This window comes from Glaciimonas sp. PCH181, assembly GCF_003056055.1.
GTDB lineage: Bacteria > Pseudomonadota > Gammaproteobacteria > Burkholderiales > Burkholderiaceae_D > Glaciimonas.
This window is the reverse complement of sequence record NZ_PYFP01000001.1, coordinates 1,730,145-1,787,683: the sequence shown is the minus strand read 5'-3', so window position 1 is coordinate 1,787,683 and position 57,539 is coordinate 1,730,145. Positions and strand designations below refer to the sequence as shown.

The following is a 57,539-nucleotide window of genomic DNA, read 5'->3' as shown; positions in this document are numbered from 1 at the left end:
GGAGTTCGGCGACTGTACAACTTAACTAAAAGCAGCCGCGCTGGTACTGAAAGTACATTCCCGTTTTAGCCATCACATTAATCCGGCAGTTTTACCTTACCCCGAGCATCTCCCATGAATCTGACAAAAATTATTGCATCAATATTGGTAATTGCTGCGCTTGTGCTTGCGTTTGCCGCATGGTGGTTGGGCCGCAGCCCTCCGGTGGCGGCAGTTGCAGCGGCTAGCACTGAGGTCGCTACTTATCCCGTGGTGGTTGCGTTACATAGTCTGGATGCCGGCAAGGAAATTACTGCCGCTGATGTTCAATTGGTGAAATTGCCTATTAATCCTGCTGGTTCTTACACGCAGGTGAATGCGACCGTTGGCAAAATACCGATGGCTGTAATTGGTGCTGGTACGCCGATAACCGACACTCTGCTGGCAAGTGGATTGGCGTTGAAGTTGGCGGATGGGGAGCGTGCAGTTGCGGTTCCGGTCGACGAAATCGTCGGTGCTGGCAATCGGGTCCAACCCGGTGATTATGTAGACGTATTTTTTACATTGAAACAAGGTCAGGAGCTTGATAAAACGCAGTCACGTTTGCTATTGGCAAAATTGCGTGTGCTCTCTTATGGTTCGGCTGTTATAGGCAGCAGTGGCAGCAGTGGGGCGGAGGGTAATGCAGCTACCACATCGGCGCAACCGAACCAGGCAGGCCAGGCGAATCAGGCCGGTCAGCAGCCCCAACAACCAGCGCGCACTGCAGTGTTAGCGACGCCGGTAGCGGATGTGAATCGACTATTGCTCGCGACCCAAAACGGCAAGTTAATGCTAGCGCTACGTAATCCAGCCGATATAAGTATGCCTGATGTCGCGTTATTCCCAGCGCCGCCAGCAGTGCTCGGCGGTAAAAGCGGGTTGACGCGAGATCAGATTGCGACACTTGGGGCACCAGACAATCAGGCATTTGCAGGCGTCGAGTTAACCGGATTATCCGGCGGTGCTAAATCGCCATCGGTTATATCACCACGACGAGTAGCGCCAGCAACAGGTTTGAGGTCTCCCGGCAGCGGTGACAACAGAAATACCGTCGAGGTAATTCGTGGCGTACAGCGCGAATCCGTGGCTTTTTGACCCACCAGTCTTCGCTAGTTGGCTCCAGATCAATAACAGAATAGATGCGACTCATGAAAATATACGACACAGTTTTGCCGTTGGCGCTGAGCGCGATAATGGTTCCCGTGGTTTCAATCGCTGCGCCTATAGCAGCGTCCACGGAGATTAGTTTGGGAATGCGCGAACAGCAGAGTATGACTGTTGCAGGAAGTCTTGAGCGAATTGCCGTAGCCGATCCCGAAGTCGCCGATGTCCTGATGGTGCGTGGTTCTGGCGGTAAGAGTGGTAGCGTTATTTTGGTGGGGAAAAAAGCCGGTAACACTACGGTCACTGTATGGTCAAAAGGCGCTTCTCCGATTGTCTGGCGCGTGAAAGTCGCTGGCGATATGCAAGCCGCCCTCGCCGGAAAAGGCGGCGCTGATATTCAGGTACGCGGGAATGCCGCCGTGATCAGCGGGCAGGCGTCTTCAACGCTGGCGCACGTCGGCAGTGTGGCGGCAGCAGCCGATGCTGTTGGCAAAGGGAAGGTCGTCGATATCGCGACCATCGACACCAGCGGTGTGGTCCAGATCGATGTGAAGATTGTGGAGTTTAGCAAGTCGGTTTTAAAAGAAGTTGGTTTTGATTTTGGTGCTGGTCTGAAGCGCGGTAATTTCAATTTTCAGTTAGGCAGCAATCTGGCTTCTAACGGCGGCCTGTCTACCGTCTCTTCAGCGTTTAATTTGCTGACCACTTTTAACCGCGGCAGCTATAACCTAAGCAGCAATTTAAAGTTAATTGAAGGCAACGGACTTGCACGCGTGCTAGCTGAACCATCGCTGACTGCATTATCGGGCCAAAGCGCAAGTTTTCTGGCGGGTGGTGAATTACCGATTCCGCAATCGGGCGGCCTTGGCACGACGACGATTGTTTATAAGCCTTTCGGGATTGGATTAACTGTTTCACCAACCATACTTTCCAAAGGCCGGATCGCGTTAAAAGTCGCGCCAGAGGCCAGCGAAATTGACTATAGCAATGCCATCGCGGTAGCGGGTATATCGATACCGGCTATTTCTACGCGTCGTGCGGACACGACAGTTGAACTGGGTGATGGTGAAAGTTTTGTGATTGGCGGATTGGTGTCACGCACCACTAAATCCAGTGTGAAAAAAATTCCATTACTAGGTGATCTTCCTATCCTAGGCAGTTTTTTCCGTAATCTGAGTTATAGCCAGGACGATAAAGAACTGGTGATTATTGTCACGCCGCACGTCGTCCAGCCAATTGCCAAAAATGTTCCGTTGCCATTGCCCGGTGAAGATCAGGAACGCCGCAATACACCTGGCAACGCCTGGGGTAGCTATTTGATGGGCGTTGCAGGTGCCGATGAAGTACCCGGATTTTCAAAGTAACGATTGAAAGAGAATAGGACAGGCTAGGACATTTTTGGATCACATCATGAATTCACGCAGCACAGCCCTAAATGAAATGACGGCATTAAGCCGTTTTGTGTTGTGTTCTGAAAATAACGAACAAGCAGAATGGCTGGGTAATACGCTTGGAAAATGGGGCGTCCTTTGGCAAGAGCATTGCGATTTGGCGATCCTTTTGCCGCGGGTTATCGAACTCAATCCCTTGCTGGTTCTATTAGATTTTTCTGGTCATCGGGCAAGAGATGGCAGTGCAACTTCGCGTGCGGAGGACAGCGCGACGGTGATCGCACGCTCCATCGAACTCGCGCAGGCCTTACGCGCTGCTGCCCCTGCTTTGCCGCTGGTTGCCATTGGTACTATGGCATATCCCGAAGGAGCATTAGCCGCCTGGCGTGCAGGGGTCAGCGACTTTATCGATATCAGTGCGGCGTCAGAAGATGCGCGGGAAGTTATTCAACGTGTGCTGACCAAGAAGGTGGTGGACATACCTGCACCGGTAAAACGCGGTCAGTTAGTGACCATGCTGGGTGCGCGTCCCGGTGTCGGAACCAGTACCTTAGCGGTGCATCTGGCGGATTTGCTTCAACGTCGGATTCAACCTAAAAATACAACTAAACCCGGTGCGGGGGTAAGTCGGGTCGGATTACTTGATTTGGGCTTGCCAGCGGGAGACGGCAAGCTGTATCTCAGCACGAGTGGAAATTTTGATTTTGCCGAGGCGGTACGCAATCTGCGGCGATTGGATGAAACGCTGGTGCATACCGCGTTGGCGCGCAGTGCAGGTGACGTTACGGTGATTTCGTTGCCTTTAAATTTGAGTGATATGCGCACGGTATCGCATCACGGCGCGCTGGCATTGCTGGATCGGTTGCGGATGTATTTCGATGTACTAATTGCCGATTTGGGCGGTTTTTCGAATCAGGAATTTGTCGCCAATCTGACCGGTGCGGCCGACCATGTATGGATGGTTACCGATCAGAGTATTGGTTCGTTGGTGTCTCTGGCCGATGCGGTCAAGGCGTTAGAGCCGGTGCCGCCCAGCGACCAGAAACGCCAGCTGATAGTGACCCGTTACGACGAACGTTTCGGGATGGCCGCTACCCAGATTGCAGAGCGTTTCAAATTGCCGTTAGTCGCAGTTTTGCCTGAACGCACGCGCAAACTCACTGCCAGTGCAAATGAGGGAAAGTTACTCCATGAAGTTGCGCCGCGGGATGCATATGTGCGTGCGGTTGAAGGTTTGATAGATCAGTTGACTGAACCTGCTGGAGTGAGTTCGCCTTTGCGCGGCCTTAATTTGGCGGGATGGCTGCCTAAAATGCTGCTACGGAAATAGCGTGATAACAAAGACGGTTTGCACGACGAAGCCGATGAAAGAACCCCAAATGATGGCCGTGAATAACAGACCGGAGATAAAGCCGTGAGCAACGAGATTGAATTTGCAGATGATGACCAGACTTTTTCCAATACACAGGAATTTCAGGATATCAAGACCGCGGCGTACGATCATTTACTGACACGCATAGAAGAGTTAGGGGCGGAGTTCGGCCGCTGGTCACGCAGTGCGATTCAGCAATTCGTTAATCTGGATGTGGATGGCTTTGTTCGACTGCAACGCATTCCGTTGAATGAGAGCGAAGTTCGCCAGATCGCTGATGCGTTGACCAAGGAGTTGGCAGGATTGGGGCCGCTGGAAGATTTGCTGTCGGATATGACGGTCGAAGATATTCTGATTAACGGGTACAACCATGTGTTTGTGTCACGCCATGGCGTGTTGCAGCGCGAGACCTTACGCTTTACCGATAACGCGCATTTGCTGCGTATCGTGCGCCGCATTCTGGCCCCGTTAGGACGCCGCCTTGACGAGTCGAATCCGATGGTTGATGCGCGTTTGCCTGACGGTGGACGACTCAATGTGGTGATTGAGCCGTTGTCTGTAGACGGGCCAATGGTATCGATCCGGAAGTTTCGGAAAGAGCCGTTGAAGCCGAACGATTTACTCAATCTCGGCAGTATGAATCAAGAGATATATACGTTGCTTGAGAATGCGGTAAAAGCACGTTGCAATATTCTGGTATCTGGTGGAACCAGTTCCGGTAAAACATCCTTACTCAACGCGCTGGCATTTTTTATCACCGATAGCGAACGGGTTGTGACCGTCGAAGATACGGCTGAGTTGTGCCTGAATCATCCGCATGTGGTGCGATTGGAGTCGCGTCTCGGCGGCTTTGAAGGCAGTGGTGCAGTCAGTATTCGCGATTTGATCCGCAATAGTTTGCGGATGCGTCCGGACCGCATTATCGTCGGTGAGGTGCGTGGTGCTGAAGTGCTGGAAATGCTGCAAGCAATGAACACCGGTCACGATGGCTCGATGGGAACTATCCATGCCAATTCACCGCGTGAATGTTTGTATCGGATTGAAATGCTGGCAGGTTTTGCAGGATTTCAAGGCAGTGAATCCAGCTTGCGGCGTCAGATTGCAGGCGCGTTGGATTTTATCGTGCAGATCGGGCGACTGCCCAACGGTCGGCGCAGGATCGTCTCGGTGACAGAGGTCACTGGTGTCGGCGACAACATGATTACGTTACAAGAACTGTATCGTCATGAAAGCTTCATTTCGCCAGATGGCGAAGAGGCTGATCGCTGGGTTTCGTTAGGTATCTTTCCGCATTCGCCGAAGTTACAACGTCAACGTCAGTTGGGGCAGCAAAGCGGCACGGGTAACGCCAAACCTTACGCCGGTGGTGGTCTGCCGGAAAGGCGTTAACCATGCATCCGGCACTCTGGCTCATCACGATCGCATTAGTACTGGCCGCCGCCGCGATGTGGTTATGGCAACGCGCAGCGGGGCGTGTGCGGCAAGACCTCAGCGCCGCCTTTGCCAATCAACAGATTCAGGACAGGCAGAGGAGTTCAGCGGTCGTGGCTGGTCCGCAGGATGTGGTCGTTCGACGTTTTCAGACGGAAGCATTGCGGTATTTCTTTTTACGCGCAGGCATACAAGATCCTTCGAGCAAGCTGTATTTGAAATTGATATTTCCGGGCGTGGTGTTGATTGTAGTGGCAGGTTTATTCGGTGGGTTCTTCTCGGCGTTGGGAACGTTTCTGCTGTATGTGCTGTTACTGAATTTTCATTTTTGGTTAAAAACGTCGAAATTACAACGCACTATGGTGCGGCAATTGCCGGGATTTCTGGATACGTTAGTAAGACTGGTAACGATAGGGAACAGTATCGGCTCGGCATTTCAGACGGCCATTGTGAGTGTCGATGGACCGTTACGCCTAGTGCTGGATCGTGCGAATCGTCAGGTTCAGGCAGGGGTGGATTTAGAGCATGCCTTGTCGCGGGAAGCCCTTATTTTTCGTTTTAAGGAATTGGAACTGGTGGCAACGGTAATCGGTGTAGCAGGTCGTTTTGGCGGCCGTTCAGATCAGGTGCTGGACCGCATGGGAGCCTTCATGCGAGATTTGGCGCATTCACGTCAGGAACTATCAGCGTTATCTGCTGAAATCCGGTTGTCAGCCTGGATCATGGGATTAATGCCCATCGGGATCGGGATCTTTTTAGTGATTTTTAATAACAATATGTTCGTTGGGATGTGGAACGATCCTATCGGACAAAAAATGTTGATCGGCGCCGTGATACTACAAATAGTCGGTGGTTTTTGGTTATATCGGTTAGCAAAGACGATGTAACTGCTGGATCAAATGAGGACTTACGCAATATTGACTTGGACGACTTATTTATGACGATCATCTCCGAAATTTCTCACATTTATGGTGGATTGTATTGGTAGACGTGATGGGTAAGTTTGGTGTCGGGAAAGTTTGCGTAAGTTTATAACAGAGGGGATGGCGTTGAGCGCAACACAACACACATTGGTTATTCTGGCGATCTTATTGATTGCTGCGGCCTCGTTCCTGGTTGGTGGGGCGTTGTTGGCGCGAGGTTGGCGATTCAAGCGAAATCTCAATACCGTTGACCAAAAGATCGCAGCGAATGAACGTGCTACAGGCATGCTGGAGCCTGAACCCAAAAGCGTCCGATGGCAGGATCGGATCGTGGCGATGGGAGCGGATTGGGTTGATACGCCATTTGGTCGGCAACTGGTCGCTGAAGAAGATCGTCATTTGCTGGATCAATGCGGCGTTAATGACAAACGTGGACAGGCGCAATTTTTTGTGGCCCGTATGACTCTGGCAATTTTCTTTCCGCTGTGTGGCTTTTTTCTGCTTGCAAATTCTACTTGGATGCGTTTTGCGCTGATTATGTTTTTTGGACTGGCAATTGGTTATATGTTGCCGAAATGGGTAATGCAGCGGGTTGCCGCCGAACGCGGACGTAAAGTTTCTGAAGAATTGCCGTTGCTGATCGATTTATTACGTTTGCTGCAAGGCGTTGGTTTGTCGGTCGATCAGAGTCTTCACGTGATTGAAACCGAGTTCAGTAATGTGTTGCAAGTGTTGGGCGAAGAAATCGCCATTGCTTCGCGCCAGTATCGCGCCGGACGCACGCGTGAACAATCGATGCGGCGGTTCTCGACTGTGTTTGACAATGAAGATTTGCAATCGATAGCACGTTTGATTGTGCAGGTTGAGCATCATGGCGGGGCGGTCCAAGAACCGTTAAAGCTGTTCAGCGAGCGTATTCGCGAGCAACGTAAGCTCGATATGAAAGAGCGCGTAGGTAAGCTCACCGTCAAGATGACGGGCGTCATGGTGCTGACCTTGTTGCCGGGTTTGCTGATCATTACGGGTGGTGTCGGTTTTCTCGCAGTAATCCGTGCATTGACAAAAATAGCGGGAAATGTATGAACAACATTTTGCATCTTGAGGTGGCAAGCACGAAGCAAGGCAACGCTTGGAAAAAGTGTGTACTGCCAATATTTGCGATTGCTATGGCTGTTTCCGGCTGCTCTACTGATTCAGCTGCACGCTTATATACGGAGCAAAATCAGGCCGCACAATTACGGCAAGAGGCAGAAAATACACCCGCGAAGCCAGATAACAAAGGCATGTATATAGGCTTGATTAAACAGATGCAGGCGCAAGGTTTGTTCTTTGCGTCGCTGGCACATATCGACGCGTTCGAGCAGCAATTTGGTTCGCAGCCGGAGGTACAACGTTTGCGGGGCGATGCGTTAAGAGAAACCAAACAACCGGAAGTTGCGGAAGTCGTCTATCGCAGTTTGCTAAAAACTTCTGAGGCATCGGCTGCGTGGCATGGGCTGGGATTGTTGGCGGGCCAAAGCGGCAATTTTAGTGCTGCCGTGCCGCTGCTGCAGGCGGCTGCGAAACGCGAGCCAACCAATCCGATCATGTTGAATGATTTGGGATTTGCATTGTTGCGTAGCGGCGATAAAAATGGCGCGCGCGTCCCGTTAGCGCAGGCCGCCGAACTGGCACCAGACAACCGTAAAATTATTGCCAATCTAGCTTTGCTATTGCTGGTATCCGGTGATTTTAAAAAAGCTGGTGCAGTGATGGATCAAGGCAAAATATCTCCTGATAGTCGCGTTGCGATTTATTTGTTGGCTGACCAAATTAAGATCAGTCGTCCGCCAACTTCCGCACCAGCGACCGCAGCGACACCGCTCGCGGCACAGACTCCAAAGCAGCAGAAGCCGGCGAACGTTGCCCGTTCGACTCCGACAGAGAGTATAGAGCTGCCTACGACCCGTTTTCAGACGTTACTGGACCGGTTTGGCAATGGTAGTTCGGGTAGTTGATGCTGGCGTTGCATTGATAAGCAGTAATAGTTCGGCCCTCGGCCATGATGGTCGCAACGATGATATTTAATATTTCAAAGGCAAAAAATGAAAGCCCAACACACTCTTCGCTCCACATCGGTCCTGACGCGCAATGTGACGTTATTTGCGTTGCTGACGATGGGGTTTTTACCTGCGTTGCAGGCGCAAAGTAATCAGCCTGTGACCGGCAATATGGCGCAGGCACCGATGACTACGCCAGCGCCTGTTGCGCCGCCGCGTGCTACTTACGTTGCGCCGACGCAGCCGGTCGCACCGCCGCAAGCCGCTGCTTATGTGGAACCACCGGTTGCTCCGGTCGCTGCAGCAGCTGTGCAAGAGCCAGCGCCAGCGCCGACTCCTGTAGCGGAGCAGGCAATTCCCCGAACACGTGTTGGCGACGTGACCCGTACCTTGTTGCAGGCGCAGGCGGATGGCCGCGTTGCCGCTCCTCGCTTGCCAATGTTAGGTGCTGCCGCCGATGCCAGCTATCAGCGTTATCTGGAGAGTTTCAAGCACCCGTTGCCAGAATTTTTTGAAAATAAAGTAGCGAAGAGTGCTTCAAACTGAGTTTTATCCGCGTCCGATAACCCCATCTGATCGACATACTTAAGCCACCTTTTATGCATTTACTTTCTCTTCTCTCTGCGCATTCCCGGCTGCCAGTAAAACGGCATACGGGTGACCGTGAAGGTCGTCAGCAGGGCGGCATATTCGTGATGGCGGCGATTTTTTTGTCGATTATCGTAATTTTGCTTTCGGCGATTGATATTGGCTATCTTTTTTATAAAAAGCGGGACTTGCAGAAAGTCGCAGATTTAGCCGCTTTGGCGGGCGCGCAAGCACTGTCTAAAGCGGCATTTAACTGTAGTGCTGCAGGGCCGGCGGCAACTTTTAATGCGAATTTAAATAATTTTTCGATCGTTGCTCCAAATGTTTCGACCAATACCATAGCAACTACGTGTGGCCGATGGGATCCGCAAACGACGCCAGCATTGTCAACAGTTCAGACGTATGAAGCGCCGCTGGCTAAAAATTTTGGGACGCCAAAAGCGACCATTAATTTTAATGCAGTCAAAGTGATCGTCTCTGCAAATGTGTCGGGATTTTTTGGTCTGAGGCCGCAGATAGTGGTCGCGCAGGCAATTGCTTCGGTGTCGGATCCTTATGCTGCGTTTTCTGTGGGTTCTGAGTTGTTGGGAGTAAAGGGGGGCGTGGTGCCTGGTCTGCTGTCGGCTTTGGGGTTGAATATTAATGGGACTTCGCTGGTTTCTTACAAGGGGTTAGCCAGCGTATCAGTGGCACCCAGTGGGTTGTTGAAGGCTTTGGGTTTTGAGATACCGTTGCATGCAGATGTTGGTACTGTCAGAAATATCTTGCAGTTGACGACCAGCGGTTGCAGTGCTGGAGTGTGCACATTAGAGGCATTGCTGGGCGCAGTTTCTACTGTCGGTGGACAACAGAATCTTGTCAGCGCACTTGGGCTGAGTGTGTCACAACTTAGTTTAAAGGTGCCGTTGTTATCTGACGCAAGTGGGCGCGGTGGTTTATTGACATTGAATGCGGCTGATGGGCAATCGGCATTAAATGCGAGTTTAAGTGCGTTGAATGTTGTGAGTACCGCAATTGGGATTGCTAATAATCAGAATTTTGGTAAAACCGCTGTAGGAATCTCGCTGCCGCCACTCGTATCCATTAGTGCACAGATGGGAATCGTGGAACCGCCATCTATCGGTATTGGTGGTTTAGGAACCACTGCTTACACGGCGCAGGTTCGGTTGTATGCACGCATTAAGGCAAGCTTACCTGCCGTTTTAAATGTTGATTTGCCCATCATCATTGATCTGGTTAATGGGATGGGTACATTGACCAAGTTATGCACGACAAAAGATAGTGGTGGAAATGATCAGGCAGAGATCGCAGTCCAAGCGCCGCTTGTTAGTCTTTGTGTGGGCGGGATCAATGGTGCGACTAGTACTACGACGCCTCCTATTGATGATCCCTTAATTGTTAAAACGGTGTTCTCGACCCAAGGTGTTTGTAAGAGCAATATGACAGATTATCCGATGGTATCGTTGCTTGGGACGACTTTGGTAAGCAAGCCGATCACCATTGATGCGCTACCAAATAATGCTCCTCCATTGACCTTGATTAAGAACCAAACATTATCGACGCAAGATAACGGGTTACAAATTGGTACCACTGTGAGTGCGCTGCTCAACTCTTTGCTCGGGACCGTTCTTAGTGCGGGATCGACTACGACAAGCGATAACTTGGCAACAGCATTATTAGGTTCGATTGGCAATACTGCAAATAGCGTTTTAAATTACACCAACGGAGCGTTAAAAGTATTGCAAACTTTCGTAAATAGCGTAGGGAGCGGAAACTTACTTGCTAGCGTTGGCACTCTGGTCGGGGGGCTATTGAACTCGTTGGGAAATCTCTTAGGTGGCATATTAGGAGGCCTTATTGGGCCATGCAGCATATTTTCATCCGCCGCTACTTGTGTCGCTAGCACCATTCCCGATACTCCTGGTACTGGCGGCCAACCCAGCAGTCTTTTGTTGACGGTGCTCGGACTAGTCGTCAATTTACTAAACGGTTTAGGTGGCGCTCTATCCGGACTACTCACACAACTCGGCATTCATCTGGGTGTCGTCGACGTTAATTTGATGGATCTTAATTGCGGCGGTGGCTCTGTCAGCCTGGTTTATTAATCGAATGCATAAAATGAGATTTTCAAGATGACCACTAAGCAAACAAAAATCACGAAGCTATCTTATTTTTTGGGCTTTGAACAACTGATAGCCCCGTTCCTAATCAAGTTGATTTATTGGATCGGCATTGTCGTTATCATCGTTGGCGGCGGCGTCAGCATTTTTACCAGCGGTGGTTTTGGGCGTGGATTATTGGCGCTGGTAGCGTTATTTTTTGGGTTGCTAATCTGGCGCGTGATTAGTGAATTATGGATTTTGGCATTTAGTATTTTTCAGCGACTCGGCGAAATCCGCGATTTGTTAGCGGGTCAAAAAAGTGTGGTTGAAGAAAAGCACGAAGAGTAAAGATGAGTGAGTGTAAATAAATGGAAAACAAGCTATTCCCAGAAAGCCTGGATATTTATGTCTGGGAAGGCAAGTCCGATATCGCCGATCGGATTGCGCATTGTCTGAGCAGTTTTGATGTTCAGGTGATTCGTGCCGATGGTATGTCTGTCACCCGCGACATAGTATCGTTGCGGCCTTCCATCGCTGTAATGTCTGTCAGTGTGATTGATCGTGGTGAGTTTTCCGCAGAAGATTGGCAAAAAGCGCATTGCATGCCTGTGATTTGGGTTGCTGAGGTGGGGCGCACTGCCAATCCTCGCGTCTATCCGACTGAGTATTCGCACATTCTGATGCGTGATTTTACGTGCGCGGAGTTGCGCATGCTGGTGTTCCGTCTGGCCGCAGAATTGCACGCGAATAATGCGCCGGAACACAAGCCGCAACCGTTGATTGCGCAATCCGAATGCATGCAGGCTTTGGTGGCCGAGGCAGAGGCGTTTGCAGATTGTGAATCCAGCGTTCTGATCATGGGCGAAACTGGCGTCGGCAAAGAGCGCATTGCACAGCTATTGCATCAACGCCATGGACGCTATCGTCTGGGGCCGTTTGTGGCTGTCAATTGCGGCGCGATCCCTGATGGACTGTTTGAATCGCTATTTTTTGGTCACGCCAAAGGCGCGTTTACTGGCGCTTTGCTGGCACATAAAGGCTATTTTGAGCAGGCCGATGGCGGTACGTTATTTCTCGATGAAATTGGCGATTTGCCGCTTTATCAGCAAGTTAAACTATTACGCGTGCTAGAACAAAGTACCGTGACGCGATTAGGTTCGCAAGCTGAAATCAAACTGGATTTTCGGGTGGTTGCGGCGACCAACCGTAATTTGCGTGAGCAAGTTCAGCAAGATATGTTTCGCGCGGACTTATATTACCGCCTTGCCGTGATTGAACTGCGCGTACCGAATCTGCAAGAACGTGGCAGTATCGATAAAATTGCGATTTTTAGCGCGTTGCTGGGACAAACCTATGATGAGATTCCCGCGCCGCCGGATTGGTTGCTGGATTTGGTGGCAAACTCACGTTTTGCCGGGAATGTACGGGAATTGCGCAATGTAGCAGAGCGGGTGGGGATCATTTACCGCCAATTAGGGGTGTGGGATAAAGTGCGTATCGATCGTGTATTTACCATGCTGGGATCGCTGGAGCGCGCGGATGATACTAACGATCTGCTCGTTGTGCGTAAAAAAGGCGAACTGGCCGAGCGCAACAGAATCATTGCCGCACTTGACGCTAATGGCTGGCGGCGTCAGGATACCGCGCATGCAATCGGTATCAGTCGAAAAGTGTTGTGGGAGAAGATGCGAAAATTCCAAATTGCCGATACTGAGGCGGTTGGAGAGGCAGATTAGTCCGATAAACCACTAAAATTAGTGTAGTGCTTGCCTGAATGCGGAATGTTGAACAAAATAAACGTTTTAGACGCAAATCACGCTAGAATCGCTGTTAATTTTATGACATATATCAACGAATAAGAATTAACCGAAGGAAACAGGGATGAACGTATATGCATGCAATTGGGGCGTTGCAATGAGACGAGCGAAAAATAGCGTAGGAATAGGGTTGTTAGGGTTATGCATTGCCGGGTTATCAGTGAACGCCATTGCCCAGTCGTCATCGCGTTCTGCAGCAGCGCCGGTCCCCGCGTCAACGGCAAACTCTATGCCGGCAGCCAGCAATACCAGCGCCACAATAGATACTACCAACAGTACGATAGGCGAATTGCAACAATTGATGCAGGCGCAATCTGTGAGTGAATTGCGCACAACTTATAATGGTAATTACGGTTCTAGTCTGCTATTCAAGCCTGATAGCCGAACTTATTACGTCGCCTTATTTCAGCAAAAGAATTTCTGGCGCGTAGTGAAAACGGTCAATGAAGTCCAGGCAGAGCAGACTTATAAGAGTTTTGTCGGTCAGACCGAAAAACTGGCTGAAGTCGACATTCGCCGGATTAAGCTGGAAGCCGAAAAGCAATATACCGAGCAGCTGATTTCGTCGCAGGAATCCCGTTTGATTGCACTGCAAAACGATTTGGCCGTACAGCGTCAGCAAGAGCAACGTGTTGCTGTTCAGCAAGATCAGTCGCGTCAACAAGCGCAGGCATTGACCAGCAAAGAGCAAAGCGCCAGAAACCAATTGGTTGCATTGCGTAGTCGGATTCGTGTGTTAGAAGCCCAGCAAACGATGATCGACGGTAACAATGCACCGGTTGTTGGTAAGGGCGGTCAAAAGTAATACTGAATAGATTGCGGACTGATTGGCATCCGTCCGTTTAAATTTATTTGCAAGGAAAAGCCAGCATATTGTTGCAGTATAACTGCAGCAATATGCTGGCTTTTTTACGTCTGGTGCATCGTAGATGAAGGTGGTATTTAATTTTTTTGGGGATGCTGCGCTAGCGCTTGTTATAGAATTGATGGCCGCGTAACGAAACGATTATGTCGTCGTTTAATTCTGGTATTGCCATAGAGCAATGCAAGATCATTTTCGCGTTTCATCTTACGCGTCTCATTTCCATTAATAAGGTTTTGCATGTCAGATTCTCCCCGGGAACGCCCCGATACTCCTTGTGTTGCAGTGTGTTCGACTACTTTTGATGACGTTTGCCGCGGTTGTGGGCGTACCGTAAACGAAGTCGCACACTGGGTTTTTATGACGGAAGACGAAAAAACCGTTGTCTGGGAGCGCATTACAGCCGAGGGTTACCCTAAGCGCAAGGGTTAAGCTTCGTGCTACATTTTTTGAGTCCTCTGTGGTCGCAACACCTTAAGTAATCTGCTAAAAAATAACTAAAAAGCAGGTTTTTTCTGCGCATAATCGATATTATTCAGTGCGGGATATCGATTCGCAAGGACGGTAATTTGGCCTTGAGGATGGCGTTAAACGGGCTGGCAGATAGGATATAATGCGGCCCAAAATACGCATTGCGCAGTTGTTCAATTCCCGGAATTGGTTGCTGTTTATATAATCGAATCAAGGGTTGCCGGAGGTGATGAAATGAATTGCGATCACGCCATCAACGGAATTCAGTTCTCAATTGCATCGCAAGCCGCGTGGGCGCCGGGGATAGAAACGGAGGCTGCATGGCAAACTTGGACGCATAACCGCTTTCACATTCAAGGCACGGCCGAACCAGCAGTGGCAGAGATGCCCGCCATGTTGCGCCGTCGTGCCGGATTTATTGGCAAGATGGCATTGGAAGTGGCCTATCGTTGCCTGAATGGGCGTACCGCAGCGGCGACCGTGTTTTGTTCTCGTCATGGCGAATGTGCCCGTTCGGTAGAGCTTTTACAAGATTTGGTGCAAGACAACCCGTTATCTCCCACCTCTTTTAGTCTCTCGGTGCATAACGCAACGGCGGGCCTGTTATCGATTGCGCGCCACGATCAGTCTAACCACAGTGCATTGTCGGCAGGTAGTAGCGGTGTCGAACATGCAGTGATCGAGGCTTGCGGATTGCTGGCGGATGGTGCTTCAGAAGTGTTGCTGGTGGTCTACGACGGTCTGTTGCCGACAGAGTTTATAGCGTTTCAGGATTGCGAAGATCAGCCGTTTGCCTGGGCCTGGTTACTTACATCGCCGCCTTCGGATGGCAAGCTGAGCGCCGACACTATCACCCTGAGTTGGGAGCCGATGGTCAACCACCAGGCTAGCGGTAACGTTATTGTTGCCAACGCATCTGAGGGTGCACAAAAAAGTGGCCTAATGAATGGACCAGATGTTGCGCTACCGCAACCGGCGGGATTAGAAGTGTTGCGGTTTCAACTACGCCAGGATCGGTCGCTAGATCGATTCGTCGATAATCGTCACTGGTGTTGGCGTCGTCATGCCGAGTAGCATGCTCAGGCAAGCAAGTCGCTGTTGGCGCGTTGGCGCAACGGGTTTTAGTTTTTTGACGTTTGGTTGCGGTGGTTTGCTATTGGGATGCGCAGTGTTCCCATTGTTGGGATTGTTTGTCCGTGCGCGGGAACGAAGGATCGTGATCGCCCGTCAAATCATTTCGATGGCTTTTCGCGTGTTTATTGCGCTTTTGCGCGGGTTATGCGTTTTGCGTTACGAAATTACCGGGTTGGAGCGATTAAATCGGCGAGGTTTACTGATTTTGGCCAATCACCCAAGCCTGATCGATACGGTTTTTTTAATGGCTTTTGTGAACGGTGCGGATTGCATCGTCAAAAGTCAGCTCTGGAAAAACCCGATAACCGGCGGCCCAGTCCGGGCAGCTGGTTATATTAGCAATGATTCTGGCGTAGGTTTGATGGCCGATTGTATTGCTTCTTTGCAACATGGAAATAACTTAATTATTTTTCCGGAGGGGACGCGTACAGATGGTCCCATCAAACTAAAACGTGGCGCTGCAAATATTGCTGTGCGGAATTTGTCGAATGTCACGCCGGTAGTGATTCGCTGTTTTCCACGTACTCTGGTGAAAGGCGAAAAATGGTGGCGCGTGCCGCCGGTAACAGCCCATTTTAGTATTGACGTAAAAGAAGATATCGACGTTCATGCCTTTGTTATGGCAGCCGGTGGTGACGGTAATGAAACGTTGGCTGCAAGACATTTAACGGCACATTTACAAGACTATTTTAAAAAGGAAAGCCAATCCAATGCAGCAGCTTGAAGAAGAGGTAAAGCAAGTCATCATTGATGTCTTGCAACTCGAAGATATGACAACGGTGGATATTGAGACCGATGCGCCGTTGTTTGTTGATGGACTTGGACTAGATTCAATCGATGCGCTTGAACTTGGGGTCGCCATCCAGAAGCGCTATGGTATTTCGTTGTCAGCAGATTCGGCGGAAACGCGTAACCATTTTGCTTCGGTACGCGCGCTAGTGGCGATGATTGCCAGCAATAGAAAAAAATAGGTATGAGATGACTGGCCCCACGAAGTTAAATCAACCCGCGACGGCGATGACTAAAGATGAGATTTATGTCTGGGTTGTCGACGTATTGCATGACATGTTCGAGATTGATAAAGCGAACGTGACACCGGAAGCCAACCTCTACACCGATCTGGATATCGATAGTATTGATGCCGTCGATCTGGTGGTGAAATTGAAGCAATTTACTGGCAAGCGTTTGCCCCCGGATGTGTTCAAAGCGGTCCGCACTGTGCAGGATGTAGTCGACGCAGTGGCAAGTTTGTTGGCAGAGGATATACAATAAAACGGTTTTTGCCTCGCTTGTCGCCAACTGTGTTGGCGGTGCTGACAGTGCTCGTCACGTTACTTTATCCACTCGCAATCTGGTTAGCCCACGGGCGCGTTTCGCCGCGCGTGCTGGCCTTGCTCCTCATCGTGGCCGCAGCGACCAGGCTGCCGACATTAAAATTAAATAAGGCCAGTCGCTGGCTGATCGTTGCCGCATTGTTGCTCGCCGCGATGGCAATCTGGAACAACGCGATGTTGCCGCTGAAGTTATATCCGGTCGTGGTTAATATCGGGATGCTTTGTGCGTTTGGCTATAGTTTGATCACGCCACCGTCGATGATTGAACGCATGGCGCGCCTGACCGATCCTGCGCTGCCCGCCTATGCAATCGTCTATACGCGTCGGGTAACGCAAGTGTGGTGCGGTTTTTTTGTGATCAACGGTGCGATTGCATTCATCACGGCATTTTGGGCCTCGCCCGCTGTGTGGAGCCTTTATAACGGCGTCATTGCCTACGTGGCGATGGGCGTGTTGTTTTCGGGTGAGTATTTGGTCAGAATTGTGATAAGACGGCGCCATCGTCGTCACCATCACGATCACGATGATGCTCAGTCAACAGGGCATATAAATGGCTAATTCGTGCGATTTGTTGTCGCTGCTTAAGATAAGGTCGAATAGCGATCCTGCCCGGCCATTTGCATGGCGCGATGGCGCGACGCTTGATCATGCGTATTTTTTTGCGCAGGTGAACGCCTGGCGCACATTATTTTTACGCCAGCCGGGGTCATGTTTTGCGTTATTTCTGACTGATAGTGTGACGTTTTCTTGTGCATTATTAGGTGCATGGCAAGCGGATAAAACCATTTATTTGCCCGGCGATGTATTGCCGGTCACCTGCGTTAATCTGGCGCGGGTGGTGCATGGTTTTGTGGGCGAATTTCCTTTGGAATATGCGCCGTTAATGCTGGTGTCATCCACGTTATCGACCGCGCACAGCGTGGACTATAAATTCAAAGCGCTGGAGCCAGATTTTCCGGGAGTGGTCATTTATACCTCCGGCAGTACCGGCGCGCCGCAAGCTGTGGCAAAGAAGTTATCCCAACTTTCGACTGAAGTAGCAACGCTGGAAAACCTTTTCGGCGAGCGCATCGGTCAGGCTGATATCATCGCCACCGTTTCGCATCAGCATATCTATGGCATGTTATTCAAAGTGTTATGGCCGCTAGCTACTGGCCGTATTTTGCATGCGCGGCATATCGAATTTTTAGAAGAGTTGTCGCCGCTGTTATATCGGATCGCACAGGCTGGCGACCGGTCCGCGATACTCATTTCTAGCCCTGCCCATCTGAAACGTATTCCTACGACGATGCAGCCAACATTGTTGGGTGGGTTGCGTGCGATATTTTCTTCAGGCGGCCCGTTATCGCAAGACGTTGCAGTGGAAGCCGGGCGCTTGCTGGGCCACGTTCCGATTGAGGTTTACGGCAGTTCTGAAACAGGCGGGATCGGCTGGCGTCAGCGCGCCTTTGGTGGTGCTGCGGTGGATGAAAGTTGGCGCGTCATGCCGGGGATTGTGTGGAGGATTGCGCCTGACGATGCCGTGCTCGAAATTTGTTCGCCGCATTTGCCCGATGCGCAATGGTTCAGTCTGGCGGATCAGGCGCAAGCGATTGATGCGGCGCATTTTTTGTTGCAGGGCAGGATTGATCGTATCGTCAAAGTGGAAGAAAAGCGGATTTCACTGGATGCGATAGAAGGGCAATTGAAAGCCTCCCATTTAGTCGCTGATGTGCGCGTTCTGTTGTTGGACAGCAGCGAACATCAGCGTCGTCAGCAGATCGCGGCGTTTGTCGTACTGTCCGATGCTGGCCGTATTTTGTTGGACGAAGAGGGCAAGCTGACGTTAAACCGGCGCTTGCGAGATGATATTGCGCCTGCGGTTGAGCGGATTGCATTGCCGCGTTGTTGGCGCTATCTCGACGCACTGCCAATGAATGCACAAGGCAAGACTACGCGGGCGGATTTATTGGCGCTGACGCCCCATTTTCCGTTGGCAGATAACGCAGTTAAGGCGACTGAACTTACAGTAACGCTCCCCGTGACGCGCCCCTATAAACGCGTGCTGGAAATGAACCCGGCGCAATCTCGCGTAGTGTTGGAACTGACCGTGCCGCGTGAGTTGTTATATTTTAAAGGCCATTTTGATGGTGCGCCGATTTTGCCCGGCGTGGTGCAGGTCGATTGGGCGATTGCTTACGGGCGGGAATACTTCAAACTTGCACCGCATTTTTTGAGCATGCATGCGCTTAAGTTTCAACGCGTTGTCATGCCAGAGGCGGTGTTGCAACTGGCGTTGCAGCATGATACGCAAAAATCTTCGCTGACTTTTCGGCTGACATCTTCCGCTGGTCAGCACGCAAGCGGACGTATCGTGTTTGGAAATAGTGATGAATAAAATAGAATCTAGCCAAAAATCGCTGCCAGTATTTAATCCTTGTGCAGTGATCCCCGTCTATAACCATGAGCATGCAATTGGCGTCGTGGTAAATGCCATTCTGGTCCATCGCCTGCCTTGCATCCTAGTGGATGACGGCAGTTCTGCGAAGTGCGCTGCGGTGCTGGCCGCGCTTGCGGCGGCTCATCCAGATCAAATTATTTTGCTGCGCCATAGCGTTAATCGCGGCAAGGGTGGCGCGGTAGTAACGGGTATTGAGCATGCCTCCGAGGTCGGCTTTACCCACGCTTTGCAAATTGATGCGGACGGTCAGCATTGCACCGATGATATTCCGCGTTTTTTGGCGCAGTCAGCGGCCCGGCCAGAGGCCGTGATCGCAGGTTGCCCGCAATACGATGAGAGTGTGCCCAAGCTACGCTTTTATGGACGCTACCTCACGCACATTTGGGTATGGATTAATACGTTGTCGCTAGAGATCAAGGATTCTATGTGCGGTTTTCGGGTGTATCCGTTGCCGCCATTTGTTGCGTTGGCGCGGCGTAGAGTACTCGGTCAACATATGGATTTCGATACAGACGTGATTGTGCGCTTGTATTGGGAGGGTATCCGGGTCATCAATTTTCCGACCAAAGTCGGTTATCCCAGTGATGGCGTTTCGCATTTTCGGATGGTGCAGGATAATTTGTTGATTACCCGCATGCACGCGACGCTGTTTGCCGGAATGTTGTTGCGTGCACCGCGCTTGCTGGCAAGAAATGTGAAGAAGTTTTTTAGATCACGGAGCAAGCCATGATGCCGGCGCATCGACATTGGGCGCAGATCAATGAAACTGGATTTGTGGCTGGTATGCGCTTGCTGTTCTGGTTATATCGCATCGCTGGTCGCTTGCCGTTTCGCTTAGTCCTTTATCCCGTACTTGGCTGGTATCTGGCGACAAAATCGTTAGCGCGGCATGCCTCAAAAGATTATTTGCGTCGGGTACAGGCCGCGTGTGTGGTTTGTCATATCGTAGCGCCGCGGGCCGACTTGCTTGGTGTACTCAAGCATTTCAGCGCATTCGCTGAAAGCATTCTGGACAAAATGTTGTTGTGGGGCGGTTTGTTCAAGACGCAGGACGTGATTTTTAGTGGCAAAACGCATATGCAGGCGAATATGCAGAGCCAGCGCGGTGGGTTATTGATTTGTGCGCATCTTGGCAATCTTGAGCTGTGCCGCGTGCTGTCGCGGCAATGTCGCGAATTGCGTATCACGGTGCTGGTGCACACCAAGCACGCCAAAGCCTTTAATCGATTATTGGCGCAACTGGACCCGGACAGTCAATTAAATTTGATGCAAGTGACTGAATTGACGCCCGCCATGGCGATGCTGCTGGCCGAAAAAGTGGCGCGGGGCGAGTTCGTGGCAATTGCCGGTGATCGTATTCCTGTATCACCCAATCCCCGGGTCGCGCATGCTACTTTTCTTGGCGCATCGGCACCATTTCCGATTGGCCCTTATGTGTTGGCAAGCGTGTTGCAATGCCCGGTTTATTTGTTGTTTGCACTCACCATTGGCGGCCGCTCAGAATGTCATTTTGAGGTGTTTCGCGATGCGATTTCGTTGCCGCGTAAACGGCGTGAGCAAGTGTTGGCTGAGCTGGCAACGGCATACGCAGCACGGCTGGAAACTTTCTGCATGAAAGCGCCGTTGCAATGGTTTAATTTTTACGATTTTTGGCATTTGTCTGGAATAAAAAATGATTCACGCTGATAGCAATCACTCTTCCAACATCACATCCCGAGATGTTCGTTTTGATCAGGGACGATTGACGATTGAAGACATCGTGGCGATCGCCGCCACCTCGGCGCAGGTTACGCTTTCCGCTGATCCTGCGTTTCGCGCTGCGATCACGCGCGGTGCAGATTTTCTGGATCGTTTGTTACGTGAGGATGGCACGATTTACGGCGTTACTACCGGCTATGGCGATTCGTGCACGGTGACTGTACCGGCTGAACTGATTCCGGAATTGCCGCATCATTTGTACACCTATCACGGCTGCGGATTGGGCGAACACTTTACGCCAGCGCAGACGCGGGCGATTCTGGCCGTACGACTGGCCTCGCTTTGCAAAGGCTATTCCGGCGTCAGCGTTGGTTTGCTGGAGCAGATTGCAAGACTTCTAAAAGAGGATTTGTTGCCGTTGATTCCTGCCGAGGGTTCAGTCGGTGCCAGCGGTGATTTAACACCGCTATCGTATCTGGCGGCAGTGCTGTGCGGGGAGCGCGAGGTGTGGCGCGACGGCAGCAAAGTGCCTGCAGCTGAGGCGCTGCGCTCAGTTGGGATGACGCCATTGCGATTGCGGCCTAAAGAGGGGCTGGCGATCATGAACGGCACTGCGGTCATGACAGCGCTGGCGTGTCTGGCCTTTGATCGGTCCGCCTATCTGGTGCGGATCGCCACGCGGATTACGGCGATGGCGAGCTTTGCGTTGGATGGTAATGCGCATCATTTTGACGAGGCACTTTTCGCTGTGAAGCCGCATGCCGGGCAGCAACAAGTTGCGGAATGGTTACGTCAGGATTTGCCTACACCTGATGCCCCACGTAATGAACAGCGTTTGCAGGATCGGTATTCGATTCGTTGTGCGCCGCATGTGATTGGCGTGCTGGCCGACGCGCTGCCATGGATGCGGCAATCGATTGAGAATGAATTGAATAGCGCCAACGATAATCCGATTATCGATGCCGAAAATGAGCGGGTTTTGCATGGCGGCCATTTCTACGGCGGCCACATTGCCTTCGCCATGGATAGTCTGAAAAATGCCGTCGCCAATGTCGCCGATTTATTGGACCGGCAAATGGCGCTGCTGGTGGATACCCGTTATAACCACGGTTTGCCGCCAAATCTGTCCGGGGCAGAAGGGCCGCGTGCCAGCATCAATCACGGTTTGAAAGCCTTGCAAATCAGCGCCTCGGCCTGGACCGCAGAGGCGCTTAAATTGACAATGCCAGCCTCAGTATTTTCTCGCTCGACTGAATGCCACAATCAGGACAAAGTCAGCATGGGAACGATTGCTGCGCGAGATTGTTTGCGTGTATTGCAACTGACTGAGCAGGTCATCGCAGCACTATTAATTAGCGTGCGTCAGGGCGTTTGGTTGCGCTGCCGGGTGGATGCCACCGCACAGCCGCAACAGAATTTGCAGGTGATGCTGGATGCGCTGGCTGACGATATTGCCGTAATTCAGGAAGACCGCATGCTGGAGCCGGATTTGCGACGATTGTTGGAGCGGATTCAGACGCAGGCATGGGCTTTATATGCATAAAAAAGAAAGCCGCTGGTCAGCCGAAATCGACTTGCAGATACAGTTTTACGATCTCGATCCGATGGAGATTGTCTGGCATGGTAATTACGTCAAATATCTGGAGCAAGCACGTTGTGCGCTGCTGGATGTGATTGGCTACAACTATCAGGAAATGCAAGCCTCTGGCTATGCGTGGCCGATAGTTGATTTGCATCTGCGTTACGTTAATCCGGCGACTTTCGGCCAGCACATCAATGTGCGGGCGACGATTGTCGAGTGGGAAAATCGCCTTAAGATAGATTATTTAATTACCGACAAAGCCAGTGGTCAGCGTTTGACCAAGGGGTCGACTACGCAAGTTGCGGTCAACATCGCTACGCGGGAAATGTGTTTTGCATCGCCTGCCGTGTTATTTCAAAAATTGGGAACTACCTCATCATGAAGCGTTTATACAACTCTGTATTGATCGCCGCTGGCGTATTTTTTTGTGCCTTTGCGCAAGCCGCCGCACCTGTTGCCAAAATTCAGGAAATGCTCGCCAAGCCGCCCGTGTTATGTGGGCGCTTCGATCAAACCAAACAATTGATGGGAATGAAAAAGCCGCTGCTATCGAATGGGCGGTTTTGTGTTGTCAGCGGCAAAGGCGTGCTGTGGCAGACCTTGAAGCCGTTCCCGAACACGCTGCGTCTGAAGCGCGATGAAATCGTGCAAATGCAGGGCGACCGCGTTGCGATGCGGATGGATGCCAAGCAGGAGCCGGTCGTCAGAATGATCAATAGCGTCTTGTTTTCATTGTTGGCTGGTGATTTGAGTCAGTTGGAAACGCTGTTCGACATGGATGGCAGTATTCAGGGAAATAGCTGGAAGGTTGCACTGAAAGCGCGGCAACCTGCGCTAGCCAATGCGATAGGAACACTGGCGTTAACCGGCGGCACATATGTCAAAAGCGTGACTATTAATGAAGCCAGCGGCGATCATACTGAGATTACGTTCTCTGCGTTACAGACCGGCGTAACGGCCATGACCGCTGAAGAAGGGGCGTCTCTTGACTAGTAGCGGCGCAACTCCCGATAGCGGACGCCGTTGGCCGAAACGGCTGGCGGTTATCTGGATATTGGTGGTTGGGTTGATGATGGGCCATAACGCTTATCTTTGGCTGGTGCAAAAGGTGGTGCCTGATACCGATATTCTGGCGTTGTTGCCAGTGGAACAGCGCGATCCTGTATTGCAGCAAGCCTTCACTCACATGGTCGATTCGGCGCAGCAACGTCTTATTGTATTGGTCGGTGCGGATGACTGGGGGCAGGCGCGCAAGGCCGCAGATGCCTATTCCGCAGTGTTGATGGCGCATCCCGCATTGTTTGAATCGACTGCGGCAATGTCTGAACAAACGCAGGCCGACTGGTTAGGGCCATCGCAACAAATGAGACTGAGTTTGTTGACCGCAGAGCAGCAAAAATTATTGCTTGAAAAGTCTCCCAGTTATTGGGTCGAGACGGCGCTGCAACAGTTATACAGCCCATTTTCCGGGCCTAAATTAGGCGCTTGGCAGGATGATCCGTTTGGCCTGTTTACCGGTTGGGTACAAGCCCGGGCGCAGGAAACGCCAGTCAGGCCGCGTGATGGGCATTTGTTTGTTGAGGCCAATGGGCGTCAGTACGCAATGTTGTTGCTGACGTTGCGGCAACCGGCGTTCTCAATGGCAACCCAGCAGGCGGTGTTGCCTTTGCTGGATGCAGCAGCAAAGTCCGCTCGTGGAGAGGTCCCTAAAGTGGAGTTAATTACCGCTGGAGTGGTGTTGCACGCGGGGGCTGCCAGTGCGCAGGCAAGTTCAGAAATGTCGACTATCGGCGTCGGCTCATTGCTCGGAATTGTGTTGTTGATGTGGCTGACTTTTGGTGCGTTTCGGCCGATTGGTTTGATCGTATTGTCGATTGCGATCGGCTGCCTTGGTGCATTTTCGATTTGTTGGCTGATTTTTGGACGCGTACATTTACTGACGTTGGTGTTTGGCGCTAGCTTGATTGGCGTGGCGCAGGATTACGGTATCTACTTTTTATGTAGTCGGGCGGGCAGCGATAAAGCGCTGACCTCGGCGCAATTATTACTGCGCTTATTGCCAGGATTGGCGCTGACATTGGCGGCAGCGGTGATTGGTTATATCGGCTTGGCATTGACGCCGTTTCCCGGTTTGCGCCAAATGGCGGTATTTTCGGTGCTGGGTTTGGTGTTTGCATGGCTGACGGTGATTTGCTGGTTCCCCGCACTGGTGCAGGCATCTACGCTGAAAGAGACGCGTTTTGCGGCGTGGCTCGGTGCAAGTCGCCATCACTGGCCATTGTTACGCTTGAATCGCGGGACATTATTGGCGGCGCTGTTGTTTGGGATATTTGCGGTGACGGGTCTGATGCGATTGCAAGTTAACGACGATATTCGCTCGTTGCAGACGTCGCCAAAGAAATTGCTGGACGACCAGATTAAGCTCTCCAAAATACTCGATGCACCGACGCCAGTGCAGTTTTATCTGGTGCGTGGCGACAGCGCAGAACAGGTCTTGCAGCGCGAAGAAGCATTGAGACTGCGTTTGGATCCGCTGATCGGACGGCATATTATCAGCGGTTATCAGGCGATGTCTAACTGGACTCCATCCATGCGTGTTCAGACAGCGAATCGGGTGTTGACGGAACAGGCTTTATTCAGCGCCGATGGTCCGTTGAAAGCGTTGGCGACGCAATTAGGCGAGGATGATAGCTGGATTGCGCAGATGCGGGCGCGAGCATTGAGCAGACCGGCTGCCGCTGGTGTTGGACTAACACCGGATGCCTTTTTGAAAACCGCTGCCAGTGAGCCGTCACGGCATCTCTGGTTAGGCAAGATCGCGGATGGACACGGCAATAGCTACGCCAGTATCGTGGCGCTGCGCGGTCTGGATAATTATGCCAATTTGCCGCTATTGCAACAAACTGCAGCACATCTTGATGGTGTGCAATGGGTTGATAAAGTGAGCGAGATTTCATCGGTTCTGGGCGATTATCGCGAATATATGGGGACTGTATTATTAGGTGCTTATGTCGCCATTTATTTGTTGCTGTTTGGCCGTTATCGATATGCGGCCTGGCGGGTGTTGACGGCCCCAGCGCTTGCCAGCATTGCGACGTTGGCGCTGTTGGGAATCATCGGGCAGCCATTACAAATGTTCCATGTGTTGGCGTTAATGCTGATATTGGGGCTTGGTGTGGATTATGGGATTTTTCTGCAAGAAAAAACTGACAAGAGTAATCATGGCGCTCGGTTTGCGTGGCTCGCCGTGTGTTTGTCGGCAGTCAGTGCATTGTTGTCCTTCGGTTTGCTGGCGTTATCTGGAACGCCTCCGTTGCATGCATTTGGTTTCACGATGTTGATTGGTATCGCGGTTGTATGGTTGATCGCCCCTTGTTTTAGCCAAATGAAAGAGACATGAAATGACCCCAATACAAGAAAAATGCGATGTTTTAGTAATCGGTGCGGGCCCGTCTGGATCAGTCGCCGCGGCTTTACTGCGGCAACAAGGCCGTCAGGTTTTGGTACTGGAACGCGAACAGTTTCCGCGTTTTAGTATTGGTGAGAGTTTATTGCCGCAGAGCATGGCGTATCTAGAGCAGGCGGGTATGTTGCAGGCGGTGGTGGAGGCGGGATTTCAGTATAAAAATGGCGCTGCTTTTGTACGTGGCGAGCAATACACCGACTTTGATTTTCGCGATAAACACGCGATCGGTTGGGGTACAACTTATCAAGTTCAGCGGGCTAGTTTTGACCATTTACTGGCGAAAGAGGCTGAGAAGGCCGGGGCGGAAATCCGCTTTCAGCACACGGTGACGGCGATCGATCTTGCAGCGGATAAACCGCGCGTCACGGTGCGCGGCGCAAATGGCGATGATTATCAAATAGAGGCAGGGTTTATTCTTGACGCTAGCGGCTTCGGTCGTGTCTTGCCGCGTTTGTTAGATTTGGAAACGCCGTCGAATTTTCCTGTCCGTGGCGCAATCTTTACGCACATCGAAGACGGTATCGTCGCCAATGTTGCTGGACATTTTGATCGCAACAAAATCCGCGTTACTGTCCACCCTCAACATTGCGATGTCTGGTATTGGTTAATTCCGTTTGCAGGTGGTCGCTGCTCGATTGGCGTGGTGGCTGAAACCGCTTTCCTGGAAAAGTACAAAGGATCTGATAGTGAGCGTCTGCAAGCTTTGGTCAATGAAGACCCGGCTTCGAAAAAACTACTGGAAAATGCCTGCTGGGATACGCCCGCACGTTCCATCGTGGGTTATTCAGCGAACGTTAAATCGTTGTGGGGCAAGGGCTATGCTTTGCTGGGGAATGCGGGGGAATTTCTTGATCCGGTATTTTCATCCGGTGTAACAATCGCGTTGAAATCCGCCAGTCTGGCTGCTGCGGTATTGCAGCGGCATTTCGCTGGTGCTGAAGTCGACTGGGAAAAAGAATACGCTATTCCGCTCAAGAAAGGTGTGGATACGTTCCGTACTTTTGTTGAGTCATGGTATGCCGGTGGTTTTCAGAATGTTATTTTTCATGAGCACCAGCAGCCAGAAGTGCGCCGCATGATTTCCGCGATTCTGGCTGGCTATGCCTGGGATGAGAGTAATCCGTATGTGCGGGAAAGCAAACGCCGTCTGAAAACCCTGGAGGAAATATGCAGCTGACCGGAAAATCGTGGCGTGGCTTGGCGCTGATGATGACGTTGGCAACGCTGATGGCTGGCTGTGCTACGACTAAACCGGCCGCACCGCCTGCAAGATTGGGCCTGAAGCTATCGCCAGCATCTTTGGGTGCAACCATTAGCCTGCAACAGCATTTGACGGTAGAGCGGAATGGTCGCACCGATCAACTGGATGCCGCGTTGGAGATCGATCCGCAGCAATTGACGATGGTGGGGCTGGCGTTCGGTCAGCGCGTACTCACTTTGCATTATGATGGGCAGAACTTGCAATCCTGGCGTCATCCGATGTTGCCATCGCAGGTTAGGGCCGAGGATGTATTGGAAGATACGCAATTAACCTTATGGCCAGTGGCGGCGATACGGCAGGCATTGCCACCGGGCTGGAAAATTGAACAACAGGGCTTACGCCGCACGATATCGTTGGATGATGTGCCGGTGACCGTGATTAATTACAGCAGCGCCGTGCCGTGGGGCTGTAAAGTAGCGTTAACCAATTTGCGTTATCACTATCGTTTAACGATTGAGTCGGAGGGCGGAGCGGATGTCCCCGGCGACGTCAGCGCCAAAGTTAAGCCGGTCCCTGGCACCGCAGCCGATGTGGCTGCACCTTAATCGGGCATCTCACTATGCTTTATCTCAATCAGCTTGGCATTATTTGTGCGCTTGGCGACAGCCACGCTGAGATTCGGCAACGTCTGTTTGCCGGTGAAAGCGGTATCGCGATGACTGATCGCTATTCTCACGCGGGCGCATTGCCGCTGGGTTGCGTCGACCGTGTTTTGCCATCTATGGATGATGCCGCAAGCCCCTATCCCCCCACGCATCGTAGCCGAAATAATCAACTTGCTTTGGCTGCGCTCAAGCAGATTCGTCCAGCGGTGGACGCCGCTATTGCGCAATACGGCGCGCACCGCATAGCGATTGTGCTGGGGACCAGTACGTCTGGTATTGCGGAGAGCGAGGCAGCATTTAAACAGCGCTTGCGCAATGGCACATTTCCGTCGGAGTTTGCTTATAGTCAACAGGAAATGGGGTCGCCAGCGGCGATGTTGGCGGATACGCTGGGGATTACCGGCCCGGCGTATGTGCATTCCAGCGCTTGCGCCTCTAGCGCCAAGGCGATGGTGAGCGCGGGCAGATTGATTCGGATGGGCTTGTGTGATGCAGTATTGACCGGCGGGGTCGATTCTTTGTGCGCGTTTACTGTGTCGGGTTTCGGGGCGTTGGCGTCGGTCAGTGATGCGCGATGCAATCCCTTTAGCGTCAATCGTAATGGCATTAATATTGGCGAAGGCGCGGCGTTGTTTTTGATGAGTGCGCAGCCAGCGACGGTGGCGTTGCGCGGTTGGGGCGAGTCGTCTGATGGCTATCATATTTCTGCGCCCGATCCCACAGGCAGCGGCGCGCATATTGCTATTACGCAAGCATTGGGACGCGCCGGGATCGGGCCATCTGAGATCGACTATGTCAATTTACACGGCACCGCTACGCAGCAGAATGACGCGATGGAGAGCCATGTCGTGAATGCTCTTTTTGGTGAGCGCGTTGCAGCAAGCTCTACAAAAGCAACTACTGGCCACACTTTAGGCGCGGCGGGCGCTATCGAAGCCGGATTATGCTGGTTATCGATGCAAGATGATAATCCGGTTGGTTGCCTGCCGCCGCATCTGTGGGACGGTGCCATTGATTCGAATTTATCGGCGTTACATTTGTTGCCATCCGGTTATCAATTGGGTCGGCCTTTGCGTTGGGCTTTGAGTAATTCATTTGCGTTTGGCGGGGCGAATGCCACGTTGGTATTGGGGCGCGAATGATGACGAATTCGCGCATTCCGCCGGTTGCCGGGATACTGCCTGATATACGCAGCTTATTACCGCATTCGGGTGTGATGGTGCTGTTGGATCGCGTGATCGCCGTGGATCAGGAAAGCTTATGCGCCGAAGTGACCATTCGACCGGACAGCTTGTTTATGGGCAGCGACGGTGTGGGGAGTTGGGTGGGTGTGGAATACATGGCGCAGGCGATTGCGGCCTTTGCCGGTTATAACGCTCGGTTGCAGGACGAAGCTGTAAAGATGGGGTTTTTACTGGGCACCCGGCGCTATGAAGCGCATTGTGACCGGTTTGTGTCTGGATCGGTACTAATGGTAAAAGTGCAGCGGGTTTTACAGGCGGACAACGGTATCGGATCGTTTGAGTGTTGGATTGAGAGTATTGATGGCGCATCGACTAAGGCGCAACCGCTTGCGCTTGCCACTATCACAGTGTTTCAACCGCCAGATGTGCATGTTTTTCTTGAAGGAAAGTTGGGATGACGGTGGGATTGCAGAATACAGAAGAAGCAAAAATGACTAGTTTGAATCAATCGGTGCTGGTCACTGGCTCAAGTCGTGGTATCGGCAAGGCGATTGCTTTGCGATTGGCGCGTGACGGGTATGACATTGTCTTGCATTGCCATCGCCAGCGAGATGCTGCGGATGCGGTGGCGCAAACGATAGTCGACATGGGACGGCAGGTAAGAGTGCTGCAATGTGATATCGGTGACCGTCAAGCCACCGCAGACATATTGTTGGCCGATATTGCGCAGTTTGGTTGCTACTACGGCGTGGTCTGTAATGCCGGGGTGGCGCGCGATAACGCATTTCCGGCGATGTCGGGGGAAGATTGGGATGTGGTGCTGAAGACGAATCTGGATGGCTTTTATAACGTGCTTAATCCGTTGATCATGCCGTTGGTACATCGTCGTGCACCGGGCCGGATTGTGACGTTGGCGTCGGTATCAGGATTGATCGGGAATCGTGGGCAAGTCAATTACAGCGCGGCTAAGGCCGGTATTATTGGCGCGACTAAGGCGTTGGCAATTGAACTGGCAAAACGCAATATCACGGTGAATTGCGTTGCGCCAGGTTTGATCGAGACCGACATGATCGCGGATGTTCCGCTGGAAGAAGCATTGAAGATGATTCCCGCGCGCCGTGTGGGAAAACCGGAAGAGGTTGCTGCGGCGGTTGGCTTTCTGATGAGCGCAGATGCGGCCTATATCACGCGTCAGGTGATTTCGGTCAATGGAGGCATGGCATGACCCAGTATCGTGTAGTCGTCACCGGGATGGCGGGGATTAGTCCGATAGGGAATGATTGGGCGAGCATGCGGGCGCACCTTGGCAGTTATCGCAACGCCGTGGTGCGGATGAATGAATGGGCTGATTATGATGGTCTGAATACGCAGCTAGGTGCACCTGCGGTCGAATTCAGTTTGTCTGATCGCTACACGCGCCGTAGCACGCGCAGCATGGGGCGCGTGGCGTTAATGGCAACCCGGACGACTGAGCTGGCCTTGATCGACGCCGGTTTACTCGACGATCCTATCTTGAAAAACGGACGTTGCGGGATTGCCTATGGCTCATCGGCGGGAACACCGAAGGCGATTGGCGATTTTGGCAAGATGATGGAAGAGCGATCTACCAGAGGGATCAATGCGACGACGTATATCAAAATGATGTCGCACACGGCACCGGTGAATATTGGCGTATTTTTTGGAATTACCGGGCGCGTTATCACGACCTCCAGCGCATGTACTTCGGGCAGCCAGGGCATCGGTTATGCCTATGAGGCCATCGCTAGCGGCCGTCAGACGGTGATGGTGGCTGGCGGTGCGGAAGAATTATGCGCAACCGAAGCAGCAGTTTTCGATACGCTGTTCGCCACCAGCGTCCGCAACGATACGCCGCAATTAACACCCCGACCTTTTGATGGTAAGCGCGATGGATTGGTCATCGGTGAGGGTGCCGGTACGCTAATTTTGGAAGAGTTTGATCATGCGCGGGCACGGGGCGCAAAAATTTATGCCGAAATTGTGGGTTTTGGCACGAATAGCGATGGCTGCCATGTTACCCATCCGAACACCGATACGATGCGCATTGCGATGGAACTGGCACTGACGGATGCGGGTTTGCCACCTTCTGCTATTGGCTATATCAGCGCGCATGGCACGGGTACGGAGCAGGGCGATATCGCTGAGTCGCACGCCACAGCGCAGGTATTTGGCAATATGGCACCGATTAGCTCTCTAAAAAGTTATACCGGTCACACATTAGGCGCTTGTGGTGCTTTAGAAGCGTTAGTCGGCATCGAAATGATGCATGACGGCTGGTTCGCGCCAACGATCAATTTGACCCAGATAGACCCACTTTGTGCTGATCTGGATTACATCGTTGATCAGGGACGGGAACTACAGTGCGATTATTTTATGTCGAATAATTTTGCATTCGGGGGTATCAATACATCGCTGATTTTTAAACGATTGTAGGATTTGACGATGCGGCCTGCTGTGGTATGGATGATCGATGGCAATCGTTGGTCGGACCGTGAACTAGAACCTTGGCTGGCTTGCTTAAGCCATGCAGAGCAGCATCGCTATCACCGTTTTATACGGCCGCTGCGGCAACGCGAATTTCTGATTGGTCGCATTCTTTTAAGGTTTGCCGTTGCCAGATTAACCGATCTTGCATTTGATGATGTCAGCGTGATTGAGCGGAAAAATAATAGTCCGTTACCGATGATGCGAGGTGAGTTACATGCGGTGCCGAACATCAGTTTGTCGCATAGTCAGGGTTGGGTTGCTTGTGCTGCCAGTGCTGATATGTCGCTTGGGCTGGATATTGAGATGCGCGATGGCAGCCGCGATTTGATTGCCCTAAGTCAGTCTGTATTTTCTGCTAGCGAAAACAACTGGTTATCCGTGCACTCGGGAGCTGCGAGAGTTTCGGCATTTTATGCGTTGTGGAGCGCTAAGGAAGCTTTGTACAAGTTTATGTCAAACGCTGATATTTTGACGAATAACGAGGCTATTCAACCGGAAATGATCGGCGATGGCGGAAAGTTATCGTCGGGTCATGGCTGGTATTTAAAAGAATTGGCGCACCCACTACTATCCGTTATATTGTGCGCCGCACAACCGTTGAATGCAGTCATCTTTGTGGAGTTGACGCGCGATTCACCGTTTGATTGGACGCAGCAGGCATGCAGAGAGATGGGCCCCACCGCGCTGGTGGAGAAAAATGGTATCCGTTAAAGTTTTGCCAATCGTATCGCATTGGCGGTTGCTCTTGCGTGCAGGGGTTCCAAACCTATCTGGGCCACATCTGCCAATGAGGCGTTTAATTGAGATATTGCTTCGGTAGAATTGGTCATCTGGTGATAGACCAATTTGCCTCGGCCAAGCGTGGCAGGTTTGACGAATGCGCTGAGGGCAACTGCAATCAATTCTTTTGTACCGAGCAGCAATTGCTGCAGCGTTAATTTGGCGATCTGTTGATGCAGGCCCATCATGCGTAGCGTCATTGCATTTGCCGACTCGGATAGCGCATCTATTTTTTCTTTTCCCATCAGGCTGAATTCCGCTTGGTCGATCTGATTTGGTATTGGTCCTGCCATTGCCATGCGCATACTTCTATGGCTGATGACATGGGCCGATGCTGTCATCATTTCTGCGGTTTTTGCCGCGAGTTCGTTCCAGGCTGTGTAGGGATTTTCTGTTGCAGAGGCCGCAGCTTCTGGCGTTGTCATAGTCGTCATAATAGTTCCTAAGTTGGATCGGTAAATACGTTAAGAACGCATGAAATGCTGTGCGCGTATGTAACGACTTTATGTGCTTAAGGAACAGCAAAAACACATCGTGTTAATGATTACGATACCTCTTTTCTTAAGAAAGTTCAGAATTATTTGTTGCATCGCACCATAATCAAGCGCTTTAGTGAAAAAATAGCAAATACCGCCTAAAATTAAGTTTTATCCCTGTCTTGGCGACAGACCGTAAAAAACCGTAAATCTCCGCCTAACCCTATGATGGCTTCAGGTAAAATTCTGCTATGAAAATTCTCATCAGTAACGACGATGGTTATCTGGCACCCGGCCTTATTGCGCTGGCGAATGCGCTTACCTCAATTGCCGAGATTGTGGTTGTTGCGCCCGATAGCAATCGATCGGGTTCGTCCAATTCATTGACATTGGATCGGCCGTTATCTGTGCACCGGGCGGAAAACGGCTTTTATTTCGTGAATGGCACGCCTTCTGATTGCGTCCATATAGCGCTCACAGGTCTGCTAAATTTTCGGCCAGATTTGATCGTTTCAGGGATTAATCAGGGCCAGAATATGGGCGACGACACGTTGTATTCGGGCACGGTTGCGGCCGCAACCGAAGGGTTCTTGTTCGGTATTCCTGCGATTGCATTTTCGCAAGTGCACAAAGGCTGGGATGAGCTGGATGCTGCCGCTAAGGTGGCGCAAGAGCTGGTGGAGCGGCGCTTCGATCATTTGCCGCAGCCCTATTTGCTGAATGTCAATATTCCCAATCTTCCTTATCATCAGTTAAAACCGGCATTGGCGACCCGACTAGGTAAACGTCACGTGTCCGAATCCGTGATTAAAACCCAAGATCCGCACGGGCGAGAAATTTATTGGATTGGCCCAGCTGGCGCAGCTAAAGATGCGAGTGAAGGAACTGATTTTCATGCAATCAGTCAAGGCCATGTTTCTATCACGCCATTGCAGATTGATGTGACCCACACCACGCAACTGGCGGCGTTAGCGAAGGATTTATCATGACGGAAGCGCCTAAGCGCTTTCCATTGACACTATCGTCGGTAGTCGATTCCAAGTCGAAGTCATCCGGTCAACGCGCTAATCGTGTTGTCGCGACGCCGCAGACAGCGACTAGAAATGCGGCTTACGATAGTGCTAAATCCTCTTTGTCGCCCAAGCCGTCTTTTGGTCTGTCGTCCGTCAAACCGCCTGTTTTCAGTCCGCCGGGGACGCCTGTGCGGCAGAGTAATGCGGTGCCGACGACTAATTTGAGTAATCAGCAGCAAACCGGAGAGCGCTCCGCATCGCTGGTGTCTGAAGGCGTGCGTAAAGCGATGGTGGCAAGAATTGCTAAGCAGGGCGTGAGTGATGTTAGTGTGCTGGCCGCGATGGCTGCGGTGCCGCGCCATATGTTTATGGAGCCGGGCTTGGCCAGTCAGGCTTACATTGACGCTTCGCTGCCGATTGGTCACCATCAAACTATTTCACAGCCTTATATCGTTGCCCGCATGATTGAAGTCATGCGCGATAATCAGCACGGCGGTGTCTTGAATCGCGTGTTGGAAATTGGGACTGGTTGCGGTTATCAGGCGGCAGTATTGTCGCTGGTTGCGAAAGAAGTGTATTCGATTGAGCGTATCAAGCCGTTGCATGAGCTGGCTCGGAGCAACTTGCGGCCGCTGCGTGTTGCGAATATCCGTCTGCATTACGGAGATGGTATGCTTGGCCTGCCGCAAGTGGCGCCTTTTGATGGCATCATCCTAGCCGCAGCGGGTCTTGAAGTGCCGCAGGCATTGCTGGATCAGATGGCGATAGGCGGTCGGCTGGTGGCACCGGTGGGATCGCGTCATCAGGTACTCCAGTTGATTCAGCGCATCAGCAAGTTCGACTGGACCAGTACGACGCTGGAAGATTGTCATTTTGTGCCGTTGCGTGCAGGGATTGCATAGGGCGTCAAAATACGGCAGGAATGTCTCAAAAGCGATATACATTGGGTCAGGATGTGCACTACCGGCATCAACGCTTTATATGAAATTGGTAGGTGCTAATCCATAAAATGCTATCGCGTTCAATGCGGTATTCAATTCGGCCTTAACCGCGATACGTCGCAAATAATAATGTAATGAGAATGAAGAAAACACGCCTGATATTGTTAGGAATAATTGTCGCCTCGATTGCCGCATGCAGTACCACTAGAACACCTGCTCCAGTGGTTGAACGCAGGATCGGTGGTGCTAGTGCAACTCCCGCTACAGCTAGCGCATCACAGGCCGTCCGGCCAAGTGGGCCTGGCTATTACACTGTAAAGAAGGGCGATACGTTGTATCGGATCGCCCTGGAATTCGGACAAAGCTATCGCGATATTGTTAGCTGGAATAATCTGAATAACGCCAACGATATTAAGGTGGATCAGGTCTTGCGGGTACAACCTCCTGAAGGCGGCAATAGCCTTGCAGGTGGCCCACAGGTCGGCAGTGTTTCGATGGGTTCTGGCGTAGAAGTACGGCAATTAGGTTCTGCGCCTTCTGCATCGACTTCTGCCAATACATCATCCAGCACAGTAAGCGGCGGCAATAAGACTAGCCCGCGTGGCGATAAGCGGCCTTACTCCGATAGCGCATTGGCTGAATTGCAAAGACCAGATGCGCCATCTGGCGCAGAAACACGAGTAGAAGCAAGACCCGAGGCACGCACTGAAATAAAACCGGATGCGCCAAAGAGTGGCGAAAAGGCAGTTCCTCCGTCAGTTGCTATCAGTGGAGATGATGATCGCGTAGACTGGATGTGGCCTGCTGAAGGCAAGTTGCTGGGTAGTTTCGATCAGGGTAAAAAAGGGATTGATATTATCGGAAAATCCGGCCAGCCCGTAGTTGCCGCAGCATCGGGCAAGGTAATGTACGCTGGCAGTGGCATCCGGGGGTACGGTAATTTAGTTATCGTTAAGCACACTAATAATTTATTGTCCGCATATGCGCATAACAAGGTTATTCTTGTGAAAGAGGGACAGGTTGTTAGCAAAGGTCAGAAGATCGCTGAAATGGGAAACTCTGATAGTGATGCGATTAAGCTGCATTTTGAAATCCGTCAACAAGGTAAGCCTGTAGATCCATCTAAATTTTTGCCAGGTCGCTAAACTTTTTGTGGCGCGTTAGAATAGATCAAAATAGTTGTTTGCAAGGAGCGTGTTTGTAACGTGTTCAATGAGGTTGTCAACTGCGTCATTAACCAAGTGAATGACTAAATGAACAAGCGGCTTCCAGCTCAACAGAGCGATCAAGATAAGACCTCATCCGACGAGTTGCCGGAAGACATTCTCGGCGAGCATGATCGTGATCTCGCCGCAGAAAAAGACGATATCGATGAGGTCGATGACATTGAAATGGCGGATGTCGAAGTCAGCGTTGATGGCGTTGTAGTGGTGGTCGACGGTGTTGATGAGCTGAAAAAGGTGCTGGCGGCAGAGTTATCAACTGATACTACGCAGCATTATTTGAATCAGATTGGCACCCGCCCACTTCTGACTATCCCCGAAGAAGTCCATTTTGCGACATTGGCAAAGCAGGGCGATTTTCCGGCTCGCCAAAAAATGATCGAGCACAATTTGCGCTTGGTCGTCTCAATCGCCAAACACTATATTAACCGCGGCGTTACCTTACTCGACCTGATCGAGGAGGGTAATCTAGGCCTGATGCGGGCCATCGATAAGTTTGAGCCGGAGCGAGGATTTCGTTTTTCCACCTATGCCACTTGGTGGATACGACAAAGTATCGAACGGGCGATCATGAATCAGGCCCGGACCGTGCGCCTGCCAGTACATATGGTGCGCGAGTTAAACCAAATTTTGCGCGCAAAATATCATCTTGAAGCACAGCATCATGATGGCAAAGATGCCAACGCTGAAGATATTGCCCATTTAGTAGGTCGGCCAGTCGATGAGGTACAAGCGGTATTAGCTCTTTCTGAACATGCTACATCGCTGGATGCGCCGCTTGATCAAGATCCATTGGCTAGTTTGATGGATTTGTTGCCAAGCGCCACGGAAGAAAACCCTGACGCTTGCGCAGAGCAGAAAGAAATGTCGCTTTTGGTGAGGGTTTGGCTAGAACGACTGACAGATAAGCAGCGCAATGTGATTATGCGTCGTTTCGGCCTCGACAATGATGATCCTTCTACCTTAGAGGAGTTGGCAGTTGAAATCGGCGTCACCCGCGAGCGTGTACGGCAAATTCAGCAAGAAGCATTGGTTAAGTTAAAACGCCTTTTAGGTGCAAAAGGCGTTGGTAAAGATGCCTTTTTGTAACCGTCGGCTTTCTCAATAGTCTTCTTGGCTGACGATAATCGTTAGATTGTCGTTATAATCGCGTCCTTTCCCACCTCTCATTAACTGTCGTCTTCACTTACTATTTCCATGCCATAGCCTGCTGATGTCAGTTCCGTTCCGGTTGTGTATTTCGCCAGACTCGGTCATTGATACTTAGCGTAATGGCGTTTACGCAGTCGAAAAGGCTGCGTCGAAATAAGTAGGGCGACTTTAGCAATGTATTGTTATCTCTATGCCTGAAGACATCACTATTGATATTAAATCGCTCGACATGGATGCGCGTGGCATAGGCCATTTACAAAATGACGATGGCAGCCAAGGTAAAGTTATCTTTGTAGAGGGAGCGTTGCCTGGTGAAAATGTCAGTTTCCATTCATTTCGAAAGAAAAAGAAATGGGAATTCGCGACTATGACAGCCTTGCACCGGGAATCTGTATCGCGCATTAAACCGCGTTGCCAGTTCTATGGTGTTTGTGGCGGCTGCGCTATGCAGCATTTGGAGCCGAATGCCCAGGTTGCAGTAAAGCAACGCGTTTTAGAAGATAACCTATGGCATATCAGTAAGATCAAGCCGGACCTGATGTTGCGGCCAATTTTTGGCCCGACGTGGGGATATCGTTATCGCGCCAGGATTTCGGTACGCAATGTGCCAAAAAAGGGTGGCGTTCTGGTGGGTTTTCATGAGCGAAAGTCCCCCTACGTTACGGATATGACGAGCTGCGATATATTGCCAGCGAACGTGTCCGCTATGCTCTTGCCGTTGCGTGGATTAATCAGTTCGCTCACGGTCATCGAGCATGTACCGCAGATTGAATTGGCTGTTGGCGAAAATGCGCAAGGTAATGTCACTGTGATGGTACTGCGCATCATGGCACCGCTAAGCCGCGAGGATGAGGCTAAATTGAAGGCCTTTGCAGACGAGTACGAGATCCAGTGGTGGTTGCAAACCGGCGCGCCAGAAACCGCTAAACCGTTTTATCCAGCGCAAAGTGAGTTGTATTACAGCCTGCCCGAATTTAATGTCCGCATGCCATTTAAGCCAACTGATTTCACGCAAGTGAATCATCAGATCAACCGCGTATTAGTCGCTAAAGCCTTGCGTTTGTTGGGTGCGTTGCCGGATGAGCGTATTGCTGATTTGTTTTGCGGCTTGGGTAATTTTACGTTGCCACTCGCGACGCAGGTGCGGGAGGTGGTGGGTATCGATGGCAGCGAAGCCTTGATCGCACGTTCGCGGGAAAATGCATCGGTTAATCATCTTGCAAATAAAACGACTTTTTACTGCCGGAATTTATTTGATGCCACTACCGAAGATTTTATTGCGCTAGGACAATTTGATCGGATACTCATTGATCCTCCGCGTGACGGGGCGGCCGCAGTGTGCAGTGCATTGGTGGGGTTGGCAGAGTTTAATCGTAGCCTGATGCCTAAGCGGATTGTGTATGTGTCGTGCAGTCCGTCGACATTAGCGCGGGATGCTGGACTACTTATTCAGGGTGGCTATCGGTTGTCGCAAGCTGGGGTGGTAAATATGTTCCCGCATACGGCGCATGTAGAATCAATTGCGGTGTTTGATCTGATTGAAGCAGCAGCCTAGTGCGACTATCCGAATGCGCTTTGTGTTTTAGTCAATAAAAAGCCGACCATGTAGGTCGGCTTTTTTATCAGTGCTGCGAAGATCTGGTGACGATATCTTTAATTAATTGCGATTGCCGCCAAAAATGCCTAGCAATGACAGTAAATTAACAAAAATATTATAGACATCTAAGTAAATATTTAATGTTGCCCGAATGTAATTTGTTTCGCCGCCGTTGATGATTTGTTGTACATCATACAAAATATAGGCAGAGAAAATACCGATAGCGATCACGGATACGGCCAGATATAGCGCAGGCAACTGTAAGAAAATATTTGCAACGCTGGCGACTATAATTACGAGCAGACCAGCGAAAAGCCATTTGCCCATTCCAGAAAAATCACGCTTGGAGACGGTTGCAATCGTAGCCATGACGCCGAATACAATCCCCGTACCACCGAACGCCGTCATAATCAGGGTTCCGCCGTTTGAAAATTTGAGCGTATGTTCAATAAGTCTGGTGAGCATTAGCCCCATAAAGAAGGTAAATCCTAACAATACAACAACACCCCAGCCGGTTTCTTTTGTCTTTTCAATAGCATAGAAGAAGCCAAAAGCGATTGCCATAAACGCAATGAACCCGATCATCGGGCTGCCGCTAAAGATATTGAAATTTAGCTGCACGCCTAGCCAAGCACCGCCAATTGTCGGAATCATCGACAGCGCTAGCAGCCAGTATGTATTGCGAAGCACGCGATTACGGACGCCGCTGAGACTTGCTGTGGTTCCCGTTGATGCGTAGCGATTTTGAAAATTTGAATTCATTATTTCCCCCATGTAATTGCACAAACGTAAGCTCAGATGAAGCATAGCACGTTGTGATAGAGCTATCGCAGGTTCGATTAGCAGGTGCTACGGTGATTCTGACCACATTCGGCGCCTTAGGTTCTGCGCCATCATGGGCGAGGTGCGATATGGTCATTCTTCGGGTGTTTCGTGATAAAATCTAAGGTTGATTGAATTATAAATAAATCAGTCTTAGCCGAGCATTCATCCTGAATTTAGTAGTTTTGTACTAGTTAACCCTTATTTTATTGGAGTTTTTTTGATGGCAATTGAACGCACCCTGTCGATTATCAAACCAGACGCAGTCGCTAAAAACGTTATCGGCCAAATTTACAGCCGTTTTGAAAATGCAGGCCTGAAGATTATCGCGTCGCGCATGTTGCATTTGTCCCGTGCTGAAGCAGAAGGTTTTTACGCTGTTCATGCAGCCCGTCCTTTCTTCAAGGATCTGGTTGATTTCATGATCTCTGGTCCAGTTGTCGTACAAGCATTGGAAGGCGAAAACGCCATTCTGACTCATCGTGATTTGATGGGCGCTACTGATCCAAAGAAAGCCGACAAAGGCACAATCCGTGCTGATTTCGCAGATTCAATCGACGCTAATGCAGTACACGGTTCCGATGCTGCAGAAACCGCAGCCGTTGAAATCGCTTATTTCTTCCCTGCACTAAACGTCTATTCACGTTAATTCGCAAGCCAGGAAGTAGTAAAGTATCAAATTAGAAGTATCAATAAATCTGTAAGTAGTAGTCTGTTGGTGTGATCGGCGTTTCACAATCTCTTTGTTTGTTCCGATCTGCCAACTATTAGATGGAATCTGTCATGACAGCTCTCACCAACCTGCTGGACCTGGACCCCGCGCAACTTGTCGCTTATTGCGATGCGTTGGGTGAGAAGCCGTTTCGCGCTAAGCAATTACTTCGCTGGATACACCAATTCGGCGCAAGCGATTTTGACAGCATGACTGATCTGGCCAAGTCGTTGCGAGACAAACTGGCTACGCGTGCGATGATCGCCGCTCCAGCTGTCATTAGTGATCACACTTCCACTGATGGCACCCGCAAATGGTTACTTGATGTAGGTCAGGGTAACGCCGTAGAGGCCGTATTTATTCCCGAGGAAAATCGTGGCACGCTGTGCATCTCGACACAGGCCGGCTGTGCGGTAAATTGCCGCTTCTGTTCGACGGGTAAGCAAGGTTTTAGTCGCAATCTGACGGTAGGTGAAATCATCGGCCAATTGTGGATGGCTGAATTTGAATTACGGAAATCAAAAAATATTGAGCCGGGTCCAAAGGGTGAGCGCCAAATTACCAACGTGGTAATGATGGGTATGGGTGAACCGCTGTTGAATTACGAACCTACTGTAACCGCTCTGAAATTGATGTTGGACGATAATGCTTATGGTCTGTCCCGGCGTCGCGTGACGTTGTCGACCAGCGGTGTGGTGCCAATGATAGATAAACTTTCGCAAGATTGCGCCGTCGCGCTGGCAGTGTCTTTGCACGCCTCCAATGATGCCTTGCGTGATGGCCTGGTGCCATTAAATAAGAAATATCCACTTAGCGAACTGATGGCATCTTGCCGCCGCTATCTGGAGTTCGCGCCACGCGATTTTGTAACATTCGAATATTGTATGCTTGATGGCGTCAATGATAGCGATGCCAACGCGCGCGAATTGATTGCTTTAGTCCAGGGCCGCAGTGGCAGCGAAGCGGTCTCTTGCAAATTCAACTTGATTCCCTTCAATCCCTTCCCTGAGTCTGGTCTTAAGCGCTCCAATAATCCGCGAATCAAAGCATTTGCGCAAATTCTGATGGACGCTAATATCGTTACGACGATACGCAAGACTCGCGGCGATGATATCGATGCCGCTTGCGGACAGCTAGCTGGCGAAGTGCAGGATCGTACAAAGGTCCAGGAGCGCATGCAAAAAATGGCAGAGTATCAGCAAAAATTTGGCAAAAATTTTGGTCGTCTGGTCGAGGTATCAGAGTGACCCGAGGGTACGTGAGTATTTTACTGATGGTTCTAGCGTCGCTAACTTTGTTAGCAGGGTGCGCAAACCAGTCCGGTGGAAATCTTGCTAGTGGCAGCGAATCAGAAGCCCGCCGTGAACTTCCTACCGATTCTGACCTTACGGATGCCCAACGCCGTGCGCGTATTCGCCTGCAATTAGCTGTCGGCTATTACGGGCAGGGGCAATTAGAAGTTGCGTTAGATGAAGTAAAGCAGGCGCTAGCTTCGGATGCCGGGTTTGCCGATGCTTACAGCATGCGTGGACTGATTTATATGGATATGGGTGAATCCAGATTGGCCGATGATAATTTGCAACGAGCCCTTAAATTAGCACCTAATAATCCTGATATCGCCAATAACTATGGTTGGTTTCTATGTCAAAACGGGCGTGAAAAAGAGTCCATTGCCTATTTTCAGAGTGCATTGAAAAGTCGCTCCTACTTATCTCCGGCCAAGGCACTTACGAATGCTGGAGTCTGTAGTCTGAAAATGAAAGATAGCCCCGGCGCTGAGCGGTATTTTTTACAGGCATTCCAGTTTGAGTCGGGCAATCCGCTAACTAACGTGAATCTGGCGTTGTTATCCGCTGATCGCCAGGATGTTGAGCGTGCTCGGTTTTATATGGGTCTGGTGACCAAAGTAGACGTGCTGAATGCCGATGTTTTATGGAGTGCAATTAAGGTGGAGCGCAAGTTGGGTGATCGCGTGGCAGAAATAAATTTAGTGACGCAGTTGCGTCGACGTTATCCGGGATCAGCAGAATATGCCTCCTATCAGCGCGGAGTCTTTAATGAGTGAGCCGCAAGAATTTATTGCTAAACCCCTTGCTGAAGAAGCGCTTAGTCATAGCGAGCACGCGGCTGAGCATGTCCATTCTGTTGGTGAGCAATTGGCGCACAGGCGTCAGCAGCATGGTTGGTCGATAGATGATGTTGCCAATCAGTTAAAGCTTGCTCCACGTCAGATTCATGCAATTGAAACTGATAATTATGCTGCGCTTCCGACAATTGTCATGACGCGAGGTTATATTCGGTCGTATGCCAAGATGTTGGGGCTTGATCCAGCTACGATTTTGCCAAGCGCAGTACCGGTTTCTGCCGCCCGGATACATGCGTCTGAGGCGCAGTCCCGAGCAACTATCTTTGCCGAGTCCAGATTGTTGCTGTCAGGGCGCAATCGGGTACCCTATAAATGGATATTCGGCGGCATTTTGTTCGTTGTGGTGGTCGTCATTGTGGCGCAATTGGGTGGATTTTCTGCGCTACGTCAGCCCTCGGCAGAAATAGGTTCTCCGCATGCAGCATCAGTAGCTGAAGGTGAAACCCTGAGTGCTTCCTCTGTACCCGCCGTCAGTGCTGCAAATAGTGATGCTAGTAGTACCGCCTTTGCCGCTCATGCCGCGGAAACCGTCAATGCCAAGCCTCAACCGGCCGTTGTTGACGCGGTAGTTCCGGCTGCTGGTGCAAATAAACTAAGTTTGACTTTTAAGCAAGATTCGTGGGTGGAGATAAAGCGTGCAGATAAAAGCACGCTTTTTTCACGCGTGGGTAAAGCAGGTAGTACGGAAACATTTGATATTGATCAGCCGGTTTCTGTTGTCATTGGTAATCTGTCCGGTGTTGAAGCAACCTTGCGAGGTGCTCCACTTGATCTGAAGGCTGGTACCAAAAACAATATCGCCCGACTGAATCTGAAATAAGTTAGAAAGCCAAGACGCCATGTCGCACCAGAACTCCCCGATAGCTTCAGGTCCAAGTATGCGCCGTACTAGTCGCGCTGCCATGATCAGTTATGGCTCGCGTCAAATATTGGTCGGTGGAGGTGCGCCTGTCGTGGTGCAGTCGATGACCAATACTGACACTGCGGATGCGATTGGGACTGCAATTCAAATCAAAGATTTGGCGCGTGCCGGTTCCGAACTTGTGCGAATCACAGTAGATAGGCCGGAAGCAGCGGCCGCTGTTCCTGCGATTCGCGAGCAGCTTGATAAGATGGGAATCGACGTGCCTTTAGTCGGCGATTTTCATTACAACGGCCACACGTTGCTGACCGACTATCCAGAATGTGCGCAAGCGTTGTCTAAATATCGGATTAATCCGGGTAATGTCGGCAAGGGTGCCAAGCGCGACACGCAGTTTGCGCAAATGATCGAGATCGCATGCAAGTACAATAAGCCAGTCCGTATTGGCGTCAATTGGGGTAGTCTCGATCAGGCGCTATTGGCGCGCATTATGGACGAGAATGCGCAGCGCAGTGATCCTTGGGTGGCGCAGGCTGTTATGTACGAAGCTTTGGTGACATCGGCGATCGAAAACGCTGTGCGTGCCGAAGAGTTAGGTCTTGCCCCTAACAACATCATTTTGTCTTGCAAGGTCTCCGGTGTGCAGGATTTGATCGCGGTGTATCGCGAGTTAGCGCGACGCTGCGACTATCCATTGCACCTGGGATTGACTGAAGCAGGTATGGGGAGCAAAGGAATTGTTGCTTCGACCGCTGCATTATCAGTGCTGCTGCAAGAAGGCATCGGCGATACCATTCGGATTTCGTTGACACCGGAGCCGGGGGGCGATCGCTGTAAAGAAGTCGTAGTAGCGCAAGAGATATTGCAAACGATGGGTTTGCGTAAATTCGCACCGATGGTGATTGCCTGCCCTGGCTGTGGCAGAACCACTTCAACAGTGTTTCAGGATTTGGCGGATAAAATCCAGACCTATCTGCGTGACCAGATGCCAGTGTGGAAGAAAGATTATCCGGGCGTCGAAGGTATGAATGTGGCTGTTATGGGATGTATCGTAAATGGTCCCGGTGAGTCAAAGCATGCGAATATAGGCATCAGTTTGCCGGGGACCGGTGAATCGCCTGCTGCGCCAGTGTTTATCGATGGTGAGAAAAAGATGACCTTGCGCGGTGAGCGTATTGCTGAAGAGTTTCAGGGTATTGTGCTGGATTACGTAAAAAAACGTTATACCAAACAAACTGTTTGAGTATAAGGAATCGGGTGGTTAAGGTGATGCGCTGAACTATATAGCGATAGCCCACCTCCAAATAATGAATATTCAAGTGAGCATCAAGAAGCATGTCTGAAAATAAAAAAGTCGAAAAAATTGTAGGCGTCAAAGGGATGAACGACATCCTGCCAGCTGACGCAGCACTGTGGGAATTATTCGAAAATACCGTCGAATCAGTACTGAAGAGCTACGGTTTTCAGCAGATTCGTACGCCTATTGTCGAACCGACGGCATTGTTTTCGCGCGGCCTCGGTGCGGTGACCGATATAGTTGAAAAAGAAATGTATTCGTTCACCGATTCAATGAACGGCGACAATCTGACTTTGCGTCCCGAAAGTACCGCCAGCGTAGTGCGTGCCACGATTGAACATAATTTGACTTACGACGGTCCTAAGCGGTTGTGGTATAGCGGCCCAATGTTTCGTCATGAGCGCCCACAGCGCGGACGTTATCGTCAGTTTCATCAAGTCGGTGCCGAGGCAATTGGTTTCACCGGCCCAGATATTGACGCTGAGTTGATTATGCTTTGCCAGCGGTTGTGGGATGACCTAGGCCTGGAAAATATCAAACTGGAATTAAACTCGATCGGTGATGCTGCAGAACGCAATCGTCATCGTGCTGATTTGATCACTTATTTTGAGCAGCATAAAGAATTGTTGGATGCTGATGCGCAACGTCGTTTGCATTCCAATCCGTTGCGTATCCTGGATACTAAAAATCCAGCTATGCAAGAAATGGTCAATGGGGCACCACAATTACTAGACTATCTTGGTGAAGAGTCCCGCGCCCACTTTGATGGCGTGCAAAAAATCCTTAACTACAACAATATTCCGTTCACCATTAATCCGCGTTTGGTGCGCGGTATGGACTATTACAATCGGACCGTATTCGAATGGGTTACCGATCAGTTGGGTTCCCAAGGTACGGTTTGTGGCGGCGGACGCTACGACCCACTGGTCGAAATGTTTGGCGGTAAGCCAACCCCCGCATGTGGTTTTGCCATGGGCGTGGAGCGTTTGCTTGAATTAATGCGCGCTAGCGGCGAGCCGGTTACGCGTAATGAATGCGACGTTTATCTGGTCCATCAAGGGGAAGCTGCACAACTCCAATCCTTTGTACTGGCTGAGCGTTTGCGTAGTGCGGGACTTGATGTTGTGCTACATTGCGCATCGGCAAACTCTGGTGGCAGCTTTAAGTCTCAGATGAAACGGGCCGATGCAAGTGGTGCAGCATACGCAGTCATTATTGGCGAAGATGAAGTTGCGAATAATACCGCCGCAGTCAAAGTACTTCGTGCTGAAGCCGGCACTAAAGAAGATGGCATTAATCAGGCTCTAGTGCCTTTTGATGACGTCACTGATTATTTGGTAGATCAGATTGTCGGTAACGATGATCATGGGCACGATCATGATCACCAAAACGTTCATTATCACCATTAAAATAAATTACCATGGCATACAATCTCGAAGAGCAAGAGCAGCTAGCAACCATTAATGACTGGTGGAAGAAATACGGAAACCTCGTCACTTGGGTGTTGATCATTGTGCTCGCCGGTTATGCCGGTTGGGGCGGTTGGAAATACTATAAAAATAGTCAGGCGTCGCAAGCGTCGCAATTGTATGAAGAATTGCAAAAAGCGGTTGGCAACAAAGATAATGCTAAAGTACAGCGCGCTACCGCTGATATGCAGCAAAAATTTAGCGGCACGGCTTATGCGCAAATGGCGGGATTAACTGCTGCCAAAGCTGCATTTGATGCTAACGATTTGAATGGTGCAAAAACGCAATTGCAATGGGTTATCGATCATGGTCGGCAGGAAGAATATAAGGCCATCGCAAAAATTCGTCTAGCAGGCATCCTGCTGGATCAAAATGCGTATGACGAGGGTCTGAAAGCGTTAAGCGGGGACGTTCCATCAGAGTTTGCGAGTGCAATCGCCGATCGTAAAGGCGATATTCTGGTTGCTCAAAATAAGCTCGATGAGGCGCGTACCTCTTATCAATTGGCGCTAGAGAAGGCCGGACCAGATAATCCTGGCCGTCAATTGATTCAAATAAAACTAGATGCGATTGGTGGCGTGCCAGCCAAAGCCGCTGCTTGAAATAGTAATAGCGCTAAATAAGTTAGCTAATCGCTCAGAAGATTTGCTCAGAAAATTTTGCAAAAAAGGGAAGCAAATGCAGAAAATGCAAAAAGTCCGTACAGCTGTAAAATTCGCATGTATTGGTGCTGCGCTAATGTTGTCAGGTTGCTCTTTATTTTCCCGTAAGGCGCCTAGCAATCCACCGGCCGCATTAGTTGAATTCAAGCCAAGTGTGACAGTGCGCACTGTCTGGACTGCATCAGTGGGCAAGGCCGATACCTACGCTTTTGCTCCTGCAGTGTCTGGCACAAGTATTTATGCCGCTTCGGCGGACGGTACGGTAAATCGCATCGAAGGCACAACTGGTGTATCGGTCTGGCGGATTAACGCCGGGATGAAATTGACGGCAGGAGTTGGTACTGATGGCTTTATTGTCGCAGTAGCTGGCGAAAAAGGCGCGGTACTGGCTTATGATGCTGAAGGCAAATTACGCTGGAAGGCGCAGGCCTCAAGTGAAATATTATCCTCGCCAGCGGTTGGGCAAGGGCTGGTAATAGTACGTAGTCTGGATAATCGGATCACTGCTTTTGATGCCGAGACGGGTGAACGTCGCTGGACTGCACAACGTAGTGTGCCATCCCTTACTTTACGTTCGGCACCTGGAATACTCATCGTTCCTCAAGCTGCTTTTGTCGCATTGCCGGGTGGTCGTTTATCGGCGTTGAATCTTGCAAACGGTGGCCCTTGGTGGGAAATGGCAATTGGCGATCCTCGCGGAACGACAGAGTTGGAGCGCGTAGCAGATGCTTCAGGAATGCCAGTTCTGGTCGGACGTGATGTTTGCGCAGTGGCTTATCAAGGTCGTGTAGGTTGTTTTGATGCCGGGACAGGTACTGCGCACTGGGTAAAAAACTTCTCTAGTGATGTCGGTGTGGGTGCAGATAATCACAATCTGTACGCTGCCGATGAGCGCGGCGCGGTAAGCGCATTTACGCTTGATAACGGAACGGTCGTATGGCGCAATGCGCAATTAGCCAATCGTAGTTTGTCGAGCCCGGTAACCTTAGGTGCAACTGTAGCCGTAGGCGATTTCGAAGGGTATATTCATTTCTTATCACGTCAAGACGGCGCATTGGTCGGACGTATTCGTATAGATAAAAGCGCGGTTCTACCCAATGCAATTGTAGTGGGCCCGAATGTAATTTTTCAAACCAAATCAGGGACATTGATCGCATTTGCGACAGAGTAACAACTTAATGAAGCCAGTCATTGCACTTGTAGGACGCCCGAACGTCGGTAAATCGACTTTATTCAACCGCATGACGCGCTCGCGTGATGCGTTGGTTGCCGATCTGCCAGGTTTGACCCGTGACCGCCACTACGGTGAGGGTCGCATGGGTGAGCGACCATTTTTGGTAATCGATACAGGTGGTTTTGAGCCTGTTGCCAAAGACGGCATAATGCATGAAATGGCGAAACAGACCAAGCAGGCAGTGGCGGAAGCCGATGTCGTGATTTTTATCGTCGATGGTCGCCAGGGTTTGACGCCACACGATAAAACAATTACCGATTTTTTGCGCAAGTCAGGCCGTTCGGTAATGTTAGTTGTGAATAAATCAGAGGGAATGAAGTACACCTCCGTTACTGCAGAGTTTTATGAATTAGGCCTTGGTGACCCATACGTTATCTCCGCTGCACATGGCGATGGCGTGGCTGATTTGGTCGAAGAATCGCTGGATTTAGCCTTTGCTCAGCGTCCGCCCGAGATCGAAGAACTTGTCACTAATCAGAGAAGTATCAAAATTGCGATTGTTGGTCGTCCTAATGTCGGTAAGTCGACGTTGGTGAATACCTTGCTGGGAGAAGAGCGCGTAATCGCGTTTGACATGCCGGGAACAACACGCGATTCTATCGAAATTCCATTTGAGCGAGATGGTACGCATTACACCTTGATCGACACCGCTGGTATTCGTAGGCGAGGTAAAGTATTTGAGGCGATTGAGAAATTTTCTGTAGTGAAAACTCTACAGTCAATTTCCGAAGCAAATGTCGTTTTATTGTTGTTAGATGCGCAACAGGATATTTCAGAGCAGGATGCCCATATTGCAGGGTTTATTCTTGAAACCGGCCGCGCGTTAGTGGTTGGTATCAATAAATGGGATGGCCTGACCAGTGAACGACGTGAAGAAATTAAAATTGACCTTGATCGTAAGCTTAATTTTCTTTCGTTCGCGAAATTTCACTATATATCTGCATTGAAGTCCACCGGCATTGCGCCTTTGATGAAATCCGTTGACGCCGCGTATGGTGCTGCGATGTCGAATCTGACTACACCAAAACTGACTAGAGCATTGCTCGAAGCGGTAGAGCATCAGCAGCCTCGTCGCAAAGGTTCGATTCGTCCGAAACTGCGTTATGCGCATCAAGGTGGCATGAATCCTCCTATCGTTGTCATTCACGGTAACGCGCTGGAAGCAATCGATGCTAACTACAGACGTTATCTTGAAAAATACTTTCGTGAAACTTTTTCACTGATTGGGACTCCATTACGTATCGAGTTCAAGTCAGGTAAGAACCCGTTTGCACGTCCGTTAAAATAGATTTCCGTTGGCAGTATTGTCAGAAATCGTTTACATTCGTTATACACCACCGAGTCATTCATCGAAGTCCCGTCAAATATGGCGGGGCGTGCTTGACTTCTAATCACAACAACACAGTGGAGTAGCCATGAGTAATAAAGGGCAATTGTTACAAGACCCGTTCCTGAACGCCTTACGCAAAGAACACGTTCCAGTATCAATTTATCTGGTAAATGGTATTAAGCTTCAAGGCCATATTGAATCTTTTGATCAATATGTGGTTTTGCTGCGTAATACAGTGACCCAAATGGTTTATAAACATGCCATTTCAACTGTCGTTCCTGCGCGCGCTGTTACGCTGAATCTTGAAGCAGACGCAGAGTAATCGACCGCTGTCTAATTGGATAGCAACACTACTTCCCCGATGCGAGCCGCATTAGTCGGCGTGGACTTCGGCAAAGGCGACTTTGCCGCAGGTCTGGAAGAGCTCTCCTTGCTGGCTAAGTCAGCAGGTGCGATTCCGCTCGTCACATTGACGGGAAGGCGTGGCGCACCGGATGCTGCATTATTTGTCGGCTCAGGCAAGGCGCAGGAAATTGCGGATGCAGTGCTGGACGAAGAGCTGGAGATCGTCATCTTTAACCATGCTCTGTCTCCAGCGCAGCAACGTAATCTTGAACGTGTCTTAAAAGTACGCGTGCTCGATCGTACTAGTTTGATTTTGGATATTTTTGCCCAACGTGCTAAAAGTCACGAGGGGAAAGTTCAGGTTGAGTTAGCGCAACTTCAGCATTTGGCGACGCGGTTGATACGTGGCTGGACCCATTTGGAGCGCCAAAAAGGTGGTATTGGACTGCGTGGACCTGGTGAAACGCAGCTTGAAACTGATAGGCGTTTGTTGGGCGATCGCGTCAAAGCTTTGCGCGGGCGGTTGGAAAAACTGCACCGCCAGCATGCAACGCAGCGACGCGCGCGTGGCCGCAACAACATACCGTCGATTTCTTTGGTTGGATACACCAACGCTGGAAAATCGACGTTATTCAATGCTCTATCTAAAGCTGGGGTGTACGCGGCAGATCAATTGTTTGCAACCCTTGATACTACTTCACGGAAAATTTACCTCCAAGAAGTTGGGAATGTAGTCATTTCTGATACTGTTGGTTTTATTCGTGAGTTGCCGCATCAGCTAGTCGCCGCGTTTAGGGCAACGCTGGAAGAAACAATCCACGCAGACTTGTTATTGCATGTGGTGGACGCTGCAAGCCCGGCTCGGTTAGAGCAAATTGAGCAAGTTAATTTGGTGTTGAAAGAGATCGGTGCAGATCATATTCCTCAGATTCTAGTCTGGAACAAGATTGACGCCGCTGGGCTGGAGCCGGGAATAGAGCGTAATGAGTATGATAAAATCCAGCGTGTTTTTATTAGCGCACAAAGTGGCGCTGGGCTTGGTTTAATCCGTCAGGCTATTGCGGAGTTTGTGATGGAAAGTAACGCGGCGAGGGTCGATCAGCACGGCATTGAAAACACCCAAGATTCGCCTATTAAACGCCTCTAACGAGCATTCCAACCTATTTATACCGGATCACGATCGAATGCTTGGTTCTATATTAAAAAAATTTGGTGTCAAATTTTCGTTGAATGACCCCCAGTGGGGCCGTAATTCACAAAATGACAACAAACAAAACGACGGCAAAAAGCCGAATAATTCCCCCCCCGATCTCGACCAGTTATGGCGCGACTTCAATCAACGCATTAACCGCTTTTTTGGCAACAAAAATAGCGGTGGCGGTGGTGGTGATGCGAATGATGGAGGAAAGGGTTTCCCTACAGGAAAAAGCGCTGGCGTAGGAGCTGGTGTGATCGCTGTGATCGTCGCTTTCCTCTGGTTGGCGAGCGGTTTTTTCACTGTTCAGGAAGGTCAAACCGGGGTTGTAATGACCTTCGGTAAGTACAGCCATTCGACGATGGCCGGTTTTAACTGGCGGTGGCCGTATCCAATTCAAAGCCACGAAATTGTCAATGTTTCCGGTGTTCGCACAATCGAAGTCGGTTATCGCTCGAACGCTAAAAACAAACAGCCAAAAGAAGCTCTGATGTTGACTGAAGATGAAAACATCATCGATATTCAATTCGCTGTGCAATACAAACTTAAGAGTGCTGCTGACTGGATTTTCAAAAATCGCGATCAGGAAGAAACCGTCCGTCAGGTCGCCGAAACTTCCATTCGGGAAATTGTTGGTAAAAGCCAAATGGATTTTGTCCTGTATGAAGGACGGGAAAAAGTTGCTTTAGATGTAAGTCAATTAATGCAACAAATTCTGGATCATTATCAGAGCGGTGTGCAAATCACTAATGTGACAATGCAAGGCGTGCAACCGCCGGAGCAAGTTCAGGCAGCTTTTGACGATGCAGTAAAAGCCGGGCAAGATCGTGAACGTCAAAAGAATGAAGGACAGGCTTACGCTAATGATGTGATTCCTAAGGCACGTGGTGCGGCTTCTCGCTTGCTTCAAGAGGCAGAGGCTTATAGCGCCCGGGTTACTGCGAATGCTGAGGGTGATGCATCGCGGTTCAAGCAAGTATTGACCGAATATCAGAAAGCGCCAGCTGTGACTCGCGACCGGATGTATTTGGATACCATGCAACAGATTTTTGCAAATACCACCAAAGTTATGATTGATGCTAAGAGCGGGAATAATTTGCTGTATTTACCACTAGACAAGCTTATTGCGCAATCTGCTGCATCCGGTGCGATTGGCAGTGCTGGATCGTCTACAGGTACAGCTGCAGTTAGTCCTGCGACGGTTCCGGTAGTGCCAGCGAAAGATAACGACGCTCAGGCGGTGAATGATTCGCGGTCTCGCGAGAGCCGTGATCGGGAGGGACGATAATGAATCGCTTAATATCCCTCGCAATTGGTATATTTATTGTTATAGCGTTGCTGCTTTCAACCGTATTCGTGGTTGATCAGCGTCAATATGGCATTTTGTTTGCCTTTGGTGAAGTCAAGCAGGTCATTAGTGAACCCGGGTTGCATTTCAAATTACCGCCACCGTTCCAAAATGTTGTGTTTTTGGACAAACGGATTTTGACTATCGATCCTCCTGAAACAGACCGCTTTATCACTGCCGAAAAGAAGAATATTCTGATCGATGTATACGTGAAATGGCGCATTGTCGATCCTAAACTTTATTTTGTTAGTTTTGGCGTTGATGAGAAACGTGCCCAAGATCGTATGTCTCAGATTGTCAAAGCGGCGTTGAACGAAGAGATTACCAAGCGCACAGTGCGTGAAGTTATTTCTGGCGAGCGTGGCAAAGTGATGGATGCGCTGCGTAAAAAAGTCGAAGAGGAAGCCAAGCAAATCGGTGTCGATATAGTTGATGTGCGTCTGAAGCGTGTTGATTATGTCGATCAAATCAATGCTTCTGTGTACGACAGAATGAAATCTGAGCGTGCGCGGGTTGCAAATGAATTGCGCTCGACTGGTTTTGCTGAATCGGAAAAAATTCGTGCTGATGCAGATAAACAACGGACGGTGATTTTGGCCGAAGCTTATCGTGATGCAGAAAATATGCGCGGTGAGGGTGATGCCAAGGCTTCGCAAATTTACGCACAGGCATTTGGCAAGAGCCCGGAATTCTACAAGTTTTATCGTAGCCTAGAGGCTTATCGGGCCAGCTTTAAGAGTCGTCACGATTTGATGGTGGTTGATCCTAACTCGGAGTTCTTTAAGTATTTCAAGAACCCGGGAACTGGATCTGCCAAATAAAGAGTAAGCCACACATTTTAGGTGGTTGTTGAAATATTGATAAGGAGTGGTTGGTCGTTCATTGCGACAATCACTCGACCCCAAAATCAGGGGTTCAGAGTAGTAATTAAATGGCGTCATTTATCCCGACGCCATTTCTTTTTTTTTGCGGCGACGCTAATCTCTGATACATTCCGCATTATCCGTATTCGTGTCATCTGCATTACGCGCATTTTTCTTGGCTGCAGCGTTTAATAATGATGTTGTTCCTCGTATCAGCGAACGCTGATACAGAAATTTCTTTTGGTTTATTTTTCTATGCCTAATTGGCTTCTTCCCGAAAACATTGCCGATGTGTTGCCATCAGAAGCACGCAAGATAGAAGATCTGCGGCGTTTGATTCTCGACAATTTTCGTGTGTATGGTTATGAGCTTGTCATGCCGCCAATGTTGGAGTACATCGAGTCCTTATTGGCCGGAGCCGGTCAGGATACTGAGGCGATGACGTTTAAATTGGTCGATCAATTGTCAGGCCGCACGCTGGGTATCCGCGCCGACATGACGACGCAGGTTGCACGAATTGATGCGCATTTACTGAATCGTCCGTCTCTGACACGGCTTTGTTATGCGGGAAGCGTGTTGCGCACCAAACCATCCGGTTTGCATGCGACGCGTGAGCCGTTCCAGATTGGTGCGGAGATATATGGCCATGCCGGTCTGGAGGCCGATACAGAAATCCAGCATTTGGCACTGGCTTCGCTTGCCCTCGCCGGTATCAAGAAGGTTCGCCTGGACTTGTGTCACGTTGGTATATTTCGTGCGATTATTGCCGATGATGCGATTGCATTAAAAGATGAAAGTGCGTTGGTCAAATTGCTGGAAGGGAAGGATGTTCCCGGCTTGCAGGAACTGAGCGTTGGATATGCGCCCGAAACACGGGCCGCTCTATTGGCTTTACCGCATTTATATGGCGATGTGACTGTAATTGCGCGAGCACGCCAGACGTTGCCAAAGTTACCGGCAATCACCAAAGCGCTGGAAGAATTGCAGGCATTGGCACAGGCTGCAGGCGAAGAATGCGTGACGGTCGATTTAGCCGACTTACGTGGTTATCATTACGAAAGTGGCGCGATTTTTGGCGCGTATGTTTCCGGTCTGCCGAACGCGCTAGTACGTGGCGGTCGTTATGATCATGTGGGTGAAACATTTGGACGTTCGCGTCCAGCGACCGGTTTTTCGATGGATTTACGGGAATTAGCGCGTCTGATGCCGACCGCAGAGCGTAAAGCAGCAATTCGTGCTCCGTGGAGTACCGAAACGGGTTTAAAGGAAAAGATCGTAGCGTTGCGCAATGCGGGTGAAGTAGTGATTCAAAGCTTGCCCGGGCACGAAAACGATCAAGACGAGTTCGATTGCGACCGTGCGGTCGTGCTCGAAAATGGCAATTGGATTATCAAAAATTTGGACTAAGTGATGTTACAGAAACGTACTCAAAAAAACGTCGTTGTTATCGGAACCCAGTGGGGCGATGAGGGCAAGGGCAAAATTGTCGACTGGCTTACCGATCACGCACAAGGTGTCGTTCGCTTTCAGGGCGGTCACAATGCCGGCCATACCTTGGTCATTGGCGGTCACAAAACAGCTTTGCAATTGATCCCATCAGGAATCATGCGTCCAGGCGTTGCATGCTATATCGGTAATGGCGTTGTCTTGTCGGTTCCGGATTTGTTGCGTGAAATCGATAAACTGCAAGCTGCCGGGGTTGAAGTGGCATCCCGCCTGCGAGTATCAGAAGCTTGTCCTGTTATTTTGCCTTACCACACTGCACTTGATGCAGCGCGTGAAGCAGCCCGCGGTGCGGCGAAGATTGGCACTACCGGCAAAGGCATTGGCCCAGCATACGAAGATAAAGTGGCGCGTCGTGCGATCCGCGTTGCCGATTTGCTAAATGAAGCACGCTTCGCCGAGAAACTCAGAGAAAACCTCGATTATCACAATTTCGTGCTGACGAACTATCTGAAGGCAGAGGCAGTCGATTTTCAAAAAACCTATGACGATGCACTAGCCAACGTGCCGCGTCTGGCACCAATGGTGGCGGATGTGTCCAGCGAGTTGTACGCAGCGTATAACAATGGCGCCAAATTATTATTCGAAGGCGCGCAAGGTAGTTTGCTGGACGTCGATCACGGTACTTATCCTTTTGTTACGTCGAGTAATTGTGTTGCCGGTAATGCTGCAGCAGGTTCAGGTGTTGGGCCAAACATGCTGCACTACATTCTCGGTATTACCAAGGCCTACACCACGCGTGTCGGTTCAGGCCCATTCCCGTCCGAATTGCCTACCGACCAAGGTATTGGTCATCATCTGGCCAGCATTGGTCACGAGTTCGGAACAGTAACCGGCCGCGCCCGTCGTTGTGGTTGGTTTGATGCAGCTCTGCTGAAGCGCTCCGTGCAGATTAACGGTGTTTCGGGAATGTGTTTAACCAAGTTGGATGTACTTGATGGCTTGGATTCACTCAAGTTGTGTACTGGCTATACGATCGATGGCAAAGTTGTTGATATTTTCCCGGTGGGTGCTGAAGACGCAGCGCGTTGCGTACCGATCTACGAAGAAATGCCGGGCTGGAGTGAGGTTACTGTCGGTGCGAAATCGATGGATGCGTTGCCAGCGAATGCACAAGCTTATGTTAAGCGGATTGAAGAGCTGGTCGGCGTGCCGATTGATATGGTCTCGACAGGTCCTGATCGTGAAGAAACCATTGTTTTGCGCCACCCATTCAATAATTAAAAAAGAAGATAAGCGCCATGAATGTCTCCAATGATCAGCACCTGTGGGTTTCATGGGATGCGTATAATCTCGCGATCGAAAAGCTAGCGTTAAATGTGCATGCGTCTGGTTGGAAATTTGATCAGATTTTATGTCTGGCACGTGGCGGTTTGCGTCCCGGGGATGTTTGTTCTCGTATTTTTGACGTGCCGTTAGCGATTCTTTCGACCAGTTCTTATCGTGAGGATGCTGGCAAGGTGCAAAGCGACCTTGATATCGGAAAACACATCACTATGAGTCGTGGTTCGCTGGCCGGCAGAATTTTGCTGGTTGATGATCTGGTTGATTCGGGCGTGACGTTGGATAAGGTTTTGCGTCATTTACGGGAAAATTACTCACCCGTCACGGAAGTGAAATCAGCGGTAATTTGGTGGAAAGAGTGCTCGACGATCAAGCCGGACTTCTATGTCGAACATCTGCCTACCAATCCATGGATACATCAGCCTTTTGAAGATTACGACAGCTTGCGTCCGCATCAGCTTGAGGCTTGGACTAAAAAAGGGATGGTACGTTAATTATAAATTTGACGTATTGCCCTCGAGAGCGCCAGCTTCACGTGGTTTAAAGAAAATGTAGTACTGAATATGTCAGTGACTCCTCTAAGGAGCGCTGACATTTTTCATGGTCTATGCCTCATTACTTAATTATCAAACGTCAAATAAAGTGGTTGCTCTAACGGCGTGAACAGACGTTGCTCTGGCATGTAAAAGCCAATTAATTGCTTTCCTGCTGCCACGATATAAAACTCATGCGGCAACTTATCGTTGTTCATCAGCATACCCGTTTTTGGTTTGTAGACTTTTCCATCAGGCACATTGCCGAGATAAACCCAATGGCTGCCATCCATTAACATGATCGAATACCCTCCGGCTAGCGTGATCGTGACACGCCGCGCTAATATTTTGATCTGAGGTTTATTTGCCAGTGTCAGCAACGTGACAGGTGACGGCGGCGGTTCTACCGGTGCTAAGCGCGTTGCGCACCCGGTGATGAGGATGATGACACCCAAGAAAAATCCTGTTGTCCGCATTGTCGTTTGGTCTTCTCTAGTGCTGCTGGTTGGGTTGCAATCAATCAGTTTTGCTACTAATCGAGGTTGTCGTATCAACAGCGGTCTACCATTACTTCCCAGTCATTCCACACTTACAATCGCGCATAAAACGATTTGTAATGATTTGATGGTACAACACTTAATTGCATTATTTGCAATTAAGTGTTTTTTTTCGGAAAGATACATGTGGGATGTGCTTTCTAGCCGAATTTTGCCGCCTTGCGCTACAATTTTCGCTCACATTACGATGAATAAGGTGGTGCGTATCAGGTTTAAAACGAGGCTTTCGCAATCGCATACGAAATATTAATTCGATTAATATAAAAAATAGAAAAATAGTTCTACCAAGTCGAATTCTTGCTTACAATAGCTATCACTATAAAAAATCCACGGAGAATTAAGATGATAGATGTTGCAGTCTTTGGCGCGGGCCGCATTGGCAAAATACACGCTGGTAATCTGGTTATGCAACCCGGCGTGCGCCTCAAATATGTGAGCGATGTGAATGTGCAGGCAGCGCAGGAATTGGCAAGTAAGCATGGCGCGCAAGTGGTCTCCATCGATGCGGCACTTGAGGACTCTAGCGTAGGCGCAGTATTAATTGCATCGAGCACAGACACCCATGCCGATTTGATCTTGCGCGCCGTGGCTGCCGGTAAAGCGATATTTTGCGAGAAGCCGGTTGACCTTACGCTGGAACGCGCCAAAGCCTGCGCGCAAGCAGTCGCCGATGCCAAAGTAACTTGCATGATTGGTTTCCAGCGCCGCTTTGATCCCACTTTTGAAGCGCTGAAGACGCGTCTGGCAGCGGGCGAAATTGGCGATCCTGAAATGCTGATCGTTACCAGCAGAGATCCCGGCGCGCCGCCAGTGTCTTATTTGAAAAGTTCAGGCGGTATTTTCAAAGACATGTTGATTCATGATT

At 50.3% G+C, this 57,539-nt stretch carries 58 protein-coding genes (2 of these 58 cut by a window edge); 55 read left to right on the top strand and 3 right to left on the bottom strand.

Annotated elements, in window-relative coordinates; translation table 11 throughout:
* The 33 genes from C7W93_RS08325 to C7W93_RS08165 form a co-directional block, all read left to right on the top strand.
* Positions 1–29, top strand: partial view of a TadE family protein gene (locus C7W93_RS08325; RefSeq protein WP_108439589.1) — the 3' portion only. 487 nt of this gene lie to the left of the window's left edge; 29 of the gene's 516 nt are visible here — the last part of the coding sequence; its start codon lies beyond the left edge, outside the window; the stop codon is at positions 27–29.
* A gap of 85 nt (positions 30–114) precedes the next feature.
* Entirely contained in the window at positions 115–1,116 is a 1,002-nt protein-coding gene (gene cpaB, locus C7W93_RS08320; RefSeq protein ID WP_108439588.1) for a Flp pilus assembly protein CpaB, read from the top strand.
* Positions 1,117–1,169: 53 nt separating this feature from the next.
* Entirely contained in the window at positions 1,170–2,489 is a 1,320-nt protein-coding gene (locus C7W93_RS08315; RefSeq protein ID WP_108439587.1) for a type II and III secretion system protein family protein, read from the top strand.
* Positions 2,490–2,535: 46 nt separating this feature from the next.
* Positions 2,536–3,846: a hypothetical protein gene (locus C7W93_RS08310; RefSeq protein ID WP_108439586.1), complete on the top strand. Its 1,311-nt coding sequence runs from the start codon at positions 2,536–2,538 to the stop codon at positions 3,844–3,846.
* Positions 3,847–3,930: 84 nt separating this feature from the next.
* Complete coding sequence (locus C7W93_RS08305; protein ID WP_108439585.1) at positions 3,931–5,277, top strand: CpaF family protein; 1,347 nt, start codon at positions 3,931–3,933, stop codon at positions 5,275–5,277.
* A gap of 2 nt (positions 5,278–5,279) precedes the next feature.
* Positions 5,280–6,206, top strand: coding sequence for a type II secretion system F family protein (locus C7W93_RS08300; protein ID WP_108439584.1), 927 nt, complete (start codon positions 5,280–5,282; stop codon positions 6,204–6,206).
* Between the two features lie 156 nt (positions 6,207–6,362).
* The gene (locus C7W93_RS08295; protein ID WP_370446448.1) at positions 6,363–7,325 is read left to right on the top strand and encodes a type II secretion system F family protein; all 963 of its coding nucleotides are present in this window, start codon (positions 6,363–6,365) and stop codon (positions 7,323–7,325) included.
* Positions 7,322–8,239 (top strand): tetratricopeptide repeat protein, encoded by a 918-nt coding sequence (locus C7W93_RS08290; protein ID WP_108439583.1) that lies wholly within the window; start codon positions 7,322–7,324, stop codon positions 8,237–8,239. Before C7W93_RS08295 ends, C7W93_RS08290 begins: the two co-directional genes overlap by 4 nt.
* 87 nt (positions 8,240–8,326) lie before the next feature.
* Positions 8,327–8,827 (top strand): DUF3613 domain-containing protein, encoded by a 501-nt coding sequence (locus C7W93_RS08285; protein ID WP_108439582.1) that lies wholly within the window; start codon positions 8,327–8,329, stop codon positions 8,825–8,827.
* 53 nt (positions 8,828–8,880) lie between these two features.
* Entirely contained in the window at positions 8,881–10,974 is a 2,094-nt protein-coding gene (locus tag C7W93_RS08280; protein ID WP_108439581.1) for a pilus assembly protein TadG-related protein, read from the top strand.
* Between the two features lie 27 nt (positions 10,975–11,001).
* Positions 11,002–11,319, top strand: coding sequence for a DUF4282 domain-containing protein (locus C7W93_RS08275; protein ID WP_108439580.1), 318 nt, complete (start codon positions 11,002–11,004; stop codon positions 11,317–11,319).
* A gap of 20 nt (positions 11,320–11,339) precedes the next feature.
* Entirely contained in the window at positions 11,340–12,707 is a 1,368-nt protein-coding gene (locus C7W93_RS08270; RefSeq protein ID WP_108439579.1) for a sigma 54-interacting transcriptional regulator, read from the top strand.
* Positions 12,708–12,885: 178 nt separating this feature from the next.
* The gene (locus C7W93_RS08265) at positions 12,886–13,593 is read left to right on the top strand and encodes a DUF2968 domain-containing protein (RefSeq protein ID WP_108440545.1); all 708 of its coding nucleotides are present in this window, start codon (positions 12,886–12,888) and stop codon (positions 13,591–13,593) included.
* A 297-nt stretch (positions 13,594–13,890) separates the two neighbouring features.
* Positions 13,891–14,082, top strand: coding sequence for a DUF1289 domain-containing protein (locus C7W93_RS08260; protein WP_108439578.1), 192 nt, complete (start codon positions 13,891–13,893; stop codon positions 14,080–14,082).
* 273 nt (positions 14,083–14,355) lie between these two features.
* Positions 14,356–15,195: a beta-ketoacyl synthase chain length factor gene (locus C7W93_RS08255; protein WP_108439577.1), complete on the top strand. Its 840-nt coding sequence runs from the start codon at positions 14,356–14,358 to the stop codon at positions 15,193–15,195.
* Between the two features lie 178 nt (positions 15,196–15,373).
* Positions 15,374–15,979 carry a lysophospholipid acyltransferase family protein gene (locus C7W93_RS08250; protein WP_370446406.1) on the top strand — a complete coding sequence of 202 codons (606 nt, stop codon included), beginning with the start codon at positions 15,374–15,376 and terminating at the stop codon, positions 15,977–15,979.
* Positions 15,966–16,226, top strand: coding sequence for a phosphopantetheine-binding protein (locus tag C7W93_RS08245; protein WP_108439575.1), 261 nt, complete (start codon positions 15,966–15,968; stop codon positions 16,224–16,226). The genes C7W93_RS08250 and C7W93_RS08245 overlap by 14 nt, the downstream gene beginning before the upstream one ends.
* A 46-nt stretch (positions 16,227–16,272) precedes the next feature.
* Positions 16,273–16,527, top strand: a complete 255-nt coding sequence (locus C7W93_RS08240) for an acyl carrier protein (protein WP_108440544.1) — start codon at positions 16,273–16,275, stop codon at positions 16,525–16,527.
* A 17-nt stretch (positions 16,528–16,544) separates the two neighbouring features.
* Positions 16,545–17,147, top strand: coding sequence for a hypothetical protein (locus C7W93_RS08235; RefSeq protein ID WP_225869780.1), 603 nt, complete (start codon positions 16,545–16,547; stop codon positions 17,145–17,147).
* A complete protein-coding gene (locus C7W93_RS08230; protein WP_108439573.1) occupies positions 17,140–18,966 on the top strand; it encodes an AMP-binding protein in 1,827 nt (608 codons plus the stop codon). The genes C7W93_RS08235 and C7W93_RS08230 overlap by 8 nt, the downstream gene beginning before the upstream one ends.
* Positions 18,959–19,759: a glycosyltransferase family 2 protein gene (locus C7W93_RS08225; protein ID WP_108439572.1), complete on the top strand. Its 801-nt coding sequence runs from the start codon at positions 18,959–18,961 to the stop codon at positions 19,757–19,759. The genes C7W93_RS08230 and C7W93_RS08225 overlap by 8 nt, the downstream gene beginning before the upstream one ends.
* Positions 19,756–20,715 (top strand): acyltransferase, encoded by a 960-nt coding sequence (locus tag C7W93_RS08220; protein WP_108439571.1) that lies wholly within the window; start codon positions 19,756–19,758, stop codon positions 20,713–20,715. The genes C7W93_RS08225 and C7W93_RS08220 overlap by 4 nt, the downstream gene beginning before the upstream one ends.
* Positions 20,702–22,270: a histidine ammonia-lyase gene (gene hutH, locus C7W93_RS08215; RefSeq protein ID WP_108439570.1), complete on the top strand. Its 1,569-nt coding sequence runs from the start codon at positions 20,702–20,704 to the stop codon at positions 22,268–22,270. Before C7W93_RS08220 ends, hutH begins: the two co-directional genes overlap by 14 nt.
* Positions 22,263–22,691, top strand: a complete 429-nt coding sequence (locus tag C7W93_RS08210; RefSeq protein ID WP_108439569.1) for a thioesterase family protein — start codon at positions 22,263–22,265, stop codon at positions 22,689–22,691. The genes hutH and C7W93_RS08210 overlap by 8 nt, the downstream gene beginning before the upstream one ends.
* A complete protein-coding gene (locus C7W93_RS08205) occupies positions 22,688–23,302 on the top strand; it encodes an outer membrane lipoprotein carrier protein LolA (RefSeq protein WP_108439568.1) in 615 nt (204 codons plus the stop codon). The genes C7W93_RS08210 and C7W93_RS08205 overlap by 4 nt, the downstream gene beginning before the upstream one ends.
* Before the next feature lie 76 nt (positions 23,303–23,378).
* Positions 23,379–25,709 carry an MMPL family transporter gene (locus tag C7W93_RS08200; protein WP_108440543.1) on the top strand — a complete coding sequence of 777 codons (2,331 nt, stop codon included), beginning with the start codon at positions 23,379–23,381 and terminating at the stop codon, positions 25,707–25,709.
* Between the two features lies 1 nt (position 25,710).
* On the top strand, positions 25,711–26,952 hold the full coding sequence (locus tag C7W93_RS08195; protein WP_108439567.1) for an NAD(P)/FAD-dependent oxidoreductase: 1,242 nt from the start codon (positions 25,711–25,713) through the stop codon (positions 26,950–26,952).
* Entirely contained in the window at positions 26,943–27,581 is a 639-nt protein-coding gene (locus C7W93_RS08190; protein ID WP_108439566.1) for a DUF3261 domain-containing protein, read from the top strand. The genes C7W93_RS08195 and C7W93_RS08190 overlap by 10 nt, the downstream gene beginning before the upstream one ends.
* Positions 27,582–27,595: 14 nt before the next feature.
* Positions 27,596–28,783 (top strand): beta-ketoacyl-ACP synthase, encoded by a 1,188-nt coding sequence (locus C7W93_RS08185; protein WP_108439565.1) that lies wholly within the window; start codon positions 27,596–27,598, stop codon positions 28,781–28,783.
* Positions 28,780–29,283, top strand: a complete 504-nt coding sequence (locus tag C7W93_RS08180; RefSeq protein WP_108439564.1) for a hotdog family protein — start codon at positions 28,780–28,782, stop codon at positions 29,281–29,283. Before C7W93_RS08185 ends, C7W93_RS08180 begins: the two co-directional genes overlap by 4 nt.
* The gene (gene fabG / locus C7W93_RS08175; RefSeq protein WP_370446405.1) at positions 29,280–30,050 is read left to right on the top strand and encodes a 3-oxoacyl-ACP reductase FabG; all 771 of its coding nucleotides are present in this window, start codon (positions 29,280–29,282) and stop codon (positions 30,048–30,050) included. Before C7W93_RS08180 ends, fabG begins: the two co-directional genes overlap by 4 nt.
* Positions 30,047–31,276, top strand: coding sequence for a beta-ketoacyl-ACP synthase (locus tag C7W93_RS08170; protein WP_108439563.1), 1,230 nt, complete (start codon positions 30,047–30,049; stop codon positions 31,274–31,276). The genes fabG and C7W93_RS08170 overlap by 4 nt, the downstream gene beginning before the upstream one ends.
* A 9-nt stretch (positions 31,277–31,285) precedes the next feature.
* Positions 31,286–32,041, top strand: coding sequence for a 4'-phosphopantetheinyl transferase superfamily protein (locus C7W93_RS08165; protein ID WP_108439562.1), 756 nt, complete (start codon positions 31,286–31,288; stop codon positions 32,039–32,041).
* Here the strand turns inward: C7W93_RS08165 and C7W93_RS08160 are convergent.
* Positions 32,038–32,544: a polyhydroxyalkanoate granule-associated phasin gene (locus tag C7W93_RS08160; protein WP_108439561.1), complete on the bottom strand. Its 507-nt coding sequence runs from the start codon at positions 32,542–32,544 to the stop codon at positions 32,038–32,040. The two genes, C7W93_RS08165 and C7W93_RS08160, sit on opposite strands and share 4 nt — an antisense overlap.
* A gap of 293 nt (positions 32,545–32,837) precedes the next feature.
* Here C7W93_RS08160 and surE point away from each other — a divergent pair, with 293 nt between their 5' ends.
* From surE to rlmD, 5 genes are all read left to right on the top strand, one after another.
* On the top strand, positions 32,838–33,575 hold the full coding sequence (gene surE / locus C7W93_RS08155) for a 5'/3'-nucleotidase SurE (protein WP_108439560.1): 738 nt from the start codon (positions 32,838–32,840) through the stop codon (positions 33,573–33,575).
* Positions 33,572–34,501, top strand: a complete 930-nt coding sequence (locus tag C7W93_RS08150; protein ID WP_108439559.1) for a protein-L-isoaspartate(D-aspartate) O-methyltransferase — start codon at positions 33,572–33,574, stop codon at positions 34,499–34,501. Before surE ends, C7W93_RS08150 begins: the two co-directional genes overlap by 4 nt.
* A 179-nt stretch (positions 34,502–34,680) precedes the next feature.
* A complete protein-coding gene (locus C7W93_RS08145; protein WP_108439558.1) occupies positions 34,681–35,685 on the top strand; it encodes a peptidoglycan DD-metalloendopeptidase family protein in 1,005 nt (334 codons plus the stop codon).
* A gap of 246 nt (positions 35,686–35,931) precedes the next feature.
* On the top strand, positions 35,932–36,852 hold the full coding sequence (gene rpoS, locus C7W93_RS08140) for an RNA polymerase sigma factor RpoS (RefSeq protein WP_225869868.1): 921 nt from the start codon (positions 35,932–35,934) through the stop codon (positions 36,850–36,852).
* A 253-nt stretch (positions 36,853–37,105) separates the two neighbouring features.
* The gene (rlmD, locus tag C7W93_RS08135; RefSeq protein ID WP_108439556.1) at positions 37,106–38,470 is read left to right on the top strand and encodes a 23S rRNA (uracil(1939)-C(5))-methyltransferase RlmD; all 1,365 of its coding nucleotides are present in this window, start codon (positions 37,106–37,108) and stop codon (positions 38,468–38,470) included.
* Positions 38,471–38,572: 102 nt separating this feature from the next.
* Here the strand turns inward: rlmD and C7W93_RS08130 are convergent, their stop codons facing one another.
* Positions 38,573–39,274 (bottom strand): Bax inhibitor-1/YccA family protein, encoded by a 702-nt coding sequence (locus C7W93_RS08130; RefSeq protein ID WP_108439555.1) that lies wholly within the window; start codon positions 39,272–39,274, stop codon positions 38,573–38,575.
* A gap of 283 nt (positions 39,275–39,557) precedes the next feature.
* Here C7W93_RS08130 and ndk point away from each other — a divergent pair, with 283 nt between their 5' ends.
* The 16 genes from ndk (at position 39,558) to C7W93_RS08050 (ending at position 56,078) form a co-directional block, all read left to right on the top strand.
* Positions 39,558–39,983, top strand: coding sequence for a nucleoside-diphosphate kinase (ndk, locus tag C7W93_RS08125; RefSeq protein WP_108439554.1), 426 nt, complete (start codon positions 39,558–39,560; stop codon positions 39,981–39,983).
* 134 nt (positions 39,984–40,117) lie between these two features.
* On the top strand, positions 40,118–41,293 hold the full coding sequence (gene rlmN, locus C7W93_RS08120; protein ID WP_201747178.1) for a 23S rRNA (adenine(2503)-C(2))-methyltransferase RlmN: 1,176 nt from the start codon (positions 40,118–40,120) through the stop codon (positions 41,291–41,293).
* A gap of 26 nt (positions 41,294–41,319) precedes the next feature.
* Complete coding sequence (gene pilW, locus C7W93_RS08115) at positions 41,320–42,111, top strand: type IV pilus biogenesis/stability protein PilW (RefSeq protein ID WP_108439552.1); 792 nt, start codon at positions 41,320–41,322, stop codon at positions 42,109–42,111.
* Positions 42,104–43,012, top strand: coding sequence for a helix-turn-helix domain-containing protein (locus C7W93_RS08110; RefSeq protein WP_161539899.1), 909 nt, complete (start codon positions 42,104–42,106; stop codon positions 43,010–43,012). Before pilW ends, C7W93_RS08110 begins: the two co-directional genes overlap by 8 nt.
* 19 nt (positions 43,013–43,031) lie before the next feature.
* Positions 43,032–44,297, top strand: a complete 1,266-nt coding sequence (gene ispG, locus C7W93_RS08105; protein WP_108439550.1) for a flavodoxin-dependent (E)-4-hydroxy-3-methylbut-2-enyl-diphosphate synthase — start codon at positions 43,032–43,034, stop codon at positions 44,295–44,297.
* 92 nt (positions 44,298–44,389) lie between these two features.
* A complete protein-coding gene (hisS, locus tag C7W93_RS08100; RefSeq protein ID WP_108439549.1) occupies positions 44,390–45,760 on the top strand; it encodes a histidine--tRNA ligase in 1,371 nt (456 codons plus the stop codon).
* Between the two features lie 11 nt (positions 45,761–45,771).
* Complete coding sequence (locus C7W93_RS08095) at positions 45,772–46,422, top strand: tetratricopeptide repeat protein (protein ID WP_108439548.1); 651 nt, start codon at positions 45,772–45,774, stop codon at positions 46,420–46,422.
* A gap of 76 nt (positions 46,423–46,498) precedes the next feature.
* The gene (gene bamB / locus C7W93_RS08090) at positions 46,499–47,653 is read left to right on the top strand and encodes an outer membrane protein assembly factor BamB (protein ID WP_225869778.1); all 1,155 of its coding nucleotides are present in this window, start codon (positions 46,499–46,501) and stop codon (positions 47,651–47,653) included.
* A gap of 7 nt (positions 47,654–47,660) precedes the next feature.
* On the top strand, positions 47,661–49,004 hold the full coding sequence (der, locus tag C7W93_RS08085; protein WP_108439547.1) for a ribosome biogenesis GTPase Der: 1,344 nt from the start codon (positions 47,661–47,663) through the stop codon (positions 49,002–49,004).
* A 127-nt stretch (positions 49,005–49,131) separates the two neighbouring features.
* Positions 49,132–49,368 (top strand): RNA chaperone Hfq, encoded by a 237-nt coding sequence (gene hfq, locus C7W93_RS08080; RefSeq protein WP_108439546.1) that lies wholly within the window; start codon positions 49,132–49,134, stop codon positions 49,366–49,368.
* A gap of 39 nt (positions 49,369–49,407) precedes the next feature.
* Positions 49,408–50,538 carry a GTPase HflX gene (gene hflX / locus C7W93_RS08075; RefSeq protein WP_108439545.1) on the top strand — a complete coding sequence of 377 codons (1,131 nt, stop codon included), beginning with the start codon at positions 49,408–49,410 and terminating at the stop codon, positions 50,536–50,538.
* Between the two features lie 37 nt (positions 50,539–50,575).
* Positions 50,576–51,874, top strand: a complete 1,299-nt coding sequence (gene hflK, locus C7W93_RS08070) for an FtsH protease activity modulator HflK (protein ID WP_108439544.1) — start codon at positions 50,576–50,578, stop codon at positions 51,872–51,874.
* Entirely contained in the window at positions 51,874–52,755 is an 882-nt protein-coding gene (gene hflC, locus C7W93_RS08065) for a protease modulator HflC (protein WP_108439543.1), read from the top strand. The genes hflK and hflC overlap by 1 nt, the downstream gene beginning before the upstream one ends.
* Positions 52,756–53,052: 297 nt before the next feature.
* Complete coding sequence (locus tag C7W93_RS08060; RefSeq protein ID WP_108439542.1) at positions 53,053–54,204, top strand: ATP phosphoribosyltransferase regulatory subunit; 1,152 nt, start codon at positions 53,053–53,055, stop codon at positions 54,202–54,204.
* Between the two features lie 3 nt (positions 54,205–54,207).
* Positions 54,208–55,524, top strand: coding sequence for an adenylosuccinate synthase (locus C7W93_RS08055; RefSeq protein WP_108439541.1), 1,317 nt, complete (start codon positions 54,208–54,210; stop codon positions 55,522–55,524).
* 17 nt (positions 55,525–55,541) lie between these two features.
* On the top strand, positions 55,542–56,078 hold the full coding sequence (locus tag C7W93_RS08050; protein WP_108439540.1) for a phosphoribosyltransferase: 537 nt from the start codon (positions 55,542–55,544) through the stop codon (positions 56,076–56,078).
* 125 nt (positions 56,079–56,203) lie between these two features.
* Here the strand turns inward: C7W93_RS08050 and C7W93_RS08045 are convergent, their stop codons facing one another.
* On the bottom strand, positions 56,204–56,572 hold the full coding sequence (locus C7W93_RS08045) for a hypothetical protein (protein ID WP_146177535.1): 369 nt from the start codon (positions 56,570–56,572) through the stop codon (positions 56,204–56,206).
* A gap of 444 nt (positions 56,573–57,016) precedes the next feature.
* Between C7W93_RS08045 and iolG the strand changes: the two genes are divergently transcribed.
* On the top strand, positions 57,017–57,539 hold the 5' portion of the coding sequence (iolG, locus tag C7W93_RS08040; RefSeq protein ID WP_108439538.1) for an inositol 2-dehydrogenase. 470 nt of this gene lie beyond the right edge of the window; only the first 523 of its 993 coding nucleotides appear in the window; it begins with the start codon at positions 57,017–57,019; the stop codon falls past the right edge of the window.

Bases quoted from the DNA above. Each gene is read 5' to 3' on its own strand.
- cpaB (WP_108439588.1), top strand. From the start codon at position 115: ATGAATCTGACAAAAATTATTGCATCAATATTGGTAATTGCTGCGCTT.
- C7W93_RS08315 (WP_108439587.1), top strand. From the start codon at position 1,170: ATGAAAATATACGACACAGTTTTGCCGTTGGCGCTGAGCGCGATAATG.
- C7W93_RS08310 (WP_108439586.1), top strand. From the start codon at position 2,536: ATGAATTCACGCAGCACAGCCCTAAATGAAATGACGGCATTAAGCCGT.
- C7W93_RS08300 (WP_108439584.1), top strand. From the start codon at position 5,280: ATGCATCCGGCACTCTGGCTCATCACGATCGCATTAGTACTGGCCGCC.
- C7W93_RS08295 (WP_370446448.1), top strand. From the start codon at position 6,363: ATGGCGTTGAGCGCAACACAACACACATTGGTTATTCTGGCGATCTTA.
- C7W93_RS08290 (WP_108439583.1), top strand. From the start codon at position 7,322: ATGAACAACATTTTGCATCTTGAGGTGGCAAGCACGAAGCAAGGCAAC.
- C7W93_RS08285 (WP_108439582.1), top strand. From the start codon at position 8,327: ATGAAAGCCCAACACACTCTTCGCTCCACATCGGTCCTGACGCGCAAT.
- C7W93_RS08280 (WP_108439581.1), top strand. From the start codon at position 8,881: ATGCATTTACTTTCTCTTCTCTCTGCGCATTCCCGGCTGCCAGTAAAA.
- C7W93_RS08275 (WP_108439580.1), top strand. From the start codon at position 11,002: ATGACCACTAAGCAAACAAAAATCACGAAGCTATCTTATTTTTTGGGC.
- C7W93_RS08270 (WP_108439579.1), top strand. From the start codon at position 11,340: ATGGAAAACAAGCTATTCCCAGAAAGCCTGGATATTTATGTCTGGGAA.
- C7W93_RS08265 (WP_108440545.1), top strand. From the start codon at position 12,886: ATGAGACGAGCGAAAAATAGCGTAGGAATAGGGTTGTTAGGGTTATGC.
- C7W93_RS08260 (WP_108439578.1), top strand. From the start codon at position 13,891: ATGTCAGATTCTCCCCGGGAACGCCCCGATACTCCTTGTGTTGCAGTG.
- C7W93_RS08255 (WP_108439577.1), top strand. From the start codon at position 14,356: ATGAATTGCGATCACGCCATCAACGGAATTCAGTTCTCAATTGCATCG.
- C7W93_RS08245 (WP_108439575.1), top strand. From the start codon at position 15,966: ATGCAGCAGCTTGAAGAAGAGGTAAAGCAAGTCATCATTGATGTCTTG.
- C7W93_RS08240 (WP_108440544.1), top strand. From the start codon at position 16,273: ATGACTAAAGATGAGATTTATGTCTGGGTTGTCGACGTATTGCATGAC.
- C7W93_RS08230 (WP_108439573.1), top strand. From the start codon at position 17,140: ATGGCTAATTCGTGCGATTTGTTGTCGCTGCTTAAGATAAGGTCGAAT.
- C7W93_RS08225 (WP_108439572.1), top strand. From the start codon at position 18,959: ATGAATAAAATAGAATCTAGCCAAAAATCGCTGCCAGTATTTAATCCT.
- C7W93_RS08220 (WP_108439571.1), top strand. From the start codon at position 19,756: ATGATGCCGGCGCATCGACATTGGGCGCAGATCAATGAAACTGGATTT.
- hutH (WP_108439570.1), top strand. From the start codon at position 20,702: ATGATTCACGCTGATAGCAATCACTCTTCCAACATCACATCCCGAGAT.
- C7W93_RS08210 (WP_108439569.1), top strand. From the start codon at position 22,263: ATGCATAAAAAAGAAAGCCGCTGGTCAGCCGAAATCGACTTGCAGATA.
- C7W93_RS08205 (WP_108439568.1), top strand. From the start codon at position 22,688: ATGAAGCGTTTATACAACTCTGTATTGATCGCCGCTGGCGTATTTTTT.
- C7W93_RS08200 (WP_108440543.1), top strand. From the start codon at position 23,379: ATGATGGGCCATAACGCTTATCTTTGGCTGGTGCAAAAGGTGGTGCCT.
- C7W93_RS08195 (WP_108439567.1), top strand. From the start codon at position 25,711: ATGACCCCAATACAAGAAAAATGCGATGTTTTAGTAATCGGTGCGGGC.
- C7W93_RS08190 (WP_108439566.1), top strand. From the start codon at position 26,943: ATGCAGCTGACCGGAAAATCGTGGCGTGGCTTGGCGCTGATGATGACG.
- C7W93_RS08185 (WP_108439565.1), top strand. From the start codon at position 27,596: ATGCTTTATCTCAATCAGCTTGGCATTATTTGTGCGCTTGGCGACAGC.
- C7W93_RS08180 (WP_108439564.1), top strand. From the start codon at position 28,780: ATGATGACGAATTCGCGCATTCCGCCGGTTGCCGGGATACTGCCTGAT.
- fabG (WP_370446405.1), top strand. From the start codon at position 29,280: ATGACGGTGGGATTGCAGAATACAGAAGAAGCAAAAATGACTAGTTTG.
- C7W93_RS08170 (WP_108439563.1), top strand. From the start codon at position 30,047: ATGACCCAGTATCGTGTAGTCGTCACCGGGATGGCGGGGATTAGTCCG.
- C7W93_RS08165 (WP_108439562.1), top strand. From the start codon at position 31,286: ATGCGGCCTGCTGTGGTATGGATGATCGATGGCAATCGTTGGTCGGAC.
- C7W93_RS08160 (WP_108439561.1), bottom strand. From the start codon at position 32,544: ATGACGACTATGACAACGCCAGAAGCTGCGGCCTCTGCAACAGAAAAT.
- surE (WP_108439560.1), top strand. From the start codon at position 32,838: ATGAAAATTCTCATCAGTAACGACGATGGTTATCTGGCACCCGGCCTT.
- C7W93_RS08150 (WP_108439559.1), top strand. From the start codon at position 33,572: ATGACGGAAGCGCCTAAGCGCTTTCCATTGACACTATCGTCGGTAGTC.
- C7W93_RS08145 (WP_108439558.1), top strand. From the start codon at position 34,681: ATGAAGAAAACACGCCTGATATTGTTAGGAATAATTGTCGCCTCGATT.
- rpoS (WP_225869868.1), top strand. From the start codon at position 35,932: ATGGCGGATGTCGAAGTCAGCGTTGATGGCGTTGTAGTGGTGGTCGAC.
- rlmD (WP_108439556.1), top strand. From the start codon at position 37,106: ATGCCTGAAGACATCACTATTGATATTAAATCGCTCGACATGGATGCG.
- C7W93_RS08130 (WP_108439555.1), bottom strand. From the start codon at position 39,274: ATGAATTCAAATTTTCAAAATCGCTACGCATCAACGGGAACCACAGCA.
- ndk (WP_108439554.1), top strand. From the start codon at position 39,558: ATGGCAATTGAACGCACCCTGTCGATTATCAAACCAGACGCAGTCGCT.
- rlmN (WP_201747178.1), top strand. From the start codon at position 40,118: ATGACAGCTCTCACCAACCTGCTGGACCTGGACCCCGCGCAACTTGTC.
- pilW (WP_108439552.1), top strand. From the start codon at position 41,320: ATGGTTCTAGCGTCGCTAACTTTGTTAGCAGGGTGCGCAAACCAGTCC.
- C7W93_RS08110 (WP_161539899.1), top strand. From the start codon at position 42,104: ATGAGTGAGCCGCAAGAATTTATTGCTAAACCCCTTGCTGAAGAAGCG.
- ispG (WP_108439550.1), top strand. From the start codon at position 43,032: ATGTCGCACCAGAACTCCCCGATAGCTTCAGGTCCAAGTATGCGCCGT.
- hisS (WP_108439549.1), top strand. From the start codon at position 44,390: ATGTCTGAAAATAAAAAAGTCGAAAAAATTGTAGGCGTCAAAGGGATG.
- C7W93_RS08095 (WP_108439548.1), top strand. From the start codon at position 45,772: ATGGCATACAATCTCGAAGAGCAAGAGCAGCTAGCAACCATTAATGAC.
- bamB (WP_225869778.1), top strand. From the start codon at position 46,499: ATGCAGAAAATGCAAAAAGTCCGTACAGCTGTAAAATTCGCATGTATT.
- der (WP_108439547.1), top strand. From the start codon at position 47,661: ATGAAGCCAGTCATTGCACTTGTAGGACGCCCGAACGTCGGTAAATCG.
- hfq (WP_108439546.1), top strand. From the start codon at position 49,132: ATGAGTAATAAAGGGCAATTGTTACAAGACCCGTTCCTGAACGCCTTA.
- hflX (WP_108439545.1), top strand. From the start codon at position 49,408: ATGCGAGCCGCATTAGTCGGCGTGGACTTCGGCAAAGGCGACTTTGCC.
- hflK (WP_108439544.1), top strand. From the start codon at position 50,576: ATGCTTGGTTCTATATTAAAAAAATTTGGTGTCAAATTTTCGTTGAAT.
- hflC (WP_108439543.1), top strand. From the start codon at position 51,874: ATGAATCGCTTAATATCCCTCGCAATTGGTATATTTATTGTTATAGCG.
- C7W93_RS08060 (WP_108439542.1), top strand. From the start codon at position 53,053: ATGCCTAATTGGCTTCTTCCCGAAAACATTGCCGATGTGTTGCCATCA.
- C7W93_RS08055 (WP_108439541.1), top strand. From the start codon at position 54,208: ATGTTACAGAAACGTACTCAAAAAAACGTCGTTGTTATCGGAACCCAG.
- C7W93_RS08050 (WP_108439540.1), top strand. From the start codon at position 55,542: ATGAATGTCTCCAATGATCAGCACCTGTGGGTTTCATGGGATGCGTAT.